At 70.5% G+C, this 48,878-nt stretch carries 40 protein-coding genes; 22 read left to right on the top strand and 18 right to left on the bottom strand.

Annotated elements, in window-relative coordinates:
• Positions 1-198: 198 nt before the first annotated feature.
• The 3 genes from sucB to ACJJVL_RS02050 form a co-directional block, all read right to left on the bottom strand.
• Positions 199-2,130, bottom strand: a complete 1,932-nt coding sequence (gene sucB / locus ACJJVL_RS02060) for a 2-oxoglutarate dehydrogenase, E2 component, dihydrolipoamide succinyltransferase (RefSeq protein WP_405216484.1) — start codon at positions 2,128-2,130, stop codon at positions 199-201.
• A gap of 22 nt (positions 2,131-2,152) precedes the next feature.
• On the bottom strand, positions 2,153-3,526 hold the full coding sequence (gene lpdA / locus ACJJVL_RS02055; protein WP_405216482.1) for a dihydrolipoyl dehydrogenase: 1,374 nt from the start codon (positions 3,524-3,526) through the stop codon (positions 2,153-2,155).
• A 101-nt stretch (positions 3,527-3,627) separates the two neighbouring features.
• Positions 3,628-5,079: a leucyl aminopeptidase gene (locus ACJJVL_RS02050; protein ID WP_405216480.1), complete on the bottom strand. Its 1,452-nt coding sequence runs from the start codon at positions 5,077-5,079 to the stop codon at positions 3,628-3,630.
• Positions 5,080-5,124: 45 nt separating this feature from the next.
• On the opposite strand from ACJJVL_RS02050, the gene ACJJVL_RS02045 reads away from it, so the two are divergent.
• The 3 genes from ACJJVL_RS02045 to ACJJVL_RS02035 all read left to right on the top strand — a co-directional run bounded on the left by ACJJVL_RS02045 (position 5,125) and on the right by ACJJVL_RS02035 (position 9,147).
• Complete coding sequence (locus ACJJVL_RS02045; protein ID WP_405216478.1) at positions 5,125-6,045, top strand: PAC2 family protein; 921 nt, start codon at positions 5,125-5,127, stop codon at positions 6,043-6,045.
• Positions 6,042-7,370: a nitrate/nitrite transporter gene (locus ACJJVL_RS02040; protein WP_405216476.1), complete on the top strand. Its 1,329-nt coding sequence runs from the start codon at positions 6,042-6,044 to the stop codon at positions 7,368-7,370. Before ACJJVL_RS02045 ends, ACJJVL_RS02040 begins: the two co-directional genes overlap by 4 nt.
• Positions 7,371-7,533: 163 nt before the next feature.
• A complete protein-coding gene (locus ACJJVL_RS02035; RefSeq protein ID WP_405216474.1) occupies positions 7,534-9,147 on the top strand; it encodes an RNA polymerase sigma factor in 1,614 nt (537 codons plus the stop codon).
• A gap of 105 nt (positions 9,148-9,252) precedes the next feature.
• Here the strand turns inward: ACJJVL_RS02035 and ACJJVL_RS02030 are convergent, their stop codons facing one another.
• On the bottom strand, positions 9,253-9,474 hold the full coding sequence (locus ACJJVL_RS02030; protein ID WP_405216472.1) for a hypothetical protein: 222 nt from the start codon (positions 9,472-9,474) through the stop codon (positions 9,253-9,255).
• Between the two features lie 208 nt (positions 9,475-9,682).
• Here ACJJVL_RS02030 and ACJJVL_RS02025 point away from each other — a divergent pair, with 208 nt between their 5' ends.
• Positions 9,683-11,764, top strand: a complete 2,082-nt coding sequence (locus tag ACJJVL_RS02025) for a type IIA DNA topoisomerase subunit B (protein ID WP_405216470.1) — start codon at positions 9,683-9,685, stop codon at positions 11,762-11,764.
• A gap of 663 nt (positions 11,765-12,427) precedes the next feature.
• On the opposite strand, the gene ACJJVL_RS02020 is transcribed toward ACJJVL_RS02025, so the two are convergent.
• On the bottom strand, positions 12,428-14,860 hold the full coding sequence (locus ACJJVL_RS02020) for a DNA topoisomerase (ATP-hydrolyzing) subunit A (protein WP_405216468.1): 2,433 nt from the start codon (positions 14,858-14,860) through the stop codon (positions 12,428-12,430).
• An 11-nt stretch (positions 14,861-14,871) separates the two neighbouring features.
• Here ACJJVL_RS02020 and ACJJVL_RS02015 point away from each other — a divergent pair, with 11 nt between their 5' ends.
• The 3 genes from ACJJVL_RS02015 (at position 14,872) to ACJJVL_RS02005 (ending at position 17,236) form a co-directional block, all read left to right on the top strand.
• On the top strand, positions 14,872-15,957 hold the full coding sequence (locus ACJJVL_RS02015) for an alkaline phosphatase family protein (RefSeq protein WP_405216466.1): 1,086 nt from the start codon (positions 14,872-14,874) through the stop codon (positions 15,955-15,957).
• A gap of 370 nt (positions 15,958-16,327) precedes the next feature.
• A complete protein-coding gene (locus ACJJVL_RS02010; protein ID WP_405216464.1) occupies positions 16,328-16,684 on the top strand; it encodes a hypothetical protein in 357 nt (118 codons plus the stop codon).
• 129 nt (positions 16,685-16,813) lie between these two features.
• Positions 16,814-17,236 carry a hypothetical protein gene (locus ACJJVL_RS02005; protein WP_405216462.1) on the top strand — a complete coding sequence of 141 codons (423 nt, stop codon included), beginning with the start codon at positions 16,814-16,816 and terminating at the stop codon, positions 17,234-17,236.
• 223 nt (positions 17,237-17,459) lie between these two features.
• On the opposite strand, the gene ACJJVL_RS02000 is transcribed toward ACJJVL_RS02005, so the two are convergent.
• The 4 genes from ACJJVL_RS02000 to sepH all read right to left on the bottom strand — a co-directional run bounded on the left by ACJJVL_RS02000 (position 17,460) and on the right by sepH (position 22,326).
• The gene (locus ACJJVL_RS02000; protein ID WP_405216460.1) at positions 17,460-18,566 is read right to left on the bottom strand and encodes a zinc-binding dehydrogenase; all 1,107 of its coding nucleotides are present in this window, start codon (positions 18,564-18,566) and stop codon (positions 17,460-17,462) included.
• Positions 18,566-19,480: an NAD(P)-dependent oxidoreductase gene (locus ACJJVL_RS01995; RefSeq protein WP_405216458.1), complete on the bottom strand. Its 915-nt coding sequence runs from the start codon at positions 19,478-19,480 to the stop codon at positions 18,566-18,568. Before ACJJVL_RS01995 ends, ACJJVL_RS02000 begins: the two co-directional genes overlap by 1 nt.
• A gap of 106 nt (positions 19,481-19,586) precedes the next feature.
• Positions 19,587-20,954, bottom strand: coding sequence for an MFS transporter (locus tag ACJJVL_RS01990; protein ID WP_405216456.1), 1,368 nt, complete (start codon positions 20,952-20,954; stop codon positions 19,587-19,589).
• Between the two features lie 106 nt (positions 20,955-21,060).
• Positions 21,061-22,326, bottom strand: coding sequence for a septation protein SepH (gene sepH, locus ACJJVL_RS01985; protein ID WP_405216454.1), 1,266 nt, complete (start codon positions 22,324-22,326; stop codon positions 21,061-21,063).
• A 232-nt stretch (positions 22,327-22,558) separates the two neighbouring features.
• Between sepH and ACJJVL_RS01980 the strand changes: the two genes are divergently transcribed.
• A complete protein-coding gene (locus tag ACJJVL_RS01980) occupies positions 22,559-22,846 on the top strand; it encodes a DUF4193 family protein (RefSeq protein WP_405216452.1) in 288 nt (95 codons plus the stop codon).
• Positions 22,847-22,914: 68 nt separating this feature from the next.
• Here the strand turns inward: ACJJVL_RS01980 and ACJJVL_RS01975 are convergent, their stop codons facing one another.
• Positions 22,915-23,370, bottom strand: coding sequence for a DUF3093 family protein (locus ACJJVL_RS01975; RefSeq protein WP_405216450.1), 456 nt, complete (start codon positions 23,368-23,370; stop codon positions 22,915-22,917).
• 69 nt (positions 23,371-23,439) lie between these two features.
• Between ACJJVL_RS01975 and dut the strand changes: the two genes are divergently transcribed.
• The 10 genes from dut (at position 23,440) to ACJJVL_RS01925 (ending at position 34,857) form a co-directional block, all read left to right on the top strand.
• The gene (gene dut, locus ACJJVL_RS01970) at positions 23,440-23,892 is read left to right on the top strand and encodes a dUTP diphosphatase (RefSeq protein WP_405216448.1); all 453 of its coding nucleotides are present in this window, start codon (positions 23,440-23,442) and stop codon (positions 23,890-23,892) included.
• Entirely contained in the window at positions 23,889-24,485 is a 597-nt protein-coding gene (locus tag ACJJVL_RS01965; protein ID WP_405216446.1) for a DUF3710 domain-containing protein, read from the top strand. The genes dut and ACJJVL_RS01965 overlap by 4 nt, the downstream gene beginning before the upstream one ends.
• A 2-nt stretch (positions 24,486-24,487) precedes the next feature.
• Positions 24,488-25,261 (top strand): DUF3159 domain-containing protein, encoded by a 774-nt coding sequence (locus ACJJVL_RS01960; RefSeq protein WP_405216444.1) that lies wholly within the window; start codon positions 24,488-24,490, stop codon positions 25,259-25,261.
• Between the two features lie 110 nt (positions 25,262-25,371).
• On the top strand, positions 25,372-28,188 hold the full coding sequence (locus tag ACJJVL_RS01955) for an aconitate hydratase (protein ID WP_405216442.1): 2,817 nt from the start codon (positions 25,372-25,374) through the stop codon (positions 28,186-28,188).
• A 167-nt stretch (positions 28,189-28,355) separates the two neighbouring features.
• Positions 28,356-28,709 carry a hypothetical protein gene (locus ACJJVL_RS01950; protein ID WP_405216440.1) on the top strand — a complete coding sequence of 118 codons (354 nt, stop codon included), beginning with the start codon at positions 28,356-28,358 and terminating at the stop codon, positions 28,707-28,709.
• Positions 28,654-30,279: a LuxR C-terminal-related transcriptional regulator gene (locus tag ACJJVL_RS01945; protein WP_405216438.1), complete on the top strand. Its 1,626-nt coding sequence runs from the start codon at positions 28,654-28,656 to the stop codon at positions 30,277-30,279. Before ACJJVL_RS01950 ends, ACJJVL_RS01945 begins: the two co-directional genes overlap by 56 nt.
• Before the next feature lie 129 nt (positions 30,280-30,408).
• Positions 30,409-31,515, top strand: coding sequence for a class I SAM-dependent methyltransferase (locus tag ACJJVL_RS01940; protein WP_405216436.1), 1,107 nt, complete (start codon positions 30,409-30,411; stop codon positions 31,513-31,515).
• 67 nt (positions 31,516-31,582) lie between these two features.
• On the top strand, positions 31,583-33,619 hold the full coding sequence (dxs, locus tag ACJJVL_RS01935) for a 1-deoxy-D-xylulose-5-phosphate synthase (RefSeq protein ID WP_405216434.1): 2,037 nt from the start codon (positions 31,583-31,585) through the stop codon (positions 33,617-33,619).
• 63 nt (positions 33,620-33,682) lie between these two features.
• Positions 33,683-34,066, top strand: a complete 384-nt coding sequence (locus tag ACJJVL_RS01930) for a hypothetical protein (protein ID WP_405216433.1) — start codon at positions 33,683-33,685, stop codon at positions 34,064-34,066.
• Positions 34,063-34,857, top strand: coding sequence for an NAD(P)H-hydrate dehydratase (locus tag ACJJVL_RS01925; RefSeq protein WP_405216431.1), 795 nt, complete (start codon positions 34,063-34,065; stop codon positions 34,855-34,857). The genes ACJJVL_RS01930 and ACJJVL_RS01925 overlap by 4 nt, the downstream gene beginning before the upstream one ends.
• Here ACJJVL_RS01925 and ACJJVL_RS01920 read toward each other — a convergent pair.
• From ACJJVL_RS01920 to ACJJVL_RS01900, 5 genes are all read right to left on the bottom strand, one after another.
• Positions 34,844-36,382, bottom strand: coding sequence for a methyltransferase (locus ACJJVL_RS01920; protein ID WP_405216429.1), 1,539 nt, complete (start codon positions 36,380-36,382; stop codon positions 34,844-34,846). The two genes, ACJJVL_RS01925 and ACJJVL_RS01920, sit on opposite strands and share 14 nt — an antisense overlap.
• Positions 36,383-36,417: 35 nt before the next feature.
• Positions 36,418-38,559: a 3-hydroxyacyl-CoA dehydrogenase NAD-binding domain-containing protein gene (locus tag ACJJVL_RS01915; RefSeq protein ID WP_405216427.1), complete on the bottom strand. Its 2,142-nt coding sequence runs from the start codon at positions 38,557-38,559 to the stop codon at positions 36,418-36,420.
• Entirely contained in the window at positions 38,560-39,744 is a 1,185-nt protein-coding gene (locus tag ACJJVL_RS01910) for a thiolase family protein (protein ID WP_405216488.1), read from the bottom strand.
• A 93-nt stretch (positions 39,745-39,837) separates the two neighbouring features.
• On the bottom strand, positions 39,838-41,016 hold the full coding sequence (locus ACJJVL_RS01905; protein ID WP_405216486.1) for an HRDC domain-containing protein: 1,179 nt from the start codon (positions 41,014-41,016) through the stop codon (positions 39,838-39,840).
• Positions 41,017-41,077: 61 nt separating this feature from the next.
• Positions 41,078-41,674 (bottom strand): DUF3000 domain-containing protein, encoded by a 597-nt coding sequence (locus tag ACJJVL_RS01900; protein WP_405216425.1) that lies wholly within the window; start codon positions 41,672-41,674, stop codon positions 41,078-41,080.
• A 22-nt stretch (positions 41,675-41,696) separates the two neighbouring features.
• Here ACJJVL_RS01900 and ACJJVL_RS01895 point away from each other — a divergent pair, with 22 nt between their 5' ends.
• Positions 41,697-42,875 carry an alpha/beta hydrolase family protein gene (locus ACJJVL_RS01895; RefSeq protein WP_405216423.1) on the top strand — a complete coding sequence of 393 codons (1,179 nt, stop codon included), beginning with the start codon at positions 41,697-41,699 and terminating at the stop codon, positions 42,873-42,875.
• An 18-nt stretch (positions 42,876-42,893) separates the two neighbouring features.
• Here the strand turns inward: ACJJVL_RS01895 and ACJJVL_RS01890 are convergent, their stop codons facing one another.
• Both ACJJVL_RS01890 and ACJJVL_RS01885 read right to left on the bottom strand, forming a co-directional pair.
• Entirely contained in the window at positions 42,894-43,325 is a 432-nt protein-coding gene (locus tag ACJJVL_RS01890; protein ID WP_405216421.1) for a SufE family protein, read from the bottom strand.
• Positions 43,322-44,212: a sulfurtransferase gene (locus ACJJVL_RS01885; RefSeq protein ID WP_405216419.1), complete on the bottom strand. Its 891-nt coding sequence runs from the start codon at positions 44,210-44,212 to the stop codon at positions 43,322-43,324. Before ACJJVL_RS01885 ends, ACJJVL_RS01890 begins: the two co-directional genes overlap by 4 nt.
• 117 nt (positions 44,213-44,329) lie before the next feature.
• On the opposite strand from ACJJVL_RS01885, the gene zapE reads away from it, so the two are divergent.
• Positions 44,330-45,334: a cell division protein ZapE gene (gene zapE / locus ACJJVL_RS01880; RefSeq protein ID WP_405216417.1), complete on the top strand. Its 1,005-nt coding sequence runs from the start codon at positions 44,330-44,332 to the stop codon at positions 45,332-45,334.
• 21 nt (positions 45,335-45,355) lie between these two features.
• Here zapE and ACJJVL_RS01875 read toward each other — a convergent pair whose 3' ends face one another.
• The gene (locus ACJJVL_RS01875; protein ID WP_405216415.1) at positions 45,356-46,561 is read right to left on the bottom strand and encodes a Na+/H+ antiporter NhaA; all 1,206 of its coding nucleotides are present in this window, start codon (positions 46,559-46,561) and stop codon (positions 45,356-45,358) included.
• Between the two features lie 168 nt (positions 46,562-46,729).
• On the opposite strand from ACJJVL_RS01875, the gene ACJJVL_RS01870 reads away from it, so the two are divergent.
• Both ACJJVL_RS01870 and ACJJVL_RS01865 read left to right on the top strand, forming a co-directional pair.
• Positions 46,730-47,971, top strand: a complete 1,242-nt coding sequence (locus ACJJVL_RS01870) for an ammonium transporter (RefSeq protein WP_405216413.1) — start codon at positions 46,730-46,732, stop codon at positions 47,969-47,971.
• Between the two features lie 106 nt (positions 47,972-48,077).
• On the top strand, positions 48,078-48,590 hold the full coding sequence (locus ACJJVL_RS01865) for a DUF4126 family protein (RefSeq protein WP_405216411.1): 513 nt from the start codon (positions 48,078-48,080) through the stop codon (positions 48,588-48,590).
• The last annotated feature ends 288 nt before the right edge of the window (positions 48,591-48,878 follow it).

The raw sequence follows: 48,878 nt of genomic DNA, 5'->3' as shown, positions 1-48,878 counted from the left end.
GCCGCACCACCGAAGGCAAGGGCGCCAAAGCCATCAAACGGATCCTCAAACGCTACGTCGCCCGCGCCATCTTCCGACACCTCGAAGCCGTCATGGGCTTGACAAAACACATAGAAGCGTCGTGACGGCTGCGACCCTGCGGGCCGCAGCCTCCTCGACCCTGATGCCTTCGGGCTCACAGCCGTGAGCCCTTCGGCATCAGACCTCGAACTGACCGGACTCGAGCTGCGCCTTCACCTGACCGAGGTAGCGCGCCGCGTCGGCACCGTCGATGATGCGGTGGTCGTAGGAGAGGGCGAGGAACACCATCGAGCGGATCGCGATCGAGTCCTGTCCGTCCACAGAGACAACCACCGGGCGCTTCACGACCGTGCCCACGCCGAGGATCGCGCGCTGCGGCTGGAAGACCACGGGCGTGTCGAACAGCGCGCCGCGTGAACCCGTGTTCGTGAGCGTGAACGTGCCGCCCGCCAGCTCGTCGGGCTTCAGCTGGTTGTCGCGGGTGCGCTGCGCGAGGTCGGCGATCGACGCCGTGAGCTCCTTGATGCTCTTGGAGCTCGCGTCGCGGATCACGGGCGTCAGCAGGCCGCGCTCCGTGTCGACCGCCATCGCAAGATTCTCGGTCTCGGGATAGGTGATCGTCTCGCCGTCATCGGTCGCGTTGATCAGCGGGTGCGACTTGAGGGCCTGCACGGCCGCCTGCGTGAAGAACGGCAGGAACGTGAGCTTGTTGCCCGTCTCCTGCTGGAACGACACCTTGTTCGCCTCCCGCAGCTGCGCGACCCTCGTCACGTCGACCTCGACGACGGTCGTCAGCTGCGCAAGCGTCTGCATCGACTCGACGGCACGCTTCGCGACCACCTTGCGCAGGCGCGACATCGGCGCGGTGGTGCCGCGCAGCTTCGAGACCTCGACCTCTGCCGGTGCGGACCCCGACGCGGACGAACCCGATGCATCCGAGCCCTGTGCGGGCGCCGCCTCGGCGGCGCTCAGCACGTCCTCCTTGCGGATGCGACCGCCGACGCCCGTGCCGGTGAGCGCGCTCAGGTCGACGCCTCGCTCGTTCGCGAGCTTGCGCACGATCGGCGTCACGTACGACGAGCTCGAACCGCTCGCCGCGGGCGCGGATGCTTCGGAAGCGGGCTGTGCCGGTGCCGCGGGCTGCGCCGGGGCGGACGGCGCCGCGGGTGCGGCTGCCTTCGCCGACTCCTCCTTCGGAGCGTCGTCCTTCGGCGCCTGCTGCTTCGGCGACTCGTCCTTCGGCTCCTCCGCCTCGGGTGCCTTGGCAGGCTCCGGCTGCTCCGTGGATGGCGCGGCCGGCTTGGGCTGCTCCTTCGGAGCCGCATCCTGTGCCTCGGCGGAACCCTGGGCGTCTGCCGGAGCGTCATCGGTCTTCGGCTCGGCGTCTGCCGCAGGGGCTGCACCGCCGACGCGGGCGATGACGGCACCGACCTCGATCGTGTCGTCCTCGCTGACGAGGATCTCCGAGATCGTGCCCGCGATGGGCGACGGGACCTCGGTGTCGACCTTGTCGGTCGAGATCTCCACGAGTGCCTCGTCGACGGCGATCTCATCGCCGACCGACTTCAGCACGCGCGTGATGGTGCCCTCGGTGACGCTCTCACCCAACTCGGGGAGCGTGATGTCCTTGGCGTCGCCGCCGGTGGCAGGCGCCGACTGCTCGTCCGCCTCCTTCGAAGGCGACTCCTGTGCCTCGGCTGCCGATTCCTCGTCCTCCTGCTCGGGCTCAGCACCGGCGTCCTCCGACGCGATCTGCTCGGCCGAGGCCTCCATCGCGGGAGCCTCCTGGGAGGATGTCTCCTCCGTCGGTGCATCCTCAGCCGGTGCCTCTTCGGAGGCGTCCTCAGCCGGGGAATCCTCAGCGGGTGCCTCCCCGGCGTCGCCGACACGGGCGATGACCGCGCCGACCTCGACGGTGTCGTCCTCGCCGACGACCAGCTCGGTGATGGTGCCGGCGATCGGCGACGGCACCTCGGTGTCGACCTTGTCGGTCGAGATCTCGACGATCGGCTCGTCGACCGCGATCTCGTCGCCCACGGCCTTCAGCCAGCGGGTGATCGTTCCCTCGGTGACGCTCTCGCCGAGTTCTGGGAGCGTGATGTCAGTCATGGGTTGTCTCCTGTGGCGTGGGTCAGATGGCGTGCAGGGGCGTGTTGGCGAGCTTCATCATCGTCTCACCGAGTGCCTCGTGCTGGGTCGGGTGCGCGTGCAGCAGCTGGGAGACGTCCTCCGGGTAGGCCTCCCAGTTGACGATCAGCTGGGCCTCGCCGACGAGCTCGCTCACGCGGCGGCCGATCATGTGCACGCCGACCACGGGGCCGTCCTTGACCCGAACGGCCTTGACGGAACCGCTGGTGCCGACGATCTCGCTCTTGGCGTTGCCGCCGAGGGAGTACTCGTACGTCTCGATCTTGTCGTCGCCGAACTGCTCCTTGGCCTTCGCCTCGGAGTAGCCGACCGATGCGACCTCGGGGTCGGAGTAGGTGACCTTGGGGATGTTGACGTCCTCGACCTTGCGCGGGCTGAGGCCACCGATCTCCTCTGCGACGAAGATGCCCTGCTGGTAGCCGCGATGTGCGAGCTGCAGGCCGGGGACGATGTCGCCGACGGCGTAGACGCCGGGCACGCTGGTCTCGAGCCGGTCGTTGACGGTGACGAAGCCGCGATCCATCTCGATGCCGGCCTCCTCGTAGCCGACGCCGGAGGTGTTCGGGCCTCGGCCGACCGCGACCAGCAGCAGATCTGCGTCGATGGTCTCACCGGTCTCGAGCGAGACGTGCACGCCGGAGTCGTCCTGCGTGACACCCGAGAAGCGTGCGCCCAGCTTGAACTGGATGCCGCGCTTCTTGTAGGCGCGCTCGAACTGCTTGGAGACCGACTCCTCCTCGTTCGCGACCAGGTGGGGCAGGCCCTCGATGATCGTGACCTCGGCGCCGAAGGCGCGCCAGACGCTCGCGAACTCGACGCCGATGACGCCGCCGCCGAGCACGGCGACGCGCTTCGGGATCCAGTCGAGCTGGAGCGCCTGCTCACTCGTGATGATGTTGCCGGTGATCTCGAGGCCCGGCAGCGTGCGCGCGTAGGATCCGGTCGCCAGCACCACGTTCTTCGCGGTGAGCGTCTGCTCGCCCACCTGCACCGTCGTGGCGGAGGTGAGCTTGCCCTCACCGGCGATGACCTCGATGCCCTTCGCCTTGATGAGCCCCTGCAGGCCCTTGTACTTCTTCGACACGATGCCGTCGCGGAACGCGCTCACGCGCTCGATGTCGATGCCCTTGAGCTCGGCGTCGACGCCGACGTGGCCCGAGTCGCGCACCTCGTCAGCGACCTCGGCAGAGTGGAGCATCGCCTTCGTCGGAATGCAGCCGCGGTGGAGACACGTGCCGCCGAGCTTGTCCTTCTCGACGATCGCAACGGTCTTGCCGAGCTGCACGGCGCGCAGCGCTACGGCGTAACCGGCGCTGCCTCCACCCAGGACGACGATGTCAAAGCTCTGATCGGACACGCACTTGCTCCTTCTGAGTCTTCATTGCTGCGCAAGTTTGGCAGCGGTGCACGGCAGTTCCTGCCCGCACCAGCCTAGTCGGGCACTGCTGAGCGTTGCATTCATTCCGCCGATCGCGACATCTTCGAGAGCGTGCGCAGCAGGCCGCGCACCACGACCCCGGTCGAGCCGGCGGGCGTGAAGCCGAATGGCGCGCCGGTGTTCGTCGAGGGCCCGGCGATGTCGATGTGCGCCCAGGGGATGGGGACGCCATTGCGCTCGCCGATGAACTCGTTGAGGAAGGCCGCAGCGAGCAGCATGCCACCCGAGCGGTTGCCGACCTTCGCGTTCATGAGATCGGCGACGTTCGAATCGAGCATCCCGATCATCTCCTCCGGGATCGGCATGGGCCAGAGCTGCTCGCCGACCTCGCGAGAGGCGCGGAGCACTGCGTCGACGAACGCGTCGTTGTTGCCCATGATGCCGCTCACGCGGTCACCGAGCGCGACCTGCTGCGCGCCGGTGAGCGTTGCGACGTCGATGATGGCGTCGGGCTGTGCCTCGCTGGCGAGCACCAGGCCGTCGGCCATGACCAGTCGACCCTCCGCATCGGTGTTCGTGACCTCGACGGTCTTCCCGCCGCGCATCGTGATGACGTCGTCCGGGCGCGTCGCCGTCGACGAGACCAGGTTCTCGGCCAAGCACAGGTGCGCCGTGATGCGGATCGGCAGCTGCAGCGCCGCCGCGGCGACCGTGACGGCGTAGACGGTCGCGGCACCGGTCATGTCGTACTTCATGTGCTGCATCGACGCGGCCGGCTTCAGCGAGAGGCCGCCGGAGTCGAACGTGATCCCCTTGCCGACCAGCACGACGTGGCGCGTCGCGTTCTCGGGCGCGTGCTCGACGGTGACCAGGCGCGGCGGGCGGCTGGAGCCCTGGCCGACGCCGACGATGCCGCCGAAGCCCTCGCGGCGCAGGCGCTCCTCGTCGCGCACCACGACGCTCAGCCCGTTGCTCGCCGCGTCTGCGACCACCCGGTCGGCGAAGTCCACGGGGCTCAGCAGGTTCGGCGGTGTGTTCGAGAGGTCGCGCGTCGTGCAGACGGCCTGGGCAGCGACGCCGGCGCTCTGCACGGAGTAGGCGGAGCACTCCGCCTCGCCGGCGACGACGGCGATCTCGACCACGACGGGCTCGGACCCGTCGGCGACCCGGTGCTCATAGCGGTAGGCGCCGAGTGACGCGCCCTCGAGCACCGCCTGCACGTCATCGCCGGTGGAGACCGGCAGCGCGAGCGCGAGCGAGGGCACCGTGCGCAGCGCGCGCACAGCGGCTCCGGCGGCCTCGCGCAGGCGGACGGCGTCCACGGTGTCGCCGAGACCGACGAAGGCCACCTTGCGGCCGTCGACAACGGCGCGGGTGACCTGCTCGCGCTTGCCGGTGACACCGAGCGCCTCGAGCAGCTCGCTGTCGAAACCGGGTGCTTCTGGGGTGTCGCCGGCGAGCACGCCGTGGACCACCAGCTCGGCGGTCGCGTCTTCTGGGCGGGCGATGATGGAGAGTGCGGGAAGGGACATGGGTCACGAGGATACCGGCGTCCGCAGGCTCAGTAGGCTGGGAGCGTGTTCGAACCCCGCGAGCTGATGCTGCCCCTCGAGGATCTGGAGACGGTGCCTCGCGGCCTCGACCTCGTGATCGCCATCCACGGTTTCGTCGACGCCGGATCGGCGGCCGAGTCCGCCGCCGCCGCGATCCTGGACACCCTGCCGTATCGTCCGCTGGTCGAATTCGACACCGATCTGCTCATCGATCACCGCTCTCGCCGACCGCGCATCCTCTTCAACGAGGACCGCATCGACGAGTACGTGCCGCACTCGCTGACGCTGCTGAGCGTCGAGGACGACGCGGGCAAGCCATTCCTGCTGCTCACCGGACCGGAGCCTGACTGGATGTGGGAGCGGTTCACGGATGCGCTGCTGGAGCTGCACGAGGAGCTGGAGGTCGCGACCACGACCATCATGACGTCGATCGGCATGCCCGTGCCGCACACGCGCCCGCTCGTCTCCACCGTCTCCGGCAACCGGGCAGAGCTCATCGAGCAGTACTCGGCCTGGCGGCCGGTCTCCTCCGTGCCCGCCTCCGTCATCCACCGGATCGAGCACCGGCTGCAGGAGAGCGCACCGGTGACGACGTTCACGGTGCTGGTGCCGCACTATGTCGGGGAATCCGGTTCGGCTGCCCCGGCGCTCGCGGCCCTCGAGGGCGTGACGAGCGCGACCTCGCTCGCATTCCGCACCGAGGAGCTGCGCCAGGCCGACCGCGAGTTCCAGCAGCTCGTCGCCCAGCAGATGGAGACCAACGAGGAGCTCCAGCGCATCGTGCACACGCTCGAGGCCCGCTACGACGCCTACATGGCGCAGTCGCCCGTGCGCTCTCCGCTCACGGACGAGGACGGCACGCTCCCGAGCGCCGACGAGATCGCCGAGGAGCTCGAGCGCTACCTGAAGCAGCGCGGCCGGCCGGGCGCGGATCCGCTCGGATGAACAGCGCGCGGTCCTGGCTCGTCTGGGGCGTTGCCGCATTCGCCTACATCGTCGCGATCCTGCACCGCTCATCGCTGGGTGTCGCGGGCCCGGCTGCTGCCGAGCGCTTCGAGGTGCAGGCGACCCTGCTCTCCACGCTCGGCGCCGTGCAGATCGGTGTCTACGCGGTGATGCAGATCCCGGTCGGCGTGCTGCTCGACAAGTACGGACCGCGTGTTCTCATCGCCTCCGGCGCCGCGGTCATGGTCGCAGGTCAGGTGGTGGTCGCCGTCGCCGAGGATCTGCCGCTCGCGGTCGCCGGCCGATTGCTGCTCGGGATCGGGGACGCTGCCACGTTCATCTCGGTGATCCGCCTGCAGGCGGGGTGGTTCTCCGGTCCGATCCTCGCGCAGATGTCGCAGTGGACGGCGGTGTCGGGGCAGATCGGTCAGCTGCTCTCGACCGTGCCCTTCGTCTGGCTGCTGGGGCAGGTCGGCTGGACGCTGTCGTTCGGCTCCCTCGCCGTGCTGGGTGCCGTGGCGCTCGTGGTCGTGCTGCTGGTGGTGTTCGACGCGCCGCCCGGCGGGACGCCGCCGACGGGTTCGATCGACCTCCCGGAGGGGTGGTGGCCTCGGCTGAAGACCGCGTTCCGCCAGCCCGGGACCCGCTTGGGGTTCTGGACGCACTTCTCGCTGCTGTCGACCACGAACGTCTTCCTGCTGATGTGGGGCTTCCCGATGCTGGTCGACGCCCTGGGGTACGCGCCGGGGGAGGCGGCCGGCTTCATGTCGATCGTGGTATTCACCGGCATGATCGTCGGCCCGATCCTCGGCATCACGACAGCGCGCTTCCCGTTGCGCCGCTCCACGCTCGTGCTGTTCCTGGTCGTGCTGCTCGGGGGCACCTGGGCGACCGTGCTCCTGTGGCCCGGTCACCCGCCGACCTGGCTCGTGGTCGTGCTCCTCGTCGTGCTCGGCATCGCGGGTCCCGGCTCCACCGTCGGCTTCGACTTCGCGCGCACCTTCAACCCGCTGCGGCTGCTCGGCTCCGCCAACGGCATCGTGAACATCGGCGGCTTCACCGCCGCATTCGCGATCATCCCCGTGGTCGGCATCGTCCTCGACCTGGTGCACACGGTGCGGATCCAGGCTGGCGCGACGGTCGACCTCTACGACTGGGAGGGCTTCCGAATCGCGTTCACCTTCCAGCTTGCCGTGCTGCTGCTCGGCTTCCTCATGGTCGTTCGGATGCGGCGCATCACACGCTCGCGCCTGCGGGAGGAGGGCATCGAGGTCGGACCGCTCTGGCAGGCAGTCGCGAACAGGATGCGCCGTCGCGGCAACTGATCCGGGGCTTCGAGGTCGGTGGGAATGCTTATGCCACATCCGGCGCTATACTGTCAAGACCGACCCAGTCGAGACCGGCCAGACGCAGGACTTGACTTGGGTCATTCGAATGCCCTCAGTCCGATGCACTGGGTCTGGGCGCCCGAGACAGACCGGAGGCCGCATGCCAGCCAAGGACACGACCACGACGTCACGCCGCAGCACCGCCAAGGCTGCGACCGACACGGAGCAGGCCGCCGCCAAGGCACCTGCGAAGCAGACTGCGGCCGCGAAGTCGTCAGCGACGAGCACCGTGAAGACCCCTGCGAAGAAGGCGCCGGCGACGGCGACCGCAGCAAAGGCCGCGCCGGCCAAGGCGACCGCAGCGAAGGCTGCGCCGGCCAAGACGACGGCTAGCAAGACCACCGACGCGCCCGCGAAGGCGCCGGCGGCCAAGGCAGCCGCGGCCAAGACGACGGCCGCGAAGACCACCGCCGCGAAGACGGCCGCCGCGAAGACGGCCGCCGCGAAGACGACCGCCGCGAAGACGGCCGCCGCGAAGACCACGGCTGCGAAGACCACGGCTGCGAAGACCACGGCTGCGAAGGCGACGGCCGCCAAGACCACCGCCGCCAAGTCGAAGACGACTGCCTCGAAGGCCGCAGGAGCGGCCGCGGCCGACGATGCCCCCGCAGCCAAGAAGGCTCCGGTGAAGCGCACCGCCACCCGCAAGAAGGCTGCCGACCCGGTCGACGAGGCACTGGCGGCGCCGGAGGAGGCGGAGGTCGACGAGGACGAGGAGAAGGTCCACGTCGAGAAGCTGCCCACGGGTGCCCTGCGACTCTCGGGCGATGACGACGAGCCCGCGCCGACGCAGATCACCGGCGCGACCGCCGACCCGGTCAAGGACTACCTGAAGCAGATCGGCAAGGTCGCGCTGCTCAACGCCGAGCAGGAGGTCGACCTCGCGATGCGCATCGAGGCCGGTCTGTTCGCCGAGGAGAAGCTCTCGCTCGAGGGCGACGGCATGGACTGGCAGCTCAAGCGCGACCTCACCCGCATCGCGCGCGACGGGCAGCGCGCGAAGAGCCACCTGCTGGGTGCCAACCTGCGCCTGGTCGTCTCGCTCGCGAAGCGCTACACCGGTCGCGGCATGCAGTTCCTGGATCTCATCCAGGAGGGCAACCTCGGCCTCATCCGTGCGGTCGAGAAGTTCGACTACACCAAGGGCTTCAAGTTCTCGACCTACGCGACCTGGTGGATCCGTCAGGCGATCACGCGTGCCATGGCCGACCAGGCCCGCACGATCCGCATCCCGGTGCACATGGTCGAGGTCATCAACAAGCTCGCCCGCGTGCAGCGCCAGATGCTGCAGGACCTGGGCCGCGAGCCGAGCCCCGAGGAGCTCGCTCGTGAGCTCGACATGACCCCCGAGAAGGTCATCGAGGTGCAGAAGTACGGCCGCGAGCCCATCTCGCTGCACACGCCGCTGGGCGAGGATGGCGACAGCGAGTTCGGCGACCTGATCGAGGACACCGAGGCCGTGGTGCCTGCGGACGCGGTCGGCTTCACGATGCTGCAGCGCCAGCTCGAGTCGCTGCTCGACTCGCTCTCCGAGCGCGAGGCGGGCGTGATCCGGATGCGCTTCGGCCTGGGCGACGGCATGCCGAAGACGCTCGACCAGATCGGCGACACCTTCGGTGTGACGCGCGAGCGCATCCGTCAGATCGAGTCGAAGACGATGGCGAAGCTGCGGCACCCGTCGCGCTCGCAGCAGCTTCGCGACTACCTGGAGTGATCGGCATCGCGTGAGTCGCGGTCGCGGCTGCGACTCACGCGTCGTCTCGCTGCAACAAGCAACGGCCCGTCCCTCGAGGGACGGGCCGTTGCTTGTGTCGTGAGGTCAGCGCTCGTTGAGCTTCTCGGACTCGTCGTGCCAGACGACCGCCAGCGGCTGCAGGGCCTCGCGGTGCTTGGCCGCGTGGTGCGCGCAGAAGAGCAGCGTGCCGCTCTCCATGGTCGCGCGGATGTATGCCTGCGCGCCGCAGCTGTCGCAGCGGTCGAGGCCGCCCAGCGGCGCGTTCGCCTCGTCCACCTCGAGCGTCGTGGTCTGGATGTCGTTCACGGTGCCCTCCTCACTGCGTAGCTTGCGTCTATCGTCGCATGCCTCCCCATGAGAACGTCGGCAATCCGGTGGTGGTTCGCCCGTGGCGCAACCGGAGGACGAGCCGCCCGCCTTGCGCCGTCCCGGGCCGCTGCGGCCATAGGCTGGCGGGCGCGACCGGCGCTTGACTGCACAGACGGACGCATTCGACGCAGGAGATGGGGAACGGTTGGCACGCGCGGCATCCGACTACTCGGCACGGCACCTCACCGTGCTCGAAGGGCTCGAGGCGGTGCGCAAGCGCCCCGGCATGTACATCGGCTCGACCGACTCGCGCGGGCTCATGCACTGCCTGTGGGAGATCATCGACAACTCGGTCGACGAGGCGCTCGGCGGTCATGGCGATGAGATCACGGTCGTCCTGCACGCGGACGGCTCGGTGGAGGTGCGCGACCGTGCCCGCGGCCTGCCGATCGACGTCGAGCCTCGCACCGGCCTCACGGGCGTCGAGGTGATCTTCACCAAGCTCCACGCCGGCGGGAAGTTCGGCGGCGGTGCCTACCAGTCCTCCGGTGGTCTCCACGGCGTCGGCGCTTCCGTCGTCAACGCACTCTCCGAACGCCTCGACGTCGAGGTCGACCGCGATGGCGCGACCTGGGCGATGTCCTTCCACCGCGGCGAGCCGGGCGAGTTCCTCGACGAGGGCGAGCCATCGCCCAGTGCCACCTTCCTGCCGTTCACGGATGCGTCGAAGCTGCGCAAGGTCGGCAAGGTCGCGAAGAACGTCACCGGCACACGCGTGCGCTACTGGGCGGACCCGCAGGTGTTCACCAAGGGTGCGGACTTCCTCGCCGACGAGCTCGCCCGACGCGCGCGCCAGACGGCGTTCCTCGTGCCGGGCCTCGGCATCCGCATCAGTGACGAGCGCGGCGACGAGCCCATCGTGCACGACTTCCGCTACGACGGCGGCATCAGCGAGTTCGTCGAGTACCTCGCGCCCGACCCGGCGCTCACCGCCACCTGGCGGCTCACCGGCTCCGGCGACTTCCAGGAGACCATCCCGGTGCTCGATGAGGCGACCGGCCACATGGAGACGCGAGAGGTCGACCGAACCTGCGAGGTCGATATCGCGCTGCGCTGGGGAACGGGCTACGACACGGTCGTGCAGACCTTCGTCAACATCATCGCGACGCCGAAGGGCGGCTCGCACCTGGCGGGCTTCGAGCAGTCGCTGCTGAAGCTCATCCGCGACCAGGTCGCTGCCAACGCGCGCAAGCTGAAGGTCGGCAGCGACAAGGTCGAGAAGGATGACGCGCTCGCCGGGCTGTCGGCCGTCGTCACCGTGCGGTTGCCGGAGCCGCAGTTCGAGGGCCAGACCAAGGAGGTCCTCGGCACCCCGGCCGTGCGCCAGATCGTCGCCCAGGTCGTGCAGCGCGAGCTCGGCGCCGTCCTCACCTCCAGCAAGCGCGATGAGAAGGCGCAGGCCGCCCAGCTGCTCGAGAAGGTCGTGAGCGAGATGAAGTCGCGCATCTCGGCGCGGTCGCTCAAGGAGACCGCCCGCCGCAAGAGCGCGCTGGAGTCGTCGTCACTGCCCGTGAAGCTGGTGGACTGCCGGTCGAACGATGTCGAGCAGACCGAGCTCTTCATCGTCGAGGGCGACAGCGCGCTGGGCACCGCGAAGCCCGCGCGCAACAGCGAGTTCCAGGCGATCCTGCCCATCCGCGGCAAGATCCTGAACGTGCAGAAGGCCTCGGTGGGCGACATGCTCGGCAATGCCGAGTGCGCCGCGATCATCCAGTCGATCGGCGCCGGCTCGGGTCGCTCGTTCGACCTCAGCCAGGCGCGCTACGGCAAGATCATCATGCTCTCGGACGCGGATGTCGACGGCGCGCACATCCGCACGCTGCTGCTCACGCTCATCCACCGCTACATGCGCCCGCTGATCGAGGACGGCCGCGTGTACGCCGCTGTCCCGCCGCTACACCGCGTGCTCGTCAAGCACCGCGGCAAGCCCGACGAGGCCATCTACACCTACTCCGACGCCGAGCTGCACCGCACGCTCGCTCGTCTGAAGAAGGCGGGCAAGAGCTGGCAGGAGCCGCCGCAGCGCTACAAGGGCCTGGGTGAGATGGATGCGGATCAGCTGGCGGAGACGACCATGGATCGGTCGCGCCGCACGCTGCGCCGCGTGCAGATCAGCGATGCGGAGCGGGCTAGCGAGATCTTCGAACTGCTGATGGGCAATGAGGTCGCGCCGCGCCGCGAGCTCATCGTCACGAGCCAGGTGGACCGCGACCGCATCGACGCCTGAGCGCGGCGCGCGCCCGCGCCGCCACCTGCGCCGCCGCCGACTGGTGCGGTTGCGCGCGACTCGGTCTCGCGCGCCAGCCCTGCTCGGGCGCAGAAACACCGGTCGGCACCGCGGTCGGCGCGAGCGAGCGCCGGCCTGCGCCACCAGCCCAGCCAGCGAGCACCACCCCGGCGACCGGCATCGCTGCGACCGCCGCCGGCGAGAGCACCGCCATTGCGGGTGTGTGCCGGACGGGTGCGAACTGTGGGCGTCGACTGGTGCGGTTGCGCGCGACTCGGGCTCGCGCGCCAGCCCTGCTCGGGCGCAGGAGCACCGGTCGGCACCGCGGTCGGCGCGAGCGAGCGCCGGCCTGCGCCACCAGCCCAGCCAGCGAGCACCACCCCGGCGACCGCCACCGCTGCGACCGCCGCCGCTGCGACCGCCGCCGGCGAGAGCGCCGCCATTGCGGGTGTGTGCCGGACGGGTGCGAACTGTGGGCGTCGACTGGTGCGTTTGCGCGCGACTCGGGCTCGCGCGCCAGCCCTGCTCGGGCGCAGAAGCACCGGTCGGCACCTCGTCGGCGCCGGCGGGTGCGGCGAGCGGGGCCGGGGAGCGGAGCGGGCCTCACCGCGGCGGGTCGCGGTCAGCTGCCGAGCTTCGCAGCCTCGCCGCGGCGGGTCGCGGTCAGCTGCCGAGCGTCGCGCCGATGGCGCCGATCGTGCCGTCGATCGCGACGCCTGAGCCGGCGCGTGCCGCGCCGCCGGGAGGCAGCGCGCGCTGCGATCCGTCGCTGCCGACCGCGAGCGGGGCGGGTCCGGCCCATGCGAGCGAGAGCCCGACCTCGCCCTTCAGCAGCCGGTGCGCCAGCACGCCGCCGGTGCCGCGACCCTTCGCGGGGAACTCCGTGATCGCGGACACCTTCACGCGCGGCTCGTCCAGCCCCGCGAGCGTCTCGGCTGCCTCGGTGACGGTGACGACCTCCGCGCCCTCGTCCACAGCGCCCGCGAACCGCACCGTGGCATCCGACTTCAGGCCGATGCCCTTCATGCCTGCGGCGCCCGGCCCCTGGGGGTTGACCAGCTCGGCGGGGAACCGCAGCAGCTGCGCATCGCTCGTGACCAGCACGATCCACGCCTCGTCGGGCGCGGCGGCGATGCCCACGACGTGATCGCCCGGCTTGAGCGAGATGACCGCCTCGCGGTCGCGGTCCCGCAGTTCACTGGGCGTGACGCGCTTGACGGTGCCCCTCGCGGTGGCGATGAGCCAGGGCACATCGCTCTCGAGGTCGATCAGGCCGACCGGCTCCTCGCCGCGCTCGAACGCGCCGAGCTCGCGCACCTTGATGCCCGCGGTCAGCCCGATCGACGCCGGCGGCACCGACGGCAGGTCGACGGGCGTGAGTCGCAGCACGGCGCCTGAGGAGGTCACAAGGCCGAAGGTGCCGCGCGTCGTGGTCTCGACCGTCGAGCGGATGGCGTCGTGGCGGCTGCGCCTCGCGGGCGGCGTGATCGGCTCGTCGCCGTCGACGCGCACCACCCGGCCCGTGGCGGAGAGCAGCACGCGCGTGGGTGCATCGGCGATCTCGAGATTGGCCGCAGCCTTGGCCGCGGACGCCCTGCCGGTGGTGGCCTGGCCGTTGCCCTCGGTCAGCAGTGTGCGGCGCGGGGTGCCGAAGCGCTCGGCGACCTCGTCGAGCTCGTCAGTGACGACGGCGTGCAGCGCCGCCTCGCTGCCGAGGATGCGCTCGAGCTCGGCGATCTGCGCCTTCAGCTCGTCGCGCTCGGCCTCCAGCTCGATGCGGCTGAACTTCGTGAGGCGACGCAGCCGCAGCTCCAGGATGTATTCGGCCTGTGCCTCGGAGAGGTCGAAGATGCCCTGCAGGCGCCCACGAGCCTGCTCACCGTCGTCGGACGAGCGGATGACCTGGATGACCTCGTCGATGTCGAGGATCGCGATCAGCAGCCCCTCCACGAGGTGCAGCCGGTTGCGCTTCTTTGCGAGGCGGAACTCGCTGCGGCGACGCACGACCGAGACGCGGTGGTCGAGGTAGACGCGCAGCAGATCCTTCAGCCCCATGGTCTGCGGCTTGCCCTCGACGAGCGCCACGTTGTTGATCGAGAAGCCGTCCTCGAGCGGCGTGACGCGGTAGAGCTGCTGCAGCACCGCATCCGGGTCGAAGCCCGTCTTGATGCCGATCTCCAGCCGCAGCCCGTGGGTGCGGTCGGTGAGGTCCTGCACGTCGGAGAGGCCCTGCAGCTTCTTCGACAGCACGCCGTCCTTGATCTTCTCCATCAGCCGCTCCGGGCCCACCTGGTAGGGCAGCTCGGTGACGATGATCTGGGTCTTGCGCCCGCGGCGCTCAATGGATGTGCGAGCGCGGGTCTTGAACGATCCGCGCCCGGATTCGTACGCATCCCGGATGCCGTCGAGGCCGACGATCACGCCACCGCCGGGCAGATCCGGCCCCGGCACGTGCCGCATGAGATCGGCGGTCGATGCGCCCGGGTTCGCCAGCAGGTGCTTGGCCGCCTGCACGACCTCGACCAGGTTGTGCGGCGCCATGTTGGTGGCCATGCCGACCGCGATGCCGCTGGCACCGTTGACGAGCAGGTTCGGATAGGAGGCAGGCAGCACGTCGGGCTGCTGGTACGAGTTGTCGTAGTTCGGCACGAAGTCGACGACATCCTCGTCGAGCCCCTCCGTGAGCGATAGACCGGCGGCGTCGAGCCGTGCCTCGGTGTAGCGGGCGGCGGCGGGGCCGTCGTCGAGCGAGCCGAAGTTGCCGTGGCCGTCGATGAGCGGCAGCCGCAGGCTGAAGCCCTGCGCCAGGCGCACGAGCGCGTCATAGATGGCGGTGTCACCGTGCGGGTGCAGCTTGCCCATCACGTCGCCGACCACGCGCGCACTCTTGACGTGGCTCTTCTCGGGCCGCAGCCCCATCTCTGCCATCTGGAAGAGGATGCGGCGCTGCACGGGCTTGAGCCCGTCGCGGGCGTCGGGCAGGGCGCGGGCGTAGATCACCGAGTAGGCGTACTCGAGGAACGAGTCCTGCATCTCTGCAGCGACGTCGATGTCGTCGATGCGCTCGGTGGAGTCGGAGGCGGGTGTGGCAGTCATAGGCTGAGGGAATGCTACCGACCAGGGCGCCCGGATCTCGGAGCCTGGCCGACGTTCTCCGCAGTGCGTCGCTGGCCATGCGGGGCGAGCGCAACGTGCTCAGCCTGCCGCGAGTGCGCGGGGCGGTGGTGCTGCTCGTCGATGGGCTCGGCGCAGCCCAGCTCGGCCAGCGCGCGGGGCATGCGCGCACGCTCGCCGCCGCACCCGGCGGCTCGCTCGACGCGGGCTTCCCGTCGACCACTGCAGTGGCGCTGGCGAGCCTGACCACGGGCGCGCTCGCGGGGGAGCACGGGATGGTCGGCTACGACGCGCTCGTGCCGGGTGCAGGCGTGCGCAATCAACTGCGCGACTGGGGCGGGGCCATGGATCCGGCCACCTGGCAGCGGGTGCCCACGATCCTCGAGCAGGAGACGTCGATCGTGATCGGCGAGCCCAAGCACGCGACGAGCGGCTTCACGCAGGCGGTGCTGCGCGGCGCGGAGTTCCGCGGCGGGCGGTCGATGGCCGACCGATTCGCCCTCGCCGAGCAGGCCGCGCGCGAGCGCGCGCTCGTCTACCTCTACGTGCCGGAGCTCGACCGCGTCGGGCACGATCGGGGATGGCAGAGCACCGCGTGGGTGGATGCGCTCGAGCAGCTCGACGGCCACGTCGCCGCACTGGCGGCCGCGCTGCCGCGCGATGTCGGTCTCATCGCCACCGCCGACCACGGCATGGTCGACGTCGCGGCATCCGGGCACCTGATCGTGCCAGCGGAGCTGCTCGATTCGGTCGCGCACGTCGCGGGGGAGCCGCGCTGTCTGCAGCTGCACGCGACCGAGAGTGCGACAGCGGATGCGCTCGCCGACGGCTGGCGCGCGTGGCTCGGCGACGCCGCGTGGGTCGCCACGCGGCAGGAGGTCATCGCGAGCGGCTGGTTGGGCGAGGTGCACGCCGACGTCGCTCCGCGGCTCGGTGACGTCTTCGTCGCGGCCCGCGGACGCCGTGCGATCTACCTGGACGAGGTCGATCCGGGTCGGGGGATGATCGGTCAGCACGGCTCGCTCACGCCCGACGAGCTCCGCGTGCCGCTGCGCCGCTTCGGCGCGTTCGCGACGTAGCAGCCGCGGGGCGCCGTGGCGAAGAACGGGCCCCTGCCGCGCATTCCGCGAGAGCCGCGCGGGCATCCGGCGTCCAGGTGGGTGGTCCAGGATGAGCGCATCGCCCTGGGCACGCGGCCCGGCCAGCAACCGAGCAGAGGAGCACTCCATGCGCAGATGGCTCATCACGACCGTCGCCACCGCCCTGATCGGGTTCGTCGTCCGGAAGGTCGGCGAGCGCCGTGACCGGAAGCGCGGGCGCGGGTCGTCACGCCGCCGCTGACGTGAGGCGTCACTTCCGCAGCAACAGCGCTGTTCGCGCTTGACGCCGCTGACTGCGGCAGCAAGGTAGGGTGCCGCACAGGGACGTCGATCCCACCGGGAGGCACCCATGGAAGGTCGCGCTGCCAAGACGCTGCTGCTGATCGCGCTCGCTGGCTCAGTCGGCGTGCTCACAGGATGCTCGGGGCCGTCGGATGCCGACCGGGCGCGCCTCGCAGACGTCGAGATCACGACCCTCAGCGATGCCGTGCCGCTCGTCGAAGCCGGCATCATCGAGACCTACGGAGCCTGGACCGGAGCGGACGGTTCGATCACGCAGGAGGTGATCGAACCCGCAGACCCTGCTCGCGCGGAGTGGCAGGTCTTGACCGTGTGCGTGATCGATGATGCCCAGCAGTACCTGTTCGTACCGCCGGAGCAGCTCGACGAGATGGTGAACATGTCGCTTGACGGTTGCGCTCCGTGAGCATCGGTGCACCGGTGCCGCACGCACGATCGCACGCTGCGCTGGCAGCGATGGTGCGCCGCTTCGGCGCATTCGCGTGATCGTGGCCTAGCGTCTGCTGGAACGCTGCATGCACCAAAGGAGGCGCCGATGGCTGCGATGAGACGACGCGAGGCCGCGCTCGCACTGCTGGGAATCGCGGCGGCAGTGCTGGTGACGAGCTGTGCCAGCGGTCCCGCTCCGCTCCATCAGGATCAGATCGACGCCGTGATGGATGCATATGACCCCGAAGACCTGGGGTCGCTCACGGTCGGCGAGGCCGTGTCGCTCGCACCGGAGGGCACGATCGGCATGATCGACGTCCGATCGAGCTCAGGCACGCACGATGTGCACGTCTCGGTCGACGGCATGCCGGGCGAAGAGTTCGCAGATTGGCCGGTCGTCTCCGTCTGCGGCTCCGCGGGCGTCGTGCCGTCGGTGCTCCTGGTCGCGCTGCCCCCGCACGAGCTCGCTGGCTTCGCCGAGCATCCGTGGCGCTCGGAATGCGACTTCACGGTGTTCGACGAACGATGAAGGGCGTTGCTCGCTGGATCGTCCCGCCGTCGGCCTGTGTCGCCCGATCCGTTCCGAGGACGCCGGGCGAGGTGCCCGATCGAAGGACGCAAGGACGCTGCTCGTCGCAGGTGCGGGCCGATGCACGCCGCAGATCGGCCGCACCGCGGCCACGCTCGCACTCGAGGCGGCGGCCGCCGCGCTGCGCGCGGCTCCGCCTGCGAGCGCCTGACCGGCGTCGGCGTCAGCTGAAGCGCACGACCTGACGGATCGCCTTGCCGTCGGCGAGCGTGTCGAGCGCCTCGTTGAGTCCCTCGAGCTCGATCTCGCTCGTCACGAGCGCCTCCACCGGCAGCTTCCCCTCGCGCCAGAGCTGCTCGTAGCGCGGGATGTCGCGCGCGGGCACCGCAGAGCCCAGGTAGGAGCCGATCACCGTGCGCGCCTCTGCGGTGAACGTCAGCGGCGACAGCGAGGAGCGAGCGTCGGGGTGGGGCAGGCCCACCGTGACGGTCGTGCCGCCCGGTGCCGTGAGCGCGAACGCGGTCTCGAACGCCTTCGGGTGACCGGCTGCCTCGACGACCACCGCAGCCCGGAGTCCCTGCGCCAGCGCCTCGTCGGGCGAGAGCGCCAGGTGCGCCCCCAGCTCCTTCGCGGTCTCGAGCTTCGCCGGCACGGCGTCCACGCCGATCACCCGGCCAAGGCCGAGGGATGCGGCAGCGAGGAGCGCCGCCATGCCGACCCCGCCGAGGCCGACGATCACGATGTCATCGCCCTCGACGGGCTTGCCTGCGTTGATGACCGCGCCGCCGCCGGTGAGCATCGCGCAGCCGAGCACCGCCGCGACCTGCGGCGGCACGTCGTCGCCCACCGGCACGACGGAGCGCCGGTCGAGCACAGCGTGGGTCGCGAACGCGGAGACGCCCAGGTGGTGGTGCACGTCGACGTCGCCCTCGTGCAGCCGTCTCCCGCCGCCGAGCAGCTCGCCGGCGGCGTTCGATGCGGAGCCGCGCTCGCAGGGAAGCCTGCCGTCGGTCGCGCACGCGGAACATTCGCCGCAGCGCGGCAGGAAGGTCGTCACGATGCGGGTGCCGACGGCGATGTCATCGACACCCTCGCCGATCGCCTCCACGATGCCCGCCGCCTCGTGTCCGAGCAGCATGGGCACGGGCCGTGGGCGGGCGCCGTCGACGACCGAGAGGTCGCTGTGGCACAGGCCTGCGGCCTCGATGCGCACGAGCAACTCACCGGGACCCGGCTCGTCGAGCTCCAGTTCGACCAGCTCGAGCGGTTGCGACTGGGCGAAGGGGTGCTCGGCGCCGATCGCCCGCAGCACGGCGCCGCGGATCCGCATCAGCGCCCGTCCCAGCCGTCGACCGAGCCGTCGCGGCTCGTCTCGCGGATCACGAGCGTGCAGTCCTTGCCGCCGAATCCGTCGTCGAGCAGCCGCTGCAACTGGTCGCGGATGAGCGTCGCGGCTGGCACGTGGACGCCCGCCGCCTCTGCGCCGTCGACGGCGAGCGTGACGTCCTTATGGCAGAGCATCGCCGAGAACGACGCGTCGAAGTTGTGGTTCGCAGCCGCACCGGGCACAACACCGGGTACCGGGTACCAGGTGCGCAGCGCCCAGGAGTCCCCGGAGGAGACGCGCGCCACGTCGAAGAACGACTGCGCATCGAGGCCGAGCTCCTTCGCCAGCTGCGCTCCCTCCGACATCGCGAGGATCGAGACGCCGAGCATCATGTTGTTGACGAGCTTCGCCGCGATGCCGTGGGTCGGCTCACCGACCGCGAGCACGTTGCCGGCCATGGGTGCGACGATCTCCTTCGCAGCCGCGACATCCGCCTCGGCGCCGCCGAGCATGAACGCGAGGGTCGCGGCCTCTGCGCCCTGGATGCCGCCGGAGACGGGGGAGTCCACGAAGCGGAACCCGCGCGCGCTCGCCTCGCTGTGGCACCAGGCAGAGGTCTCGAGATCGACCGTCGAGGTGTCGAGGATGAGCGTGTTCGCCGCGGCGTGCGCGAAGACTCCGTCTTCGCCCGCGAGCACCGCGCGCACGTGCTCGCCCTTCGGCAGGCTGAGGATGACGACATCCGCGCCGTCGACCGCCTCGCCGACCGAGGCGACGGGCGTGATGCCGTGTGATGCGGCACCGTCGCGGAGGGCATCCACGACGTCGTAGCCCCTCACGTCGTGCCCTGCAGAGACGAGGTGCGCGGACATGCGGCTGCCCATGTTGCCGAGGCCGATCCAGGCGATTGACGTCATCGTCGATTCCTTTCGAAGTTGTGTTGCTCAGGGTATCTGCGAACGACGCAGCGGGCGGCGAGGTGCACCCTCGCCGCCCGCTGCGAATGCCGTGCTGTGCCGTCGATCAGGCCCTGGTCTGCTCCTCCTGCACCCGGCGACGATCCTCATCGTCGACGTCATGCAGCGAGATGCCCTTCGTCTCCTTCAGCGCGAACACCGCGATGAGCGTGACGATGCAGGCGCCGAGCAGGTAGAGCGCCACGGGGATGTGGCTCTCGTACTCGCGCAGCAGCGCAGTGGCGATGATCGGAGCGAGCGAGCCCGCGACGATCGACGTGACCTGGTAGCCCAGCGAGACCCCCGAGTACCGCATGCGGGTCGGGAAGATCTCCGCCATGATCGCCGGCTGCCCCGCGTACATCAGGGCGTGGAAGAACAGGCCGAGGATGATGCCGAGCAGGATGATCACGTTGTCGCCGGTCTGGAACATCGGGAAGGCGATGAAGCCCCACGAGGCACCCGCGATCGCACCGGCCATGTAGACGGGACGACGACCGACGGTGTCGACGAACCGCCCGACCAGCGGCACGAAGATCATGTGCGCAACATGCGCGATCGCCATCAGGCTGAGCACGCGCGTCACGTCGTAGTTCATCGCGACGCCCAGATACGTGATCGAGAAGACCACCACGAGGTAGTACAGGATGTTCTCCGCGAAGCGCAGACCCATGGCCGTCAGCACGCCCTTCGGGTAGCGCTTCAGCACCTCGAGCACGCCGTAGCCCTGCGCCTGCGAGTTCGCGACCTCATCCTTGACCTGCTGGAAGATCGGCGCATCCTCGATGCGGGTGCGGATGTAGTAGCCGATCGCGACGATCACGACCGACAGCCAGAAGGCGATGCGCCAGCCCCAGCCCAGGAAGTCCTCGTCGGAGAGCGTCCACTGCAGCACGAGCAGCACGACCGTCGCCAGCAGGTTGCCGATCGGCACCGCTGCCTGGGGGAAGGACGACCAGAAGCCGCGCTCCTTGTTGGGCGCGTGCTCAGCCACCAGCAGCACGCCGCCGCCCCACTCGCCGCCGACCGCGAAGCCCTGGAAGAAGCGCAGGATGACCAGCAGCGCCGGTGCCCAGTAGCCGATCTGCTCGAAGGTGGGCAGGCAGCCCATCAGGAAGGTCGAGACGCCGACCAGGATGATCGCCAGCTGCAGCAGCTTCTTGCGACCGTACTTGTCGCCGAAGTGGCCGAACACGATGCCGCCGAGCGGGCGTGCGACGAAGCCGACCGCGTAGGTGAGGAACGCGGCGATGATCGGCGCGTACGGGTCATCGCTGGGCGGGAAGAACAGCACGTTGAAGACGATCGTGGCCGCGGTGGCGTACAAGAAGAACTCGTACCACTCGACGACCGTCCCGGCCATCGAGGCGGTGACGACCTTGCCGAGCCCACTGCGGGTGTTGTCTCTTGACGCGTCATGAACAGGGTGTGACATGCCTACCTCCTCGTAGGTGCACGGGACCGTGCCGAGGAAGAACGTACATGACGATCGGTTCAGTTCGCTCGCGCAGCAACGCGACGCGCCGAACCGCGCTGCGAGGTCAGTCGTCGCTGCGGGAGCCGAAGACGATCTCGTCCCAGCTGGGCATCGCAGCGCGGGAGCCGCGCTTGCGGTTGCCGACGGGGCCGGTGCCGGTCGCACGCTGGCTGCGCTGCTGCTCGACCTCGGGCTCCGCTGCCGGCTCGACCTCTTCCGGCTCGAACAGGCTCGGCGCGGATTCCGCGGTGTGCAGGGCAGCCTCCCGCTCGCTGCGACGCCGCCGCAGCGCGTCGAGCAGCTCGGCCGTGTGGTTCGGCTGCGAGGATGCGGCCGGACGGTTGATCGCAGCGGCCTGCACGTTCTCGGGCTGGCTGCCGACCTCGCCGCCGCGCAGTCGCAGCCACGGGTTGTCCGCCTTCGTCGGCTCCTTCGGCCGCGCGCCGAGCGGCGAGTCGGTGGCGGGGGAGTCGATGGCGTCCTCCAGGCCGACACCCGGCTCGACCGGCTCCGGCGCAGCACGGGTCGCGCCGCGCTGGATGCGGAACGCGTCCGAGTCGAACCTGCCGGTATCGCTGCCATCGGTCCGACCGGTGTCGGCACGACCCGGCTCCGAACGGGCAGGCTCGGTGCGAGCCGCATCGTGCGTGGAGGCGCGCTGCGCGATCGGCGGCGCGCCGCCGTCGCTCGAGGACGGCGCCGTCGCGGCGGCATCCGGCCCCGCGGGCCGCTGCTGGCGATCGATCGCCCGGAGCCTGGGCACCAGGACGCTGGACGCATCGCCCGTCTGGCTGAGCGAGGTCGCCTCCTTGCCGCGCGGCGTCAGCGTCGCCTTCTTCGGCTCGTAGCCCCAGGTCGCCTCGTGCTGGATCGCCTCGGTCGTGAAGCGCAGGCGCACCGTCCACACGCCGCCCTCGCCGTCCTTCCAGGCGGCCCAGGAGCGGTCCGAGGCGCGCAGGTCGTCGAGGCGCTCCTCGATCGCGGCTCCGAAGGTGGTCTCTCCCGCGAGCGGGTCGATGTCGCCGGACGCGACCGGGATCGAGAGCGCCGAATCGAGCACGTGGTTGCGCTCAGCGACCACGGGACCCTCGAAGCGCTCGATGTAGGCGAGCTCCTCGCCGGTCGACGACGCGACCTCCTCTGCGGTCATGCCGCCGCGGATGAGCGCCTGGATGTCACGGGGGCGAGCCTTGCGCTCCCGAGGCGGGATCGCGGCTGCCGGCTTGCGATGCTCTGGCAGGGCAGCGACGGGCACGCGGAAGCGCTCGCCGGAGTCAGACTCGAGGATGAGCACGTCGTCCTCGACGCCGATGACGCTCAGCTGCTGCATGATTCGCCGGTCCTTCCTGGCGGGTGATGTCGGGCGCTGTCAGCATCGCATGGGGCGAGGGCAGGCACCGGGAATGGGGCGGGCGCGCCGTGCGTTCCGTACGGAGCACCGGTCCCGGTGCGAGCACGGTCGTCGGCAAACCATGCATCCCGTTATCTGATTTGCCTCGGATCACGGTTTCGTGCAGAATGTGCGCCGACGACGCTCACTGACTCCCAGCAAGGAAGCCCCGATGGCCACCGATTACGACGCACCGCGCAAGACCGACGACGAGAATGAGTCGCTCGACGCGCTGAAGGAACGCGTCCCGGCGAAGAGCGTCGCGACCGACGACGACGCCGACAACCCCGGCAGCTTCGACCTGTCCGCCGCAGATCTCGCCGACGTCGAGCTCGACGTCGTCGTGCTGCCGCCCCAGGAGCACGAGTTCACGTGCGTGAGCTGCTTCCTGGTCAAGGATCGACTGCAGTTCGACCACGAGACGAAGCTCGGCCCGATGTGCCAGGAGTGCGCCTCCTGACCGATCGCTGCCGCAGCGCGGTGGTCGGCCTCGAGCAGGCCCGCGGAGGATGCGGACCTGCTCGAGCCTCATGAGTGCGCTTGGGCGGCGGCGATCGCAGCGGCCAGCGCGCGCGGTCGGCGCGAGCTCACGATCCACGCCGGCGTCGCGTCAGCAGGGTCGGTGACCGGCACGCGCACGAGCGATGTCGTCCACGGCGAGATCACGTGGTGATCGGCCGGGTTCCACGCCGCGCGCATCGCCGACTTCGCCTCAGCGCCCTCGAGCGGCTCCGCGGCGCCGAGATCGTCGACACCGATGCGCGCTCGACCGGCGCGCAGCGTGCCGTCGCGCAGCTCGACGATCGGTGCTCCGAGCCACAGCGCGAGCGCGATGGCGCTGTAGAGCACGGCGGCGACGCCGATCCCAACGCCGATGTCGACGGGCAGGAACACCAGCAGCGAAGCGGGAACGATGAGCAGCAGCACGAGCAGCAGCCACCACGGCGGCACAAGTCGCTCGCGGTACGAGGGGGCGGATTCCATGTCCCCATCATCCCGCTTCCGCGGATCCGGGTTCGCCGGTCACGTCTCGCTCGGCTAGCCTCGTCTCCGATGAAGCAGGTCGAAGTCCTCATGACCGGATCGCCGGTGCCGTCCTACGCGCACCCTGGCGATGCCGGCGCCGACATCCACGCCGCCGAGCCCGTGACGCTCGAGCCGGGCCAGCGTGCCCTGGTCGCGACCGGGATCGCGATCGCGCTCCCCAACGGCTACGCGGCGTTCGTGCACCCGCGCAGCGGGCTTGCCGCGAAGCACGGCATCACGATCGTGAACGCACCGGGCACGGTCGACGCCGGGTACCGCGGCGAGATCAAGGTCAACCTGCTCAACACCGGCAGTGAGCCGCACCGCATCGAGGTGGGCGATCGCATCGCGCAGCTCATCGTGCAGCGCGTCGAGCAGGTGCGCTTCATCGAGGTGGAGCGCCTGCCGGGATCGGATCGAGGTGAGCGCGGGCACGGTTCCACCGGACTCCGCGCCGCGCCAGAGGGGATCGCACGATGACAGACACGACTGACGACCAGCAGCTGGCCGACGACGAGGAGCTGGTGGAGAAGAGCGCCCCAGAGGATCGCGCAGAGGTCGGCCCGCTCGACGAGTCCGAAGCGCCCGTGCGCCCGTATGTCGACCTGGGCGGCCTGCGCATCGTGCCGCGCCCCGGCATGCAGATGCGGCTCGAGGTCGAGGAGAAGACGAAGCGCATCGTCGCCGTCACGCTGGAGCACGACGGATCGACCGTGCAGCTGCAGCCGTTCGCCGCTCCGCGCAGCGAGGGCATCTGGGCGCCCGTGCGCGACGTGCTGCGGACCCAGCTCGAGCGTCAGGGCGCCACCGTCGAGGAGCTCGACGGGCTGCTCGGCCGTGAGCTGCGCGCACGCCTCAAGGTGGGCCCCGATGGCGAGCCCCGCGCGGTGCGCATCATCGGCGTCGACGGCCCCAGGTGGATGCTGCAGGGCCTGATCGGCGGCCAGGCGGCGATGGACGAGGACAAGGCTGCGGCGGCGGTCGAGCTGTTCCGCTCGACGGTCGTGTGTCGCGGTGTCGAGCCGATGCCGCCGCGGGAGCTGATCCCGCTGCGCGCGCCGAAGTCGGTCTGACGGTGGGGGAAGCACCACCGCCGAACGATGGGTCGCCGGCCGGGCCGGAGGCCTCGTTCTCGGAGCAGGTGGGCGCGGCGATCCGCGGCTCGAAGCTCGGCCAGCTCGACCCGACGGCGAAGCCCTCGGCGCATGCGCTGCTCGCGGCGATGGGCGGCGCGCGAGGGATCGTCGAGTCGCTGCTGCCAGGCATCCTCTTCCTGATCCTGTACTCGACGACGCGGAGCGTCTGGATCGCGGTGCTGGTGCCGTTGGTCGTCTCGCTCGGATTCGTCGCGTGGCGCATCGTGCAGCGCGGGCAGCCGATGCTCGCCTTCGCGGGTCTGATCGGCGTCGGCATCTCTGCAGTGGCCGCGCTCATCACCGGTCAGGGTGAGGACAACTTCCTCTGGGGCTTCATCGTCAACAGCGTCATCGTGGTGGTGCTGCTCGCCACCATGGTCGCGCGCAGACCGCTCATCGGCGTCATCGCAGGAGCACTGACGGGAACGCCGCACGCGTGGCGCACCGAGCGCGCGAAGCGCGCGGTGGCCTGGCGCGCCACGATCCTGTGGCTGATCGTGATCGGCGCGCGCCTGGCCGTGCAGGTGCCGATCTACCTGGCAGCCGATCAGGGCCTCGCCGGTGCCGTCGAGATCCTGGCGGCGACGAAGCTGATCATGGGCGTGCCGCTCTACCTCGCAGCGCTGTGGGTGACCTGGTTGATGGTGCGCACGGTGATGGAACCGGCGGAGCCCGACACGCCAGCCGACCCGGGACGCGCCGAGATCCGATAAGATATCTTGACGTCAAGATATATTTGACCGGATCCGGCGCACCATGTCGGCTCGAGGCATACACTCGAGGCGCAGTCAGCGCATCCCCGTGAGACCCCGAAGGAGTCAGGATGGCGAACCCGAACAGCTTTGACAGCAAGAGCTCGCTGTCGGTGCGTGGCACCGACTACACGCTCTATCGAATCGATCAGGTCCCGGGTCACGAGCGACTGCCGTTCAGCCTGAAGGTGCTGCTCGAGAACCTGCTCCGCACCGAGGACGGCGCGAACATCACCAAGGAGCAGATCGAGGCGCTCGGCTCCTGGGACGCCAATGCCGACCCGACCGTCGAGATCCAGTTCACCCCCGCTCGCGTGGTCATGCAGGACTTCACCGGTGTTCCCTGCATCGTCGACCTCGCCACCATGCGCGAGGCCGTTGCCGAGCTGGGCGGCGACCCCACCAAGATCAACCCGCTCGCGCCGGCCGAGCTGGTCATCGACCACTCGGTGATCGCCGATCTCTTCGGCACGCCCGACGCCTTCGAGCGCAACGTCGAGATCGAGTACCAGCGCAACGGCGAGCGCTACCAGTTCCTGCGCTGGGGCCAGACGGCCTTCGACGACTTCAAGGTCGTGCCCCCGGGCACCGGCATCGTGCACCAGGTCAACATCGAGAACCTCGCGAAGGTCACCTACGCCCGAGAGTTCGACGGCGAGCTGACCGCCTACCCCGACACCGTGGTGGGCACCGACTCGCACACGACGATGGTCAACGGTCTCGGCGTGCTCGGCTGGGGCGTCGGCGGCATCGAGGCAGAGGCTGCGATGCTCGGCCAGCCCGTGTCGATGCTCATCCCGCGCGTCGTGGGCTTCAAGCTGACCGGCGAGATCGCCACCGGCGTGACGGCGACGGATGTGGTGCTCACGATCACCGACATGCTGCGCAAGCACGGCGTGGTCGGGAAGTTCGTCGAGTTCTACGGCACCGGCGTCGGCGCCGTGCCGCTGGCGAACCGCGCCACCATCGGCAACATGAGCCCCGAGTTCGGCTCCACCGCCGCGATCTTCCCGGTGGACGAGGTGACGCTCGACTACCTGCGCTTCACCGGTCGTGACGAGCAGCAGGTCGCGCTCGTCGAGGCCTACGCGAAGGAGCAGGGGCTGTGGCACGACCCGTCGGTCGAGCCCGCCTTCTCCGAGTACCTGGAGCTCGACCTCGGCACGGTCGTCCCCTCGATCGCGGGCCCGAAGCGCCCGCAGGACCGCATCGAGCTGACGAACGCCAAGGCGCAGTTCGCGAAGGACATCGTGGACTACGCGTCGGCATCGACGTCGAACGACATCGTCGACCTCGAGTCGAAGCATTCGTTCCCCGCCTCCGACCCGGGCAACGCGCCCGGCGTCGAGGACGACGACACGCGCGACGTGCACATCAGCACCGGGATCCCGGTTGAGCTGTCCAAGCCCGTGCAGGTGACGAGCGGCGATGGCGAGAGCTACACGCTCGACAACGGAGCCGTCACGATCGCGGCGATCACGTCGTGCACCAACACCTCCAACCCGTCCGTCATGCTGGCGGCCGGCCTGCTGGCACGCAAGGCGGTGGAGCTCGGGCTCAAGGCGAAGCCGTGGGTCAAGACGACGCTGGCACCGGGTTCCAAGGTCGTCACCGACTACTACGACAAGTCGGGTCTCACGAAGGATCTGGACGAGCTGGGCTTCTACACCGTCGGCTACGGCTGCACGACGTGCATCGGCAACTCCGGGCCGCTCATCGAAGAGGTCTCGGAGGCCATCAACGAGCACGACCTCGCGGTCACCGCGGTGCTCTCCGGCAACCGCAACTTCGAGGGACGCATCAACCCCGACGTGAAGATGAACTACCTCGCGTCGCCGCCGCTCGTGATCGCCTACTCGCTCGCCGGCACGATGGACTTCGACTTCGATCGCCAGCCGCTCGGCAAGGGCAAGGACGGGCAGGACGTCTTCCTCGCCGACATCTGGCCCACGGCCGATGAGGTGCAGTCGACGATCGACTCGTCGATCGACACCGAGATGTTCACGCGGCAGTATGCCGCCGTGTTCGACGGCGACGAGCGCTGGCAGAGCCTGCCGACGCCGGACGGCGACGTCTTCGAGTGGGATGCCGACTCGACCTACGTGCGCAAGCCACCGTACTTCGAGGGCATGACGATGGAGCTCACGCCCGTCACCGACATCCAGGGTGCACGCGTCCTGGCAGCCCTCGGTGACTCGGTCACGACCGACCACATCTCGCCTGCGGGCGCGATCAAGGCGGACAGCCCCGCGGGTCGCTACCTCAGCGAGCACGGCATCGCGCGGGCCGACTTCAACTCCTACGGCTCGCGTCGCGGCAACCACGAGGTCATGATCCGCGGCACGTTCGCGAACATCCGACTGAAGAACCAGCTGCTCGATGGCGTCGAGGGCGGCTTCACCCGCGACTTCACGCAGCCGGACGCGCCCCAGGCAGCCATCTATGACGCCTCCGTGCACTACCAGGAGCAGGGCATCCCGCTCGTCGTGCTCGGCGGCAAGGAGTACGGCTCGGGATCCAGCCGCGACTGGGCGGCCAAGGGCACGAACCTGCTGGGCGTCAGGGCCGTGATCACCGAGTCGTTCGAGCGCATCCACCGCTCCAACCTCATCGGCATGGGCGTGGTGCCGCTGCAGTTCCCCGAGGGCGAGACCTGGGCATCGCTGGGCCTGGACGGCACGGAGTCCATCTCGATCTCGGGCCTCACGGAGCTCAACGACGGGCGCACGCCGAAGACGGTGCGCGTGGTCGCCGAGCCCACCGAGCACAGCCCCGAGGGCAAGCAGACCATCGAGTTCGACGCGGTCGTCCGCATCGACACGCCGGGAGAGGCCGACTACTACCGCAACGGCGGCATCCTCCAGTACGTGCTGCGCTCGCTGGTCTGATCGAGCCTGCGCGAACGGCCCCGACCTCCTCGCGAGGCCGGGCCGTTCTGCATGCATGCCGTGATGCAGACGGATGCGCAGGATGCGTGATCCTGCCGACGCGGGCGCGCGCAGGATGCGTGATCCTGCCGATGCGGGCGCGAGCAGGGTGCTCCTAGCGTGATCGCATGGAACCGTCCGTGGCAGCAGGGCTCGTCTCCACGAGCCTGTTCGCCGCTGCCAATCTGCCGATGGTGGAGAAGGCGGTGCGCACCCGCGACCTGAGCTCCTACAGCCTCTGGTCGCTGCTGCTGGGCAACGTGGGCAACGCTGTCCACACGGTCTACGTGCTGAGCCTGCCGTTCGGGCCGATCTGGCTGCTGCACGGCTTCTACCTCGTGACCATGGCCGTGATGCTCGTGCTCTACCTGCGAGCGGCGAGGAAGTCGACTGACCGGCCAGCGACACCCGGGCGTACCCTGAGGCATGGCCGACCGGGCGGCGCGGATCGAGGCCGGGAGGCGCTGCGGCGCATCCGGTGACTGGGAGGGTGCGCTCGCGCACCTGCGCGCCGCGCACGAGCTCGCACCGCTCGACGCCGACGACCTGTGCACGATGGCGCAGGCGGCGTGGATGGCGGGGCGGCTCGCCGAGTCCATCCCGCTGTCCGAGGACGCCTACCGGCAGCTGCGCGAGTCGGGCAGTCACACGCACGCGGCGATGGCAGCGCTGCGGCTGAGCCTCCTGTGGTTCACGCGCGGTGAGGTCACGCTCGGCACGGCCTGGCAGGGGCGCGCCAGACGCGTGCTGGCGCAGCTGCCGGACGGCCCCGCGCACGCCTACCTCGCCTACCTGGATGCCGCTGCGAGCGCGCTGGAGGGCAGCCCGGAGTCTGCGCGCGAGCACGTCGAGCGCATCGGCGACCTCGCCCGGCGGTTCCCGGAGCCAGCAGTCGAGGCGCTCAGCCTGGCGGTGGCGGGCATGGCAGCGGTGCGGCTCGGTGAGACGAAGCAGGGCTTCGCGCTGCTCGACGAGGCGATGCTGCCGGTGATCGCCGAGGCGGTCCCGGCGGAGTGGGCCGGGGACATCTACTGCACGATCATCCACCTGTGCCACCAGCTGGCCGACTTCCGACGGATGGCGGAGTGGACGGAGGCCACCGAGCGCTGGTGCAGCCGCTTCCGCAGCGAGTCCATCTACAGCGGCGTCTGCCGGGTGCACCGGCTGGAGCTGCGATGGGCGCACGGCGACTGGCAGGGGGCCGAGCAACTGGTGGAGCGCGAGAGCGGAGCGCTCGCCGACGGTGAGCCGTGGGTGGCTGGTGAGGGCTTCTACCAGTTGGGCGAGATGCGGCGCGTGCGCGGTGACGTCGACGGCGCCCGGCGGGCCTACCGGCAGGCGAGCGAGACCGGCATCGACCCGCAGCCGGGTGCCGCGCTGCTCGAGCTGGATGTGGGGAACCTGCCCGGTGCCGCGCGGATGATCGACGTCGCGCTCGCTGAGCACGGCGGCATCGCTCGCATACGGCTGTTGCGCGCCGCGACCGAGGTGGCGCTCGCCGGTGGAGCGATCGATGCGGCCGAGCTGTACGCGCAGGAACTGGTGGCGTCCGCGGACCTGCATGACACGGACGGCTTTCGTGCCTGGTCGCTGCATGCCGTCGGCATGGTCGCCCTGGCACGCGGCGACGCGGAGCAGGCGCTCGCTGCGCTGCGTCGAGCGCACCACGCCTTCCAGCAGACGCAGCAGCCCTTCGAGTGCGCGCGCGTGCTCGCGCTGCTCGCGCGCGGGCACGAGCTGCTGGGCGACGCGGAGCGCGCGGCAAGTGCACGCGACCGGGCGGCGCAGCTCCTGCGCGATCTCGGGGTCACAGCGGGGTCCGCCTCGGCGCACGAGACCCGCGCGGGCCCGCTCACCGCGCGAGAGGCGGAGGTGCTGGCCAGGGTGGCGCTCGGCGAGAGCAACCGCGATGTCGCCGACGCGCTCGTCATCAGCGAGAAGACCGTGGGCCGACACCTGGCGAACGTCTATCTGAAGCTCGATGTCGGCTCTCGGACGGCGGCAGCCGCATGGTGGCATGCGCACGCCGGTGCCGCCGATGCCGTGCCGTGATTTCCGTGCCGTCACCATCTGCATGATGCTGCGCCGAATCTGCATCATTCGCCCGATGCCGGCGCCGCCGGGGTCGCCATAGCGTCGCCTCAGCGGCAGCACCGGCTGTCGATGATCCGAGGAGCACCCATGACCACGATCGAGCAGCTCGACCTCGACGGCATCGACGACCACGAGCGCGCGGTGGAGGCGTTCGCCGACCGCATGCTGCAGGCAGCGATCGCCACGACCGATGTGCTGGCGGCCTACCTGGGCGACCGGCTCGGCTGGTACCGCTCGTTGGCCGAGCACGGGCCGAGCACGGCCGCGGACCTCGCCTCGCGGACGGGGACCGCGCCCCGGTATGCGAGGGAGTGGCTCGAGCAGCAGGCGGTCGCCGGCGTGCTGGTGCTGCAGGACGTCGAGGGCGCGGAGCCCCGGTTCGAGCTGCCGGCCGCTGCCGCCGAGGTGCTGACCGACGAGTCGAGCCTCGCCTACCTCGCGCCGCTCGCGCGCATGTTCGGTGCCTCGGCGGCGCAGCTGCCGGCGCTCACGCAGGCCTACCGCGATGGTGGGGGCGTCAGCTGGGAGCAGCTCGGCGTCCATGCTCGCGAGGCGCAGGCCGATATGAACCGCCCCTGGTTCGACCGACTGCCGGAGGCGCTCGCCGGCCTCCCGGAGATCGACGCCGTGCTGCGCGCGCCGGGCGCCCGCGTCGCCGATGTCGGCACGGGCGCCGGCTGGTCGGCGATCGCGCTGGCTGCCGCGCATCCTGCGCTGCGCGTCGAGGGTTTCGACGTCGATGAGCCGTCGATCGACGCGGCACGGGCGAACGCGAGAGCGGCGGGGGTCGACGATCGGGTCAGCTTCCACCTCCTCGACGCCGCCCGCCTCGATGAGCACGGGCCGTTCGACGCGGCCTTCGCCTTCGAGTGCCTGCACGACATGCCGGATCCGGTCAGCGTGCTGGCCGCGATGCAGCGCGCGGTGCGCGCGGGGGGACCGGTGGTGGTGATGGATGAAGCGGTGGCAGACCGCCTGGTCGCGCCCGGCGACGACCTCGAGCGGCTCATGTACGGCTTCAGCCTGCTGGTCTGCCTGCCCGACGGGCTCTCGCACCCGGCGAGCGTCGGCACCGGCACGGTCATGCGGCCCTCGACGCTTCGGCGATACGCCGCCGAGGCGGGCTTCGGCGGCGTGGAGGTGCTGCCGATCGAGGCGTTCGGCTTCTTCCGCTTCTGCGCGCTGGAGGCCTGAGGCGCGGCCGATCCGGTGCGGGCGGCAGACGGCCATCCACGGGTCGCAGGGCTACGATGGTTCGATCATGACGATCCTCGACCAGATCACGGGCCCGCGGGACCTCGACCGGCTCTCGCAGGCCGAGTTCGTGCAGTTGGCGGGCGAGATCCGCTCGTTCCTGATCCGCGAGGTCTCCCGCACCGGCGGCCACCTCGGCCCGAACCTCGGCGTCGTGGAGCTCACGATGGCGATGCATCGGGTGTTCGACTCGCCGCGGGACGCCTTCGTGTTCGACACCGGTCACCAGTCCTATGTGCACAAGCTGCTGACGGGCCGGCAGGACTTCTCGAGGCTCCGTCAGCGCGGTGGCCTGGCGGGCTACCCGCAGCGCTCCGAGAGCGAGCACGACATCGTCGAGTCGAGCCACGCGTCGTCGTCGCTGTCCTGGGCGGACGGCATCAGCCGCGCCTTCGACATCACCGGCCAGCACGATCGGTCGGTCGTGGCGGTCGTCGGTGACGGCGCGCTCACGGGCGGCATGACGTGGGAGGCGCTCAACAACATCTCCGACGACAATCGCCGCAGACTCGTGATCGTCGTCAACGACAACGGCCGCTCCTACGCACCCACGATCGGCGGCATGGCGCGCTTCCTGAACGGTGTGCGCACGCGGCGCTCCTATCGCACCCTGCGCGGCACCTCGGAGCGCGTCTTCTCGACGTTCGGGCACCCCGGGCGCGCCGTCTACCGGGGGGTGCGGGGCGCGACCCACGGGTTCCTATCTCGCTTCACGAACAACGAGGCGCTGTACTCGAACCTGGACATCAAGTACCTCGGCCCGGTCCACGGGCACGACCTGGATGCGCTGCAGGAGGTGCTCTCGCAGGCGCGGGACTACGGGTCGCCGGTCATCGTGCACGTCATCACCCAGAAGGGGCAGGGCTTCGACCCCGCGATCAACGACGTGGCCGACCAGTTCCACGCCGTAGGCCAGATCGATCCGGAGACCGGAGAGGCGATCGCCAGCGCTGGTCGCCCCTCGTGGACGTCGGTGTTCGCCGACGAGCTGGTGCGCATCGCGCGAGAGGACGAGCATGTGGTCGGCATTACCGCCGCCATGCTGCGACCCACCGGGCTCGATCGGCTCGCTGCGCTCGACCCCGCCCGCGTGCTGGATGTCGGCATCGCGGAGCAGCATGCCGTCACGACCGCCGCGGGGCTCGCCTTCGGCGGCCTGCACCCGGTCGTGGCGATCTATGCGACCTTCATGAACCGTGCGTTCGACCAGGTGCTCATGGACGTCGCGCTGCACAAGGCGGGCGTCACGTTCGTGCTCGATAGAGCTGGCGTCACGGGCCCGGATGGGCCGAGCCACCACGGCATGTGGGATCTGGCACTGCTGCAGTTCGTGCCCGGGATCAGGCTCGCCGCGCCCCGCGATGCCGCGCGCCTCGAGGAGGCGCTGCGAGAGGCGATCGCCGTTGACGACGCCCCCACCGTCATCCGCTACCCGAAGGGATCCGTGCCGGAGCAGCTGGATGCCGTCCGTCGCACCGCCGACGGCGTCGACGTGCTGCTGGAGGCAGCCCCGCGGGACGTGCTGCTCATCGCGATCGGCTCGTTCGCGCAGCTCGCGATGGATGTCGCGCAGCGCGTGCAGGCCCAGGGGATCGGCGTGACGGTCGTGGACCCGCGCTGGGTGGTGCCGGTCGCGCCGTCGATCGTCGAGCTCGCGCGCGACCATCGCATCGTCATCACGCTCGAGGATGGCGTGCGCGTCGGAGGCATCGGCACGCGCGTGCGGCAGGAGCTTCGGGCGGCGGGCGTCGACACGCCCGTCGATGAGCTCGGCCTGCCCGACGAGTTCATCGACCACGCCGAGCGGGGCGAGATCCTCGAGGATGCCGGCCTGTCAGCGCAGACGATCGCGCGCAACATCGTGCAGCAGGTGCTCGGCACCGGCCGCCTGCCGGTCGCGCGCTCGCTGCCGGGAGAGGACGAGCTGCGGCTCGATGACGCGGAGGCCGAGCGCAGCCCCGCATCCGATGCCACCGGTGAGGACGGTGCCTCCTCCGAGCACGGGGCCTCGGGCGGCGGCGCGCGATCGCAGGCCTCGGAGTAGGTTCTCCACAGCGGGGCTGCATCGCGGCACGCGCGTAGGGCGGGATGCGGTTTCCTGCCGCACATGGATGAGACCACAGCTTCCGACCCGCTCGAGCAGGTCGCCGCACTCGTGCAGCAGGGGCTCGTCGCTCGCCTCTGGTTCTTCCCCGTGACCGCCGAGGGCCACCTGCGGCGCGCCGTGCGGCAGATCGACGGCATCCCGATCACGCCCGATGCCGCCGCATCGGGAGTGCTTCGGAGCCTGCTCGAGCGCGCGCGGCACGGTGACCCGGAGGTCGTGGCCGTGATCGAGCGGCACGGCGCGTCGCGACCGAACCCCGATGACTGGGCGTGGCACGACGCGATCCACCGGGCCGCTCGGAGCGTGCCGGTGGTGCTGCGCGGCGTGCTGCTCGCGCATGCCGGCGGCGTCGACGCGCTGGAGCCACGTACGCTGGCGGCATGACATGGCTGCGCAGCCCCGGTGCGAACGACGACAAGCGCTCGATGGGGGTGCTGGGCGTGGTCACGGGATCGACCAGCTATCCCGGTGCTGCGATCTTGGGCGTCGAGGCCGCGTGGCGCACCGGGATCGGCTACGTGCGCCTGTGGGCGCCCCGCCGTGTGCAGGATCTGGTGCTCGCACGCAGGCCCGAGACCGTCTGCCACGCGCTGGGGGAGGCATCCGGCAGTGTCGACGCCTGGCTCCTGGGCTCGGGGCAGGACGCGCGTGAGCGCGACCCGGCGCTCCGCTCGCTGCTGCTGGAGGCGCTCAGCAGCGGGGCCCCGTGCGTCGTCGACGCGGGGGCTCTCGATCTCGTCCGCGGCCACGCGGGGCCGACGGTGCTCACGCCGCACGACGACGAGCTGCGGCGCCTGCTCGGCGGCGCGCTGCGACCGGATCGAGCGGCCGCGGCGGCGCGCGTCGCTGCCGATCTGGATGCGGTCGTGGTCGCGAAGGGAGCGCCGACGCACATCCTCGCCCCCGACGGCTCGATCCGCACCGTGGCGGCCACCACGCACCGACTCGCGACCGCCGGCACGGGTGACGTGCTCGCCGGTGTGGTGGGCGCGCTCGTGGCCGGCAGCGCCGCGTTCGCTGCCGACGCCGCATCGCTCGCGTCGATGGCGGCCGAAGCAGTCGAGCTGCACGGCGCGGCCGCCGAGCTCGCGGCTGCCGACGATCGCCCCATCACCGCACTCGATGTCGCCGCGCAGCTGCCCCGAGCGGTCGCGACGCAGCTCAGGAGCCTGTAACCCCCGGCGAGGTCCCGGGGAGCAGGAAGCCGGTGAAGAGCAGCTCCCGGATCCGAGGGAGCAGGTCGGCTGCCAGGATCGCCTCATCCACCTCCAGCAGGCCTGCGATCGCGCCGATGAGCTGACCGATCGACAGCTCGCCGTCGCACGCGCCCACGAGCGCGGCGAGCGCGGTGTCGACCGACAGCACGCGTGCCAGCGCACCGCCCTGGTGCAGCTCGATGACGTTCGGTCCTGCAGCACCCGGCAGCTGGTGCCGTGCCTCGGTGACGTCTGCAGCAGCCAGCAGGTGCGTGCTCGCGAGTGCGCCATCGTCGAGGTTCGCGACCAGGTCCGCGACCTCGAACGCGGCAGCGAGATGCGCGCCGGCATGCGGGAGCTGCACGGCGTGCGTCACGCGCTCCAAGCGCGCGAGGCGGGCGCTTCCCACGCTGCCCTCGGCGGGCAGTCGCAGCGCCAGCCACCCCATGCCGATGGCCGTCACGCCGCGCGCGTCGAAGTCGTCGAGCCAGGCGTCCAGCAGCCGAGCGTGGTCGGCATCGCGGGGGAGGGTGCCGCCATCGCGCAGCCACAGCTCTGCATACTGCACGGGGTCGAGCACGTCACGCTCGATCGCCCAGACGTCGAGCGCATCGTCCGCGCTCCAGTCGCGCACGCGCTCGAGGCCGCTGCGCCCCTGGCGCGTCTCCCAGTTGCCGAGCAGCCGCGCGTGACCGCGAGGACGCAGGTGCTCGGCGACCGAGCCCACCACCTCGACCATGAGCGCATCGCCGGCGTGACCGCCGTCGCGATACTCGAAGCTCGGCACACCGGCGGCGCGCGGAGTGATGACGAAGGGCGGGTTGGAGGCGATCAGGTCGAAGCGCTCACCCGCGACGGGCGCGAACAGGGAGCCCAGTCGCGTCTCGATGCCGTCGACGCCGTTGAGTGCGGCGGTCAGCTCGGTGAACCAGAGCGCGCGCGCCGAGATGTCGGTGGCCACCACCTGCCGGGCCATGCGACGCAGGTGCAGGGCGATGATGCCGCAGCCCGAGCCGAGATCGAGTGCGGTGGCGACCGAGGCCTGCGGCAGCAGCGCCGCCAGGGTGCGTGCGGCGCCGCCGACGCCCAGAACGTGGTCGGGGCGCAGCGGCCAGACGCCGGCGAGCTCGTCGAGGTCGCTCGCGATCCACCAGGTGCCGTCGCCGCGCTCATCGCTGAACGCATGCGGGCGGATGACCAGCAGGGGAGCGATCGACGCGTCCTGCTGCTCGGCGATGCCGAGCGCCACCGCCCCCTGCACACCCAGCGACGGCAGGGCGGCCTCGAGCTCACGACTCGGCACGGCGTCGCCGAGCCAGAAGGCGCGCAGGAGCGTCGACAGCGCTCCGCCATGCTGCAGCGCCGCCCGTCGTGCGGGCTCAGCGATCATGCGGCCGAGCGCCGCGTGGGCCGCGTCGCCGACGAGCACAGCGACGCCCTCGCCCGTGAAGCTCGCGGCTGCGAGGTCACGGGCGAGGGCGTCGGTCAGGTCGCGGTTCGGCACCGCACCAGTCTGCCGGAGCACCGCTCCGAGGTGGATCAGGCCTTCGGGCCGGCGATCCGCGGGTCGTGGAAGGTGCCGCCGAACGCGCGCTCCGAGGCCCCCGAGCGGTCGAGGAACGGCGTGATGCCGCCCATCTGGAATGGCCAGCCGGCGCCGAGGATCATGCAGAGGTCGATGTCCTCCGCCGCCTCGACGACGTGCGTCTCGAGCATGCGCTTGATCTCGTCGGCCAGGCCGTCTTCGATGCGCAGCCGCAGCTCCTCGACGGAGACCGGCCGGGCGTCCTTCGGCGTGTGCTTCGCGACGATCTTCCGCGCCCGCTTGTCGATGCCCTTCACGTCGCCCTTGGAGTCCTTCTCGAGCAGGATGCCCTGCTCGGCGAGCTCATGCAGCGCCTGCGACTCGAAGAAGCGATCCGGGAACGCACCGTGGTGCGTATCGAGCACGTGCGCGCCCACCTTGAGCCCGACGAGGTCGAGCAGCACGAACGGATCCATCGGGAAGCCGAACGCACGCTGCGCCTCGACCACGTCCTCGAAGGACGAGCCCTGCTCGACGGCGTGCATGGCCTCGCCGAGCAGCTTCGCGAGCACGCGGTTCACGACGAACCCGGGGGTGTCGCGCGTGATGACGGCGTTCTTCTTCAGATCCTTCGCCACGCGCATCGCGGTGGCGAGCGTCGCGTCGTCGGTCGACGGCGTCTTCACGACCTCGATGAGCGGCATGACCGCGACCGGGTTGAAGAAGTGGAAGCCGACGAGCCGCTCGGGATGTGCGAGGTTCGCCCCGATCTGCTCGACCGAGAGGCTGGAGGTGTTCGTCGCAATGACGGCGGTCTCGGACAGATGGGGCTCGACCTCGGCGAAGACCTGCTGCTTGACGCTCAGCTCCTCGAACACGGCCTCGATCACCCAGTCGCAGTCCGCGAAGTCGGCCTTGTCGACCGTGCCGGTGATGAGCGCGCGCAGTCGATGCCGGTCGTCGGCGGAGATGCGACCCTTGGCGGCCAGCGCATCGATCTCGTCGTGGATGCCCGCCACCGCCTTGTCGACGCGAGCCTGATCGAGATCGGTGATGATGACGGGCACCTGCAGGCGGCGCACGAACAGCAGCGCGAACTGGCTGGCCATGAGGCCGGCTCCGATGATGCCGACCTTGGTGACCGGCTTCGCGAGCGCCTTGTCGGGCGCTCCCGCTGGTCGCTTCGCCCGCTTCTGCACCAGGTCGAAGGCGTAGATCGATGCGACGAACTGGTCACCGGGGATGAGCTCCGCGAGCGCCTCGTCCTCCGCGGCGAAGCCCGCCTCGCGGTCGTTCTTCTTCGCCAGCTCGATGATGTCGAGCGCCTTGTAGGGCGCAAGCGGCACGGTGCCGAGCTTCTGCTCCAGGGTCTCCCGCGCGATCTTCAGCGCGATCGGCCACTTCACGGTGCGCTCGAGCGTGCCGGGCACGTGCTTGCGGTCGACCTTCTTGCCCTGCAGCACCGCGTCGGCCCACGCGAGCGAGGCCTCGAGGTAGTTGGGAGCGTTGAAGATGGCATCGGCGATGCCGAGCTCGAACGCCTCCTGCGGCTTCAGCACCCGGTTCTGCTTCAGCGGGTTCTCGATGATGACCTTCAGCGCACGCTCGATGCCGATCAGGTTCGGCAGGATCGTGGCGCCGCCCCAGCCGGGCACTAGGCCGAGGAAGGTCTCGGGCAGTGCGACGGCCGGTGCCGCAGCGTTGATGGTGCGGTAGTCGGCGTTCAGCCCGATCTCCAGCCCGCCGCCGAGCGCGAGGCCGTTGATGAACACGAAGGTCGGGACCGGCGCCTTGTGGAGCAGGCCGAGCACGCGGTGCCCGAGCTTCGGCAGCTCCGCCGCCGTCGCGCGGTCCGGCAGCGCGGTGACGTTCGAGAGGTCAGCGCCAGCCGCCAGGAAGTACGGCTTGCCGGTCACGGCGATCGCGTCGATCTCGCCCTTCGCGCCCCGGGCGCGCTGCGCCTCGAGCGTGTCTCCGAGCTCGAACAGGGTCGCGGGACCGAGCGTCGTCGGGCGCGTGTGATCGCGACCGTTGTCGAGCGTCACGAGCGCGAGCGTCCTGCCGGAGGCGAGCGTCACATCACGCACGTAGCTGTGCGAGACGACCTCGTCGAACTCGGCTGCCGCCAGCAGCGGGAACTCATCGCGGATGGCCATCTACTTGCCCTTTCCGTAGCGCTTGTGGTGGGGGTTCTCCCAGATGACGGTGCCGCCCTGACCGAGGCCGACGCACATGGCGGTCACGCCGTAGCGCACATCCGGCCGCTGCTCGAACTGCCGGGCGAGCTGCACCATCAGGCGCACGCCGGAGGATGCCAGCGGGTGGCCGATCGCGATCGCGCCGCCCCACGGGTTGATGCGCGCGTCGTCGTCGTCGATGCCGAAGTGGTCGGTGAATGACAGGATCTGCACCGCGAACGCCTCGTTGAGCTCGAACAGGCCGATGTCCTCGATCGAGAGGCCCGCCTTGCGGAGCGCTTTCTCCGTCGAGGGGATCGGGCCGATGCCCATGATGTCGGGCTCGACGCCGGCGAACGCGAACGAGACGATCCGCATCTTCGTGCTGAGGCCGAGCTCCTTGGCCGCGGACGCGGAGGCCATGATCGACATGGTCGCACCGTCGTTCAGGCCCGACGCGTTGCCGGCGGTGACCCGTCCGTGATCGCGGAACGGGGTCCGCAGGCTCGCGAGACCCTCCATGGTGGTCTCGGGGCGCGGCGCCTCGTCGGCGCTCGCGAGACCCCAGCCCGCCTCGGACTGGGTCGCGACCGGGATGAGGTCGGGCTGGATGTTGCCGGCCGCCAGCGCGGCGGCATACTTCTGCTGCGAGCGCATGGCGTAGCGATCCGCACGCTCCTTCGTGAGGCGCGGGAAGCGGTCGTGGATGCGCTCGGCGGTCTTGCCCATGTTCAGCGCGTCCATCGAGACGAGCTTCTCGGCCACGAAGCGCGGGTTCGGGTCCGCGTCCTGGCCCATCGGGTGGCGGCCCATGTGCTCGACCCCGCCCGCGATGGCGACGTCGTAGGCGCCGAAGGCGATCCCGCCGCCGACGGCGGTGACGGCGGTCATGGCGCCCGCGCACATGCGATCCAGCGCGTAGCCGGGCACGGTGACCGGCAGGCCGGCGAGCATGCCGACCGTGCGGCCGAGGGTCAGGCCCTGGTCTCCGGTCTGCGTGGTGGCAGCGATGGCCACATCGTCGACGCGATCGAGCGGCAGGCTCGGGTTGCGCTCGAGCAATCCGGTGAGCGCCTTGACCGCGAGGTCATCAGCGCGCGTGTTCCAATACATGCCCTTCTCGCCCGCACGCCCGAATGGGGTGCGGACGCCGTCCACGAACACGACGTCGTCGTTAGCCACGGTGCCTCCTGTAGGGGTGGTTGCGGCACCAGTGTAGGAAGCGCGGCCGGGCGGTCGCACCGCGGTTGCCGCTTCCTACGATGGGGCGTCGGAGGGCGCGGCGGGCTGTTGGTCAGCCTCTACAAAGGCAGCAGCGATCCTCTGTGCGGTCGCGGCAATCTGCCACGGCCGCGCCTGCCGCTCGCGCAGCACCTCGGCGACACCCTCGGGCGTGGGCTCGGTCGGCTCCCATGCGACCCGGCGCAGCGTGTCCGGCATGAGCAGGTTCTCTGCGGGGATCGCCATCGCCTCGGCGACCTCCTGCACGGCGGCCCGCGCTGTCTTCAGCCGGGCGTCGGCACGGGGGCGGCGGCTGCTCCAGAAGCGAGGCGGCGGCGGCTCATCGGATCGCACGCGCACGTCCGGCAGGTCCTCGCTGCTGCGGCCCCGCTCGATGGCGGCCCACCAGCGGTCGAGCTCGCTGCGGCTCGCGCGGCCCGAGAAGTCCCGGCGAGCGGCGAGCGCACCCTTCGCCTCGACATTGGCCGTGACGGCGGCGAGCAGCGACCGATCCGGCACGAGCCGACCCGGGGCCGTGTCGGTGGCGCGCGCGAGCGCATCCCGCGCCATCCACAGCTCGCGTGCGATGGCGAGCTGACGGCGGTCGCGGACGGTGTGGATGCCCGAGAGCCGGCGCCACGGCTCGGCGGCGGGCGGCTTCGGCTGCCGCTCGAGCGCGTACGCGAACTCCTGCTCGGCCAGCTCTGCCTTGCCCTGCTCGAGCAGCTCGGCAGCGAGGCGATCGCGCGCCTGGGGCAGCACCTCCACGTCGAGCGCCGCGTACTCGAGCCAGGAGGCGGGGATGGGCCGCGTGGACCAGTCGCTCGCGCCGTGCTCCTTGCGCAGTCGCAGGCCGACGAGCCGCTCCGTCACCGCCGCGAGGCCCACCCGTTCGAAGCCAGCCAGACGCGCGCCGAGCTCGGTGTCGAACAGTCTGGACGGCTCCAGGCCCACCTCGCGCAGACATGGCAGATCCTGGCTCGCGGCATGGATGATCCACTCCTCATCGCCGATCGCCCGCTGCAGCACCGAGAAGTCGTCGATCGCTGTCGGATCGATGAGCACCGTGCCCGCGCCACGGCGGTGGAGCTGCACGAGGTAGGCGCGGGCCGAATAGCGGAAGCCGTTCGCGCGCTCTGCGTCGACCGCGACGGGGCCGGTGCCGTCGAAGAGCCGCTCGGCCGCCCGTGCGAGTGCATCCGCATCGGCGATCACATCGAGCGGTCCGCGAGCTCGAGCGAGCGGGAGCTCGGGCTCGGGCTGCGGCTCGACCGCCTCAGTCACGAGCGCGCCGATGCGCGTCGAGGCCGGTGGCGCCCGGCTGCACGGGCAGCCCGGCGATGGCGCAGAGCATGTCGGTCCACGCGGTGAGGTGGGCGCCGAAGCGGTGCCCGGTCGGCGTCCACGAGGCGCGCAGCTCGATCTGCGCGCCGTCGCCCTGCGCGGCCAGCTCTCCGAAGCCGCTCGAGAGGATCTTCGTGGCAGTGCCGGACTCCGAGTGGTACTCGGCGCCCCGCTGCTCGAGCGCCTCCAGCAGGTAGGTCCACGTGACCTCGGCGAGGAACTGGTCCATCGCGATCTCGGGATCCTGCGAGGCCTGCGTGAAGCTCACCACGCGGAAGTCGCCGCCCCAGGCCTCCGGCTCCTCGGGATCGTGCATGAGGATGAAGCGCCCGGTCCCCAGATCGGAATCGCGGCCGTGCGAGGGAACCCCGACATCTGCGGCGATCGCGAAGGAGTGCGGTGCGATTCGCCCCGGAGCCGGGATCTCCCGCACCGACAGCTCGCTGCGGAGCTCTGCGCGTCGCAGCTGGTCGACAGCAGCGCGGAACGCCTCGGGTTCGGGGGCGGGTGCCGCACTGCTCGTGTCCACCGGGAAAGACTACGATTCCGGTGTGACCCAGCGAGCAAGGCGCGCCGCCGCACCCCAGCGGCGACTGACGCGGATCGCCATGCTGGCCGGCGGCGTCGTGATCGGGGGAGCGGCGCTCACGGTCACGGGCGCATCCGCCGTGCTCGCGTCGATGCTGATCACCCCGCCGCGGACGCAGATCGACGATATCCGCGTGCTGGGGCTGGAAGCGCGGGGCGTGCGGCTGGGGCTGACGCCTGACACCGTGCTGCCGGGGACCTATGCACTGGCGGTCGGGGAGCAGCTCGCGGTGCTGGGCGGCGTGGTCGCGCAGGATGAGGCCGGCGTGGTGCGCACCGTCGACGAGCGCTCGCGCGCGCTCCTCGAGGGCGTCAGCTCCGCTCGTTGGTCGGGCTATGCGCTGTCGCTGCCGGAGCAGGTGGCAGAGCGTGTCGAGCACGTCGACGTCCCGACCGAGTGCGGTGCGGCCCCCGCCTGGATCATGGGCGATCAGGAGGCGACCACCTGGTGCATCCAGGTGCACGGCCGCGGCGTCACCCGACGGGAGACGATCCGTGCGGCGCCCATCTACCTGCGACGCGGCATCCCCGTGATGGCGGTCTCGTACCGCAACGACACGGAGGCGCCGCCGAGCCGGCAGAACAAGTATCGGTTGGGCCTGGACGAGTGGCGCGATGTCGACGACGCGATCGACGTCGCGGTCGCTCGCGGTGCCGAGCGCATCGTGCTGCAGGGCTGGTCGATGGGGGGCCAGATCGCGCTGCAGGTCGCCCGGCGCTCCCGCCACCGTCGGCGCATCGCTGCACTCGTGCTCGACTCGCCGGTGGTCGGCTGGCGGCCGACGCTGCAGCTGCAGGTCGCGCTCGCCAAACGTCCCGCGTGGCTCGTCGACACCGCGGTCGGGCTGCTCGAGTCACCCGCCTCGGTGCTCAGCGGCAGCCGGAGCCTGGACTTCGACGAGCTCGACAACGTGCTGCATGCCGACGCCTTCTCGCAGCCGATCCTGCTGCTGCACTCGGCGGACGACGGCTACGTGCCGCCGGATGCGTCGCGCGCGCTGGCCGCGGCCCGGCCCGACCTGGTCGACTACCGCGAGTGGCGACGCGCCCGCCACACGAAGCTCTGGAACCTCGATCGCGCGAGGTACGACCACGAGATCGGCACCTGGATCGATCAGCGGGGCATCACGGCGTTCGGCTGAGGCGTCAGAACCTCGAGACTAGAGCTCCAGCGCGCGTTCGCGGATCTGGCGCTGGATGCGGCCCAGCATGCCCACCATGCCGCGCAGGCGCAGCGGCGAGACGACGCTGTCGAGCCCGAGCTCGCGAGGGAAGTCCATCGGCACTGCGAGCGCATCCTCGACGCTCGTGCCCTCGAGCCCCTGCGCCAGGATCGACGCGAAGCCGCGAGTCGTCGGCGCCTCTGCCGGCGCGGTGGCGTGCACGTGCACCCGGCCGTCGGCGACCTCGACGAAGAGGAACACCGGTGACTGGCACTCTGCGACTCGCTCGAGCAGGTCGGGGTGGTCGGCGTACCGCTGGGGCAGCGCGGGCAGCTCGTCGGCGAACTCCAGGAGCAGCTGGAGGCGATCCGACTCCGCCATCGCGTGGAAGTCGTCGACGGTCTGCTGCAGTGCGGGCGTGATCGTCATCGGGCGGGTGCCTCTCCTGGCTCCTCGCCGATCGCGATCGGCACACCGACGAGCGAGCCCCATTCGGTCCAGGATCCGTCGTAGTTGCGCACGTTCGGCAGGCCCAGCAGGTGCGTCAGCACGAACCAGGTGTGGCTTGAGCGCTCGCCGATGCGGCAGTACGCGATCACGTCGTCCGCATCGCGCAGCCCAGCCCCGTCGAGGTAGATCGACTCGAGCTCTTCCCGTGAGCGGAACGTGCCGTCCTCCCGCACGGCCGTGCCCCACGGCACGCTCGCAGCGGTCGGGATGTGGCCGGCGCGAAGCGCTCCCTCCTCCGGGTAGGCGGGTGCGGTTGTGCGCTGCCCCGAGTACTCCTCCGGGCTGCGCACATCGATGAGCGGGTTGCCGAAGTGTGCGAGCACGTCGTCGCGGAACGCCCGCAGCGTGGCATCGTCGCGCTCGACCACGGGGTAGTCGACGCGCTCGCGCGCAGGCCGCTCGCGCGTCAGCTCGCGACCCTCGGCGATCCACAGGTCGCGCCCGCCATCCATGATGCGGGTGTTGTCGTGGCCGTACAGCGCGAACACCCAGAGCGCGTAGGTGGCCCACCAGTTGGCCTTGTCGCCGTAGAAGACCACGGTGGTGTCGCGGCCGATGCCCCTGCTGCCCAGCAGCTCGGCGAAGGCGGCGGGCGCCAGGTAGTCGCGCAGCACCGGGTCGTTGAGGTCGGTGTGCCAGTCGATCTTCACCGCCGAGGGGATGTGCCCCGTCTCATACAGCAGCACATCCTCGTCCGACTCCACGATCACGACGTCGGGGTCGTGCAGATGTGCAGCGACCCACTCGGTCGAGACCACCCGATCGGGCGCGGCGTACTGCTCGAATCGAGACTCGGATGGTGACACGGTGTCTCCTTCTGCGCGAGGAATGGGGGATTCGGCCTGAAGTAGGCTCCAGGGGGGCAAACGCCATCCTCCCATCGAATCTTCCGCGCGGTCCTGTCGCGCAGCCAAGGAGCCCGCATGCCAGCATCGATCTCGCTCGTGGAGCGCAGCCCGCAGGTGAGCGCAGAGCAGATCGTGGGGAGCCTCGTGCCCCCGCCGCAGTTCGACGCCGCGACGTTCGAGTCCTACCGGCCAGATGCGGCGCATCCGTCGCAGGCTGAGGCGCTCGAGCGGATGCAGCAGCTGGTCACCGAGTGGACGGCGCCGAAGCGCGGCGGCCTGTTCAGGAAGAAGGCGCCGGAGGTCAAGCCGGGCATCTACCTCGATGGCGGCTTCGGTGTCGGGAAGACGCACCTGCTCGCGGCGCTGTGGAAGGCGATGCCGGGGCCGAAGCGCTTCGGGACCTTCATCGAGTACACAGCGCTCGTCGGCGCGCTGGGCTACGCGGAGGCGGTGCGTCAGCTGCAGGGCTCGCGGCTGATCTGCATCGATGAGTTCGAGCTCGATGATCCGGGCGACACCATGGTCATGACGCGCCTGCTGGGCGAGCTGGTCGCCAGCGGCACCAAGCTCGCGGCGACGAGCAACACACCGCCGAACGCGCTGGGCGAGGGCCGCTTCGCCGCCGCCGACTTCCTGCGCGAGATCCAGGCGATCGCCGACCGGTTCCAGATCATGCGCATCGACGGCGACGACTACCGGCAGCGTGACATCACCGGCAGCGCGCCCACGGTCGATGCCGCAGAGCTGGAGCCCGCGCTCGCGGCCATCGGAGGCACGGCGGCGCTGGATGACTTCGACGCGCTCGTCGCGCACCTCGCCCGGGTCCACCCGTCGCGCTACGTCGGTCTGGTCGACGGTGTGGACGCACTCGGCCTGCGCGAGGTGCGCACGCTCACCGACCAGAACGACGCGCTGCGGTTCGTCGCGCTCGTCGACCGGCTGTACGACGCGCAGGTCGTGATCCGGGCGAGCGGCACCACCCTCTCGGAGGTCTTCAGCGAGGAGATGCTCGGCGGCGGCTACCGCAAGAAGTACCTGCGCGCGATCTCCCGACTGCTCTCGCTCGCGCACGCGGGCTGACGCCGCGCGTCAGCGCGTCCGTCACTCGGAGTCGGTGCGGCGCGTGTACTCCTCATCGTTCCGCGAGGAGATCGCCGTGGTGTCCACCGGCGGGTAGCGGCGGCTCAGGACCGTCAGGTAGACGGCGCCGAGCACGGCGGCGATGAGCGAGCCCGCCAGCACGCCGAGCGTGCCCTCGACGATCAGCTCCTCGGTGCTGCGGTGCGCGAGCTCGTTCATGAGCATCGCGACGGTGAAGCCGATGCCGCCCAGCAGGCTGATGCCGATGAGCTCCGAGAGCTTGACGCGCTCGCTCTTCGGCACGCGCAGCGCCGTCTGACCGATGAGCCCCGCGATCGTGATGCCGAACAGCTTGCCGACCGGCAGCGCGACGACGATCGCCCAGAAGACCGGGCTCAGCTCGTTCAGGGGCACCTGCGGGATCGCGACCGAGGCGCTCGTGAAGGCGAACAGCGGCAGCACGATGCCGTTCGTGAACGGCTCGAGCTGCACGCGCGCCGATTCGGCCGGTGCGGGGGAGAGCACGAGCCCGAGCAGCACGCCCGCGATGGTGGCGTGGATGCCGCTCATGGCGACCAGCCACCAGGTGAGGAGGGCCACAGCGACCAGAGCGATCCGCAGCGGCCAGCTGCCGCGCTTGCCGCGGTAGGCGCGACCGAGCAGCCAGAACAGCGCGATGGCGACGGCCGCGAACCCCAAGTGGGGGAGCGAGACCGACTCCGTGAAGAACACGGCGATGAAGAAGATGCCGATCAGGTCGTCGATGACCGCGAGGGCGAGCAGCAGTGCCCGCACGCTCGAGGGAAGTCGACGGCCGAACAGCGCGAGCACGCCGAGGGCGAACGCGATGTCGGTCGCCGTCGGGATGGGCCAGCCCTTTGCCCCGTCGGCGCCCGCGAGGCTGATGTAGAGCAGCGCGGGGATGGCGACGCCGCCCAGCGCCGCGATGGTGGGCACCGCAGCCTTCGACACCGAGTTGAGGTCACCCTGCGTGAACTCGTACCGCAGCTCGATCGCGACCACGAAGAAGAAGATGACGAGCAGGCCGTCGGTCACCCAGTGCGCTGCGGAGAGGTCGAGGCCGAACACGGAGAACGGCAGGTGCGCGTGCTTCACGTCGTCGAGGCCGGGTCCGAGCCCCGTGTTCGCGATGACGAGGCCGAGGATCGCGGCCCCCAGCAGCAGCATCGCCGAGACTTGCGGGTTTCGGATCCAGGACAGGTTCATGGGGACATCTTTCCATCCCGCTGGCCCTGCACCGCGGCACCGGCAACATGACCGAAACACGACGGCCGCATCCGTAACCGCATGGAAACGCGCGCGGCACCGGCCGTGCAACGCGGGCGGAGGAGGCTCGGGATGTTCCCTCTGGTGCCCACGCAAGGAGTACTCCCCATGCCCGATATCGATGCAGGCAGCATGGCGTTCGGCGTCATCGCCACGGCGCTCGTGCTGTTCATGACGCCAGGACTCGCGTTCTTCTACGGCGGGCTCGTCCGCTCCAAGAGCGTGATCAGCATGATGATGATGTCCTTCGGAGCGATCGGCCTGGTCGGCACGCTCTGGATCCTCTACGGCTTCAGCATGTCGGCCGTCGACTCGCCGTTCGCGTTCTCGGGCAACCCGCTCGCCGACATCGGCCTGGCTGCAATGGCAGCCGGCGAGAGCGCCAACACCGACCTCATCGGCGTCGCCTACGGCTCGACGTTCGCGATCATCACGATCGCCCTCATCTCCGGCTCCATCGCCGACCGCGCCAAGTTCGGCTCCTGGATGCTGTTCGCCGGGGTGTTCGCCACCCTCGGCTACTTCCCGATCGCCGCGTGGGTGTGGGGCGGCGGCTGGGTGTTCTCGCTCGGTGACCTGCTCGGGTTGCCCGCCGTGATCGACTATGCCGGCGGCACCGCCGTGCACATCAACGCCGGGGCCGCTGCGCTCGCGCTGACCTTCGTGCTCGGCAAGCGCATCGGCTTCAGCAGGGGCGCCCACAAGCCGCACAACGTGCCCTTCGTCATCCTTGGAGCGAGCATCCTGTGGTTCGGCTGGTTCGGGTTCAACGTCGGCGCCGAGTGGCTGAACGGACTCGAGAACGCTGGGCTCATCGCACTGAACACGATCGGGGCAACCGCCGCCTCGATCTGCGCCTGGCTGGTGGTCGAGAAGCTGAAGCACGGCAAGCCGACGTCGGTCGGTGCGGCATCGGGTGCGGTCGCCGGCCTCGTCGCGATCACTCCGGCCTGCGCGAACCTCACCCCCGGCTGGGCGCTGCTGCTGGGAGCGCTCGCCGGCGCGCTCTGCGCCCTGGCGGTCGAGCTGAAGTACCGACTCGGCTTCGACGACTCGCTCGACGTGGTGGGCATCCACCTGGTGGGCGGCATGCTGGGCACCGTCTACCTCGGCTTCTTCGCCACCGGCACCGGGCTGCTGCTGGGCGGCGGTGCTGGGCAGCTCGTGGTGCAGCTGATCGCATCCCTCGGCGTCATGGTCTTCGCCTTCGTCGTGGCCCTCCTCATCGGTCTCGCGATCCAGAGGACGGTCGGGTTCCGCGTCACGGATGAGGATGAGATCGCGGGCGTCGATCAGGTCGTGCACGGCGAGGCGGCGTACGAGTACGACCTCGAGCGCGCAGACGCGTAGCGACGACGGGCGAGTGAGGTGGCAACCGCCGTCCTCGCTCGCCCGTCACGGCGGTGCGGCAGCGCTCCCGCTGGCGCGGCTGCGCTCGCGATGCGAGGGTGGAGGCATGGTGCAGACGCAGGGCGCAGCAGCGCGCGAGACCGGAACGAGCCGATCGCTGGCACGACGATCGCTCGCACTCGGCGCCGCTGGCGGCATGCGCTCCGTCACCCCGCTCGCCGCCGTCGTGGCGACCTACGACGATGCGCCGGCGGATCACGGCTGGCGGCGCTGGCCGGTGCTGCGGAGCCCCTGGGGCCGCAGGCTCATCATCGCCATGGCGGCCGGGGAGCTCATCGGCGACAAGATGCCCGCCATCCCGTCGCGGCTCTCGCCGCCGGCCCTGCTCGGCCGCGTCGCCGCTGCGGCGCTCGCGGGCGCGGCGCTGGGTTCGGGAGCACCGCGCGCCGTTGCCGCCCGGAGCGCTGCGCTCGCCGCCGCGGCCGCCCTGGCGGGGGCCGTGGGCGGTGCCTGGTGCCGCAGCGCGATCGTCGAGGTCACCGGGCTGCCCGACGCCGCCGTCGCGCTGCTCGAGGACTCCGCCGCGATCGCCCTCAGCCGCGGTGCCGCGCACGCCTGAGGGCGGTGCGAGCCAAGCAGGTCGAGGAGCGTGCGGCGAAGCCTCGCGCTAGCACGCCCGCAGGTCGAGGAGCGGGCCGCGGAGCCGGGCGATTCCCGCAGGTCGAGGAGCGGGCGGCGCAGCCGCTCGCGTCACGAGACCGGATGTCGGTTGCGTTCGGTCTCCTAGGAAAGTGACGTGAGCTATGCGGCTGCTGGTGTGAGGTCGACGTCGTAGCCGAGGCCGCGCAGGCTGCGGAGCGCGCGTCGTTTGATCTGGTCGGGGTTGCGGTGGTCGTAGTAGTCGACG

This window comes from Agrococcus sp. Ld7, assembly GCF_045064095.1.
Taxonomy (GTDB): Bacteria; Actinomycetota; Actinomycetes; order Actinomycetales; family Microbacteriaceae; genus Agrococcus.
The sequence above is the reverse complement of the archived record's forward strand: the minus strand, read 5'-3'. Positions and strand labels throughout refer to the sequence as shown.

Excerpts from the sequence above, each read along its gene's own strand:
- ACJJVL_RS01965 (WP_405216446.1), top strand. The coding sequence starts at position 23,889 with ATGACAGACACGACTGACGACCAGCAGCTGGCCGACGACGAGGAGCTG.
- ACJJVL_RS01915 (WP_405216427.1), bottom strand. The coding sequence starts at position 38,559 with ATGGCCATCCGCGATGAGTTCCCGCTGCTGGCGGCAGCCGAGTTCGAC.
- ACJJVL_RS01940 (WP_405216436.1), top strand. The coding sequence starts at position 30,409 with ATGACCACGATCGAGCAGCTCGACCTCGACGGCATCGACGACCACGAG.
- ACJJVL_RS02005 (WP_405216462.1), top strand. The coding sequence starts at position 16,814 with ATGGCTGCGATGAGACGACGCGAGGCCGCGCTCGCACTGCTGGGAATC.
- ACJJVL_RS02035 (WP_405216474.1), top strand. The coding sequence starts at position 7,534 with ATGCCAGCCAAGGACACGACCACGACGTCACGCCGCAGCACCGCCAAG.
- ACJJVL_RS02040 (WP_405216476.1), top strand. The coding sequence starts at position 6,042 with ATGAACAGCGCGCGGTCCTGGCTCGTCTGGGGCGTTGCCGCATTCGCC.
- ACJJVL_RS01990 (WP_405216456.1), bottom strand. The coding sequence starts at position 20,954 with ATGTCACACCCTGTTCATGACGCGTCAAGAGACAACACCCGCAGTGGG.
- ACJJVL_RS02015 (WP_405216466.1), top strand. The coding sequence starts at position 14,872 with ATGCTACCGACCAGGGCGCCCGGATCTCGGAGCCTGGCCGACGTTCTC.
- ACJJVL_RS01925 (WP_405216431.1), top strand. The coding sequence starts at position 34,063 with ATGACATGGCTGCGCAGCCCCGGTGCGAACGACGACAAGCGCTCGATG.
- ACJJVL_RS01890 (WP_405216421.1), bottom strand. The coding sequence starts at position 43,325 with ATGACGATCACGCCCGCACTGCAGCAGACCGTCGACGACTTCCACGCG.
- ACJJVL_RS01995 (WP_405216458.1), bottom strand. The coding sequence starts at position 19,480 with ATGACGTCAATCGCCTGGATCGGCCTCGGCAACATGGGCAGCCGCATG.
- dxs (WP_405216434.1), top strand. The coding sequence starts at position 31,583 with ATGACGATCCTCGACCAGATCACGGGCCCGCGGGACCTCGACCGGCTC.
- ACJJVL_RS01975 (WP_405216450.1), bottom strand. The coding sequence starts at position 23,370 with ATGGAATCCGCCCCCTCGTACCGCGAGCGACTTGTGCCGCCGTGGTGG.
- ACJJVL_RS01870 (WP_405216413.1), top strand. The coding sequence starts at position 46,730 with ATGCCCGATATCGATGCAGGCAGCATGGCGTTCGGCGTCATCGCCACG.
- ACJJVL_RS01945 (WP_405216438.1), top strand. The coding sequence starts at position 28,654 with ATGGCCGACCGGGCGGCGCGGATCGAGGCCGGGAGGCGCTGCGGCGCA.
- ACJJVL_RS02020 (WP_405216468.1), bottom strand. The coding sequence starts at position 14,860 with ATGACTGCCACACCCGCCTCCGACTCCACCGAGCGCATCGACGACATC.
- ACJJVL_RS01955 (WP_405216442.1), top strand. The coding sequence starts at position 25,372 with ATGGCGAACCCGAACAGCTTTGACAGCAAGAGCTCGCTGTCGGTGCGT.
- zapE (WP_405216417.1), top strand. The coding sequence starts at position 44,330 with ATGCCAGCATCGATCTCGCTCGTGGAGCGCAGCCCGCAGGTGAGCGCA.
- ACJJVL_RS01950 (WP_405216440.1), top strand. The coding sequence starts at position 28,356 with ATGGAACCGTCCGTGGCAGCAGGGCTCGTCTCCACGAGCCTGTTCGCC.
- ACJJVL_RS01875 (WP_405216415.1), bottom strand. The coding sequence starts at position 46,561 with ATGAACCTGTCCTGGATCCGAAACCCGCAAGTCTCGGCGATGCTGCTG.
- dut (WP_405216448.1), top strand. The coding sequence starts at position 23,440 with ATGAAGCAGGTCGAAGTCCTCATGACCGGATCGCCGGTGCCGTCCTAC.
- ACJJVL_RS02050 (WP_405216480.1), bottom strand. The coding sequence starts at position 5,079 with ATGTCCCTTCCCGCACTCTCCATCATCGCCCGCCCAGAAGACGCGACC.
- ACJJVL_RS01865 (WP_405216411.1), top strand. The coding sequence starts at position 48,078 with ATGGTGCAGACGCAGGGCGCAGCAGCGCGCGAGACCGGAACGAGCCGA.
- ACJJVL_RS02000 (WP_405216460.1), bottom strand. The coding sequence starts at position 18,566 with ATGCGGATCCGCGGCGCCGTGCTGCGGGCGATCGGCGCCGAGCACCCC.
- ACJJVL_RS02010 (WP_405216464.1), top strand. The coding sequence starts at position 16,328 with ATGGAAGGTCGCGCTGCCAAGACGCTGCTGCTGATCGCGCTCGCTGGC.
- ACJJVL_RS01980 (WP_405216452.1), top strand. The coding sequence starts at position 22,559 with ATGGCCACCGATTACGACGCACCGCGCAAGACCGACGACGAGAATGAG.
- sucB (WP_405216484.1), bottom strand. The coding sequence starts at position 2,130 with ATGACTGACATCACGCTCCCAGAACTCGGCGAGAGCGTCACCGAGGGA.
- ACJJVL_RS01930 (WP_405216433.1), top strand. The coding sequence starts at position 33,683 with ATGGATGAGACCACAGCTTCCGACCCGCTCGAGCAGGTCGCCGCACTC.
- sepH (WP_405216454.1), bottom strand. The coding sequence starts at position 22,326 with ATGCAGCAGCTGAGCGTCATCGGCGTCGAGGACGACGTGCTCATCCTC.